The organism is Thermogymnomonas acidicola JCM 13583 (assembly GCF_001316105.1).
Classification (GTDB): Archaea; Thermoplasmatota; Thermoplasmata; order Thermoplasmatales; family Thermoplasmataceae; genus Thermogymnomonas; species Thermogymnomonas acidicola.
Genome location: NZ_BBCP01000008.1, coordinates 1 through 56227, shown reverse-complemented (window position 1 = coordinate 56227; position 56227 = coordinate 1). Strand labels below are relative to the sequence as shown.

Genomic DNA, 56227 nt, shown 5'->3' with positions numbered 1-56227 from the left:
GACGAGAGGCTGAGGATGTCGGCATCGCAGAAACAGGTGGGCGTGCCGGGATCAATAGTTGCACAGATGGTGGCCTCGGGCACAATAAAGGGGGGGAAGGGCGTGAAGCCTCCGGAGCAGATAGTCCCTCCGAAGCTCTTCTTCCTGAACTGGCCAAGAGGGACATAAAGGTCAGGTCCGTGGAGGCCAGCGACCTGAACTAGGGGGGGGTGATAGCAGGCCTTATGTATGTTGAAGGCTACAGGATGGGTGAGTTGAACGACAGCATAGTGGCCGTGGAAAACCTCAACGTGAGTTTCTTATCCGACGGCCAGAGGTTGCCTGTTCTCAGGGACATAAACATGGAAGTGAGGAAGGGCGAGAGGGTCGGCATTGTTGGCGAGAGCGGTTCTGGCAAGTCGACCCTTGCGAACGCCATCATGGGCCTCCTGGATTCTCCACCCGCCGTGCACGAATCCGGGGGGGCGATAAGGTTCAAGAACGAAAAGGTCGGGCCGACCCTCAAGGAGGGTGGCAACAGGTTCAGGGGGCAGGGGCGTGTCTATGGTGTTCCAGGAGCCACTGGTGTCCCTCAACCCCGTGTACACGGTAGGCTTTCAGCTCATGGAATCCCTTTCGGTAAAGGATCCGGGAGTGACGCAGAAGGGGGGGAGGAGGAAGGAGGCCCTGAAGAGGATAGTGCGCACACTGGCAGATATGAACATAGAGAACCCAGAGGGCATACTGGAAAAGTACCCCCCACCAGCTCTCCGGGGGGGCATGAGGCAGAGGGTAGCGATAGCCTCGGCGCTCCTGCAGGAACCTGAACTGCTCATAATGGATGAGCCAACGACCGGCCTGGATGCCTGGTCCAGCTGAAGATAATATCCCTCATTGAGAAGATCAGGCGGGAGACTGGGGGGGTTAGCCTTCTAATAATTACGCACGACATATCTGTGGCAGCCCAGCTGTGTGACAGGATATACGTTATGTACGCAGGGAGGGTTCTGGAATCTGGGCCCGCGGAGGAGATAATCGAGAGGCCCATGCACCCGTACACGAAGACGCTGATGTCCTCTATACCGCATGGCTTTTACGATTCACCTGACCTCCCGGTATCGCAGGGGGAACCTCCGGACCTCAGGCACCTGCCCCCCCTGGCTGCCCGTTCCAGCCGCGCTGCCCGCTCTCCTTCGAGAAGTGCGTCAGCATGCCTCCAGATGTAACTGTCAATGACAGGATGGTGAAGTGCTGGTTGTATGCCAGGTGAATACATACTCGATGTTAGGGACCTGGTTGTCAGGTTCAGGGTTAAGGGTAGGGGGGGCTTCACCGAGGCCCTCAAGGGCGTCTCGTTGGGCGTGAGGCGCGGAGATTCCTACGGCATAGTGGGGGGGGAAACAGGCTCAGGCAAGTCCACACTTGCTAAGACCATATTGGGCATAAACAGGCCGACCTCAGGAAGCATTTACCTTGAAGGGAGGGAGATCGATTACTCTTCGAGCAAGGACGTCAGCCTAGCAAGGAGGAACATAGGCATAGTGTTCCAGGACCCTGTGGGTTCACTTAACCCCCGGGAGCCGGTGTACAGGATAATAAGGGCAGGGCTCATAAATTCAGATGTGCCGAAGGACCGCTACGAGGAGAGGATAGTTGAGATATCCAGGCAGGTGGGGGGGATCCCTCAGGGCAAACTGTGGTCCTATCCAGGACAGCTGAGCGGAGGTGAGAAGCAGAGGGTCTCCATAGCCCGTGCACTCGTTGCACCGAAGAAGATCCTGATCCTGGACGAACCCACAAGCTCGCTAGATGTGAGTATCCAGGCGGAGATACTCAACCTACTCAGGGACCTCAGGAGGTCAATGTCCATCACATTCATCTACATATCACATGACATAAACGTCATACGCTTCATGTGCAACAGGGTGTCCGTGCTGTACTACGGGAAGGTGGTGGAGTGCGGGGGGAGACGAAGACCGTGCTCTCGTCACCGGCCCACCCGTACACCAGGGTGCTCACCGGGAGCGTGCTGGGCATACAGAGGTCTGAGATACAGGCATCAGACAGCGTTGCAGGCGGGCATGTGAGCACGGAGGGAGGCTGCATTTTCAGGAAGGTGTGCCCATCGGCATTTGAGAAGTGCAGTGTGGAGCCAGCACCCACGGCCCTGGATGGTGACCACAGCGTGTGGTGCCACATATACGAGAAGAGCGAGGAGGTCTATCAGTAGTACCTGGAAAAGTCTATTATCTTCCTGGTGTCGATGGAATTCCCGCTCTTCCCGTTCTTCCTCTTGAGCACCTCGTTGAGCTTTGTGGCAACCCTGATCACGCCGAGGTGGGTTATGGCCTGCGGGAAGTTGCCTATGAGCTCTCCCGTGTTCAGGTCCACCTCCTCGGAGAAGAGCCCCCCCAGGACATTGGCCTTGTCAAGCAGCGATTCGAACACTTCCTTTGCCTCCTCCACCCTGTTCAGTATGATTAGGTCCTCCACATACCAGAAGGAGAGGAGGAGGAACGGGTTGTCTGGGCATGCGAAGCCATCGTCTTCGGTGTACCTCTTGAAGAGGAAGTTCCTGACCATCAGTTCCTTCTCTATCCTCTCAACAGTGCCCGTTATCCTCGGGTCATCCGGAGGCAGGAAGCCCACCATGGGTATCCTGAGGAGAGCCGCGTCCACGCTCTTCGACCCGTAGTACTGCGTGAAGCTGTTCAGCTCAGGGTCATAACCGTTCCTGAGTATGTCCTCCTTGATCTCGTCTGCCGTGGCCTTCCACTTCCTGTAGGGCCCGGAGAACCCCCCTCCTCCCTGCCCATCTCTATTGCCCTCGTGAACGCAACCCAGCACATCAGCTTGGAATAGACATAGTGTTTGGGCTCTGTCCTGAACTCCCATATGCTCGAATCCGGGTTCCTCCATATCTTCGAGATCTTGTCAAGGGTCTCCCCCCCAACGAAGTCCCACAGGTAGGAGTTTATGAGGCCCCCCCTATCTTGTGCAGGTGGTACACTGCATTTATTATGGACCCGTACTCGTCCAGCTGGAGCTGCTCAGAGGCCTTGTTACCTATCCTGACTGGCCTCGAGAACCTGTACCCCCCTCGAGGTCGAGTTCCTCCTCGTTCAGGTTCGAATCCTCGTTTATGCTGTATATTGTCCTTATCCTGCCCTCCCTCTCTATTATGTGCATCAGGTCATAGAGGAACTTGGTGGCCTCCCTCTTGTAGCCTATCATTGCCAGGGCCTCTATGACGTATGCGGTGTCCCTTATCCAAGTGTACCTGTAATCCCAGTTCCTCTCTCCACCCACACACTCCGGGAGGCTCGTCGTGGGTGCGGCAACCATCAGGCCGGTTGGCTCGTAGAACAGGCCCTTCAGGGTAAGTGCGGATCTGATGACATCCCCGTGGTAGAGGCCGTTATAGGTGCTCTGGTTGCACCACTTCTGCCAGTAGTTCACAGTTTCCTCGAGCCTCTCGTAGGACTTGTAGTCAGATATCTTTCCTATGTGGTCCACACCGTGGAGTGCCACGAACCAGTTCGCACTCCTCCTGGGCAGGTGCAGTGTGCCGCTGAGCCTGTCATTGAACCTCTCCAGCTTGAAGGGTAGGGCGAGGCCAACGCTCTCCCTGGTGTCCTTGAACACGTAGCCGTGCTTCCTCTCCTCTATCCTTGCACTCTTCCTGCCGTAGTCGAAGGCCACCTTGAATGATACCTCAACATCCACCTCCTCCGAGAGCGTCTCCACAAGCCTGTGTATCTCTGGAAAACTGATGGTGGAGTACTCCGATGTGGGCATGAAGTCCGTTATCCTCAGTATGACCTTGTTGTTCCTCACGAACTCCGTGATCAGTACGTTAGTGAAGTCCTTGTATGACTGGTGGACATAGAGGTTGGAGGTGTCCAGGGGGGGCGTGATGCGGAAATAGCCCCCCCCTTCTTCCTGTCCAGTATCGAGAAGAATACGGGGGGGGTGAGTTGAAGTTGGGCAGGCACGCCCAGTCGATTGTGCCGTTCATGCTCACCAGGGCAGCAGAACGGTTGTTGGCAATCATCCCGTGGTTGCCGATCTTTGTGAATCCATCAACGTCTATTTCGTCGTAGGGAGTTAAACCCCCCCTGAAACCCAATGGGATCTACCGGCCTTGACTAGGGAATCTCATTATATCAACGTTTCCTCCACCGGAACTGCGAAATCCAGCACTGTATACAGAATTTCGGTAGGCAGATCTCAGGGTGGGTTTCACCTGCGCAACTAAATTTAAGTTAAGGTGTCACATAATATCACGCAATGGCTTCCATTGAGGGCCAGAAGGTCATAATTGAGAACGAGGGTGGCAAGACGGAGGCGATCATAGGCAGGGGAGTCATAGAGCACACGGTCGAGATCGCCTCATCCTACACCTCGCTCGTCCTGATGGTGAGCTCCAGGGTGGCCTCGCTCTACAGCAGCATAATGCCCAGGCTCGAGACACTCGACAAGAACACGGTGGTGCTCAACGTACAGGACGGGGGGGAGTCGCTGAAATCGATCAAGAACTATCAGAAGATAATGAGGGTGCTTGTGGAGAGGGAGGTGGACAGGCACTCCCTCCTCATATACATAGGCGGCGGGACTGTGGGGGGGACCTGGCAGGTTTTGTTGCCGCGACATACAAGAGGGGGGGCATAGACCTCCTCGCCGTTCCAACGACCCTTCTGGCACAGGTGGACAGCTCTGTGGGCGGAAAGAACGGCATAAACTTCGCAGGCGTGAAGAATGTCATCGGGACATTCTACCAGCCAGGGTAATACTGGACGAGATCTCGTTCCTGCTATCTGCCCCCCCCGACGAGGTGCTGAGGAACGGCCTACCGGAGGTCATAAAGTACGCATTCATAGGTGAGCAGAGAATCGGGGCACTCCTCTCGGAAGCAGGCGGCCTCTCGAAGCTGAGGTCAGAGCAGGCCCTCATGGACATAGTCTCCTGGTCCGTGAAGTACAAGGCCTCGGTCACAGCTGGTGATTACCGTGACCGGTCTGGCCTCAGGGCGGCCCTGAACTTCGGGCACACCGTGGGTCATGCCCTGGAGGCCGCATCGGGGGGGAACAGCATAGGCCACGGTGAGGCCGTGGCCCTGGGCATGCTCGTGGAATCATTTGCGGGCCAGAGGTACGGAATCACTCCGCGGGGGCACGCATGACAAGATAGCCGATCTCATCTCCATGTACGGGATAAGGCTGCCTGACCTCTCGGAGTACAGGGTAGATGGCCTTGTCAGGTACATGATGAACGACAAGAAGACAACCTCTGGAACGATCAGGTTCTACGTGCCTGCCCAATCGAACACGGTATCTGAGATGCCTCTCTCCCAGGATCAGGCCAGGAGGGTGCTCAGGGAATACATTCAAAACCAGGGAGGCATCTCCCATTAGCATGCTATCAGGTATCATAGGTCACCCGGTCTCGCACACCTGGAGCCCCTATATATACAGCAGTTTGGAGCGCATCTACGGCGTAGAGATCGATTACCTTCCTGTGGACATAAGGCCAGAGTTCGTCCCGACCTTCTTCAGGAGGGCATCCAGGAATTTTTCATGGTTCAACGTCACGGTGCCGCACAAGGTCTCAAGCATGCGCTTCCTTCACGAGATCGACAGCTCCGCACGAATGTCAGGTGCCGTTAACCTGGTCACCGTGAACGACGGGAGGCTGATCGGCTACAACACGGACCTGCAGGGCTTCACGGACATGTGCAGGAAGCATGCTCTCGACCTCAGGGGGGGAAAGAGGGTGGCTGTGGCCGGTACAGGGGGGGGTGCTGCCAGGGCGGTTACCGCTGCACTGGTGGGGGGGTCTGACGTGACACTGATCTCGAGGTCTCCGGGAGACAGTGAATGGGGGGGTGCCAGGGCGGTTGATTACGGGACAGCAAGGTCGATGGAGTTCGATGTCCTGATAAACTGCACACCCGTGGGGGGGATGTGGCCCAACAGCGCTTCGGACCCGTTCGAGGGCTTTCGCCTCCACGCTGGCATTGTGGGCATTGACCTGGTCTACAACCCTGTCGACACGCAGTTTCTCAGGAGAGTCAGGAATGCAGGCGGTACGGCGGTCTCGGGCCTCTGGATGCTCATATATCAGGCACTGGAGGCATTCCGGATAGTAACGGGGATCAGGGCTGCCGAAGGGCTGGCAGACACCCTCTTCAGGAGGCTGAGTGCCCTTGGTTGAGTCTGTGCGCGTGCACGCTGATGCTGCGGTGACAGTGTCGTGCGCGTTTTCCGGTGCCCTGGGCTCTGCGGCAAAGATCGACCTGCCTTTCACCATGGATGTGAGCAGGGGGGGACCCGGGGGAACTGAGGGGGGGCCTCTCCAGGGAGTGCAGCAGGGCATTCTCCGTGGGCGGTGAATTTCACTTCGAGGTGGTGGACAGGATACCGGAGGCACAGGGCCTCAAGAGCAGCAGCGCGCTGGTGCTCTCCGCCATGATAGGGGGGGTTTCTAGGCTGCTGGGAGCTGAGCTGGAAGGAGAGGAACTCCTGAGGCTCTGTGCGGAAGCGTCTGTGAGGCTCGGGCTCTCTGTGACAGGTGCGCTTGACGACCTCTCCGCAATATACTACGGCGGGGGGGTATCTGTGACGGACAACGCCTCCAACAGGATCATCTTCACCGACAGGATGCCAGACCTGCCAGTGCTTGTTGTAGAGTCCAGCGACCGGAGGATCTCGTACAGCGCCAGGGTCGATGAGTACAGGAAGATGAGGAGGGCCTGGAGGGCGGTGGAGAACCTGCTGATGAGGAGGGAGTTCCTGGAGGCTATGGTCATTGACGGGTACCTGTGCAGTCTCATCGAGGGATCGGACGGGGGGGATGCCATATCTACCATGCTCCTCAACTCTGCCACGCATGCCTGCCAGAGCGGTAAGGGGGGGCCCGCAGTGTCGGCGTCTTCAGGAACGAAGGGACATGGAGAGGTGTGCATCCATCCTCGAATCCAAGGGCCGCAGGGTGAAGCGGTCAAGGTTCAAGAACAGCGGCATCTGGGTTGAGCACATATGATCCTCTCGTTCTCTTCGCCCAGGCTCTCCGGATCACTGGTGGCCCCATCTTCGAAGAGCTACTCCCAGAGGGCCATTCTGCTTTCAAGCGCTATCGGTGGTGAAACCCTTGTCACACCGGTTTCCGGGTGTGACGATGAGATTGTATCTGAGGGTGTTGCAAGGGCTGCGGGGGGGTCTTCCATACGCGAGGAGGGCAGTGGGGGGGTCCGCATAACCCCCCCAGACTTCAGGTGCCCTGGCAGTGTCTATGTGGGCGAATCTGGGACCACATACAGGCTGGCCATGGGCCTTCTGGCAGCAATGGGCTGCACCGTTGACTTTAACGGGGGGGAGCCATCACTCTCCAGGAGGCCCATCGGATGGCTCTTGGAAGCGCTCTCCAGGTGCGGTGTATCTTTCAGCCCCCCCAAGGGAGACGGCTTCCTCCGTATGGATGCTTCCCGTGTTCTGCCATCGCCCGTGGATGCAGCGGCCATGGAGAGCTCACAGTTCGTGAGCTCGATGATGCTCTTCTACGCACTTTCAGGCCAGAGGGGGGGAACCGTGATCCGCTTCCTTGAGAGGCCACCGTCCATGGAGTATGTGGAGGTCACCGCAGAGGTGCTCAGGTCCTTCGGCATGAGGGTGGGCGTGACAGGGAAGGGTGTGGAGATGCACGGTGACGTCAGGTCTCCGGGCACATTCCATGTTGAGGGTGACTACTCCTCCGTATCCTTTATCGTGTCAGCCACTTCACTCCTCGACGGCTCGGAGGTCAGGGTCTCTGGCCTGAACAGGCAGAGCGTTCAGCCAGACAGTGCCCTGGTCAGGTGGCTTGAAAGGAACGGACTTGCGGTCTGGGACAGAGACGTCCTTGTGGTGAGCGGTGGCAGCACGGGCGGGATAGAGGTCGACGCTGACAGGACACCGGACCTGGCGCCCGTTGCTGCGGCCATCGGAATATCAACTGTGGAGGGGGGGCAAGGATCCTGAACTACGGGAGGCTCAGGTACAAGGAGAGTGACAGGGTAGCCTCTATACTGGATATGGCTAGGAGGTTCGGTGCCAGGGTGGATGTTAGCGATGGCTGTATCAGCATCCGAAGGGGGGGAGAGAAGCCGGGTAGGGTGGCATGCGATTCCAGGGACCACAGGATCATAATGGCTTACACGGTCGCTGCCATGGCCCTTTCATGCGATCTCGAGATAAGGGAACCGGGCCACGTGGCGAAGAGCTACCCATCTTTCTTCGGAGACTTGCGTGCACTCCTGGGGAACGGCCTGAGAACAATTTTATAGCAATCCACTATGGGCAGGCATGCTCCTCTTCGACGACTTCCTTGACAGGGTTGTCAAGATCGTGACCGACCGATTCCCGTCCTTCGACCCCCCCAGGGACGTCTCGTTCGATAACACCGGTAGGGCAGACCTTGCCATAAGGACTTTCAGGCTCAGCTCGAAGCTGGGTATTGACCCGCGGAGCGTATTCGCCTCACTGGAGCCCGCACTCAAATCACAGAAGTTCGTCGAGAAAGTCGTGCTTGAGGGTGCTTACATAAACATAACGCTTGACCCGTGGTCCATGCTTTCGACAATAACGGAGAGCATAGAGAGGTCGGGCAGGTTCCCGGACGTTTTTCAGGAATCGGAGAAGGTATCGGTGGAACACACAAGCACCAACCCAACCGGCCCCCTTCACATAGGCAGGGCCAGGAACTCCATAATAGGTGACACCCTCCAGAGGGTGCTCAAGAGGTACGGATACAGGGTAACAACACAGTACTTTGTGAACGATTCTGGCAAGCAGGTGATGGCCCTATACCTCGGCTACACGAAATACGGAAGTGGGGAGAAGACACTGCAGGAGATACTCAGGTGCTATCAGGCCATATACCGTGACATGGAGAAGGACCCACAGGTGGAGAGGGAGGTTGAAGCCCTCATAAGGAGGTACGAGGAGGGTGACAGGGAACTCATAGAGGGCATAAAATCCACAGCGAAGGTGGCTCTGGACGATATAAGCAGCTCCATGAGGGCAATAGGCATAGAGATCGATGATTACACCTGGGAGAGCGACTTCATAACCGGCGGGGACGTGAAGAGGATCATAGAGAACAACAGGGAGAAGCTGCAGAGCGACGATGACGGGGGGCGCTGTTCGTCCAGGTCCCTGGGGGGGGAAGAGGATGTACCTCACGAGGAAGGACGGGACATCACTGTACCCACTCAGGGATGTGGCATACCACATGTACAAGGCAGGCCTGTTCGACTGGTTCGTGGTGGTCGTGGGGGGGGAGGACCACAGGGACCACGCCAAGGGACTGGAGTACATACTGCGCGAGATAATAGGCCTGAAGCAGAGGATATCGTTTGTTTTCAACGCCTACGTATCGCTAGAGACAGGGAAGATGTCAACAAGGCGTGGCAACATTGTTACACTGCAGCAGCTCACGGAGAGGATGGTCGAGGAGGCTTACAGTATCGTGAAGGAAAAGAGGCCTGACCTGGGGGGGGAAGAGAAACTAAGGGAGATCGCAAGGGCCGTGGGGGGGGTCTCATCGCTAAGGTTCAACATGGTGCGTATCGGTGCAACCAAGCCCATGGTCTTCAGGTGGAGCGAGGCTCTCAATTTCGAAGGGGATTCGGCGCCATTCATCATGTATGCAGGGGGGGCACGGGCATCAAGCCTCCTGCGCAAGGCCAGCAGGGACTTGGTGGACTTCCCACGCACGTTCAACGAGGATGAGAGGCGCCTTATCCGGGAGATGTACAGGTTCCCGTACGTGCTCTCCGAGGCCAAAGAAACGCTGAGGGGGGGACCTGATAGCCTCTTACTCCCTTGACCTTGTGAAGGTATTCAACGAGTTCTATAACAGCTGCCAGATACTTAACGCTTCAGACGCTGAATACTCAAAGAGGATAACTCTTGTGAGGGCATTCAGGTCGATCCTCATGGACCTCTACGACCTCCTCGGCGTAATCCCGGTGGAGGAGATGTGATGTTCGAACCCTCACCGGTTCTCTTTCAAGCTGGGTTTTGAATCCACCACATCCCCGGGGGGGTTTCTGAACTTATCCTTTCCGCGGGAGGAGGTTCCAGCACCAAACTGAGAGAAAAATTATGAAGGGCCTCGACTGAGGGCATCATTCCCGTATAGGGTGTCTCCGTTGAACGCAATAAATGGATCGCACGGGGTGCCAAAATGCCACCCCCCCGTCCAAGGTCTCACTTCTTCTTCTGCTCAGGCTTCTTCTGCTCCTGCTGCTTGTTCGCAGGCCTCTGCGGCTCCCTGGGCCTCGAGGATATCCTGTAGTAGACGTAGCCAACGACTATAACGACCACGATAACGCCTGCTATTATGGCAGGTGTCCTGTAAGCGGGCGGGGGGGCTATGCTCACGGTCTTGGTGTAGGCACCAACGTTCGCGAAGAACGCGGGCTCGGAGCTAGTCGAACCCTTGAACTCCAGAGGTAGGTTGCCGGATGCGGATGGGGGGGTCCATGTAAAGCTGATGTTGGCGGAATGGCCGGGCAGAAGGTCGTGGTATTCCTCAGTGGCCACCGGGACGCCGTTGACGTAGAGCGTTATTGTGTAGTTATAGGCCTCAAGCGTCCCGTTGTTGGACACGTTTACGTATATGGTTGCGCGCTCTCCCTGCACCAGCGGCTTGGGAACTGTGAACCCGTTAATCACTATCCTCGCTGTGTCTATGACCATGGTGAGGGTCTTGTTGTCATATCCGGAAACTCCTGATGGGTTTGTGACCTTGAGGGACACTATCATGTTGTCCACGGTCAGGAACCTGACCTTGATCCAGGAGCTTGTGTTCGAGCCGGCAACTATCTGGTAGCTGTCATTTCCGGGTTTGGCCACAGTGCCGTTGCTGTACTCGAATGTCCAGTTGAATGTCAGCTGGCTGAACGGGTAATAGGGATCTGTGGTTGAGTTCGCTGAGAGAGTTGTGTTCTGGCCAGCCACAGGTTCAGTCTCCACAACTCCGGTTGCATTGTAGAGGGTGATGGCTGCACTTGGAGGTGTTGTGTCATTGACGTGGAATGTCAGTTTCATATGGGCCATAACGCCTGCAATGTTCGTGACATTTATGTAGCCGTACTGGAGGCCCACCTTTATGTAGGGGGCTGCTGAAGGAGTATGTAATGTTCTCGCTTGTGCTGGTGAATGATGGCAGGCTCCAGCTGTAAACTAGGGGGCACCATGTAACTCGTACCCGGCACTGCCTCACTGGAGTTGTACGCACTCATGCTTATCAGGGTGTTCTGAGGCACATAGTAAACGCCGCTGGTAGGTGTAACTGTCTTGCCATCGACCACCACGCTGACCCTTACTGTTGGTGTGCCGTTGTAAGCGTAGACGGTGAAGTTAGTCTCGTTGTAGACACCAGAGGCACTCTCCACCTTCACGGTGATCATATTTTTGCCTCTAAGTGTAAGGGATGCATTGTACATGCCATAGTCCTGCGGCACAACGGTGCCGTTGACCATCCATGTTATGTTCTTTGATGAGGAGATATCGTAAGATGCCGTTGTCGGGTTGTAGAATGCTTTGCTGAGGTTGTAGTGGACGCTTATGCCGCTCGGGACTATGAAGACTGTGTTATTGTAAGTTGAGTTCAGGATGTAGTCTGTGCTCACCTGGTTTGGCCAGTACAGGCTTATCTTCGGGTCAATGAATATTGGCTTCTTTGCAGGGCCAAGTGTGAGTGAAACCCAGTGGCTCGTGCTCTGTGGGGCCACCTCTATTGGGCTCACGAATGTGTAGGTCGACACGTTAGACTTGACCAATGCTACGCCCTGCAGCGAATAGGCAACGGAGTACATATATGTCAGGGATCCCGGCGTGAACCGGGTACCGCGTGTGAAGAGTGAGATGCTGACATTCTGTGATGGCGAGATCATGGTGTTCGAGTAGGAGTAGTTGACAGTGGCGCTGAAGGAAGATGTGCCTATGGAAATTGATACCACTCTCTCCGATGTGAGGTTGTAGTTGTTGCTGTTGACGAACATTGTGTAGTTTGTGTACCTGCCAAGTTCACTGAGCAGGTACTGCTCAATTTGGGGGGGTGCGCTTGAGCTTGTTATGCCGTCCAGCCTGAATTGCCAGTACAGCGAGCCCACGCTGGAGTTCGCTAGGAACGGCAGGGTGGTGTAGTTGCCCAGGCTGTAGTGTATGCTGATGTTGAGGCCCTGGAGGGTCGAGTTCAGTGAGAAGTTATAATATATGTAGGACTGGGCAGGTGAAAGCGGTACAGTGTACACAGTACCTGGCACGATCTGGGATATGGTTGACGTGTTGTACCCTGGCGAGTAAATAAAGAGCCTGTAAGCAGAGTAGTCATTCAGTGATATCTCGAAAGACGATGTTGTAAATTTTTCAATCGAATATGTGGAGCTGGTGCTGTTGTATGCCACAACATATACTGGCTTAACCGGCGCACCGCTCACGCTCTCAACTATTCCGCTTATCGTGCTGGATGGCTGCACTGTTATCCTGGCAACGCCACTCGTAAGCTCAGTGGCGACCAGATAGGTATTGCCAGCCTGCTTGACCGACACAAGGAAGGGTGTGGATGGCATGTAGTATGTCAGGCTGGCCACACCCGTGGAGTTTGCAGTCACTGTGCTAGTGTAGTATTCAAGGCCGTTCTCTGTCTCGAGCGCAATTGTTGCGTTGCTGCCTGCCACCAGCCCACTGACATACAGCGTGCCGGGGACGAGGCTCTCTATAGGCACGCTCAGCGTTATTGACTGGCTCGGCTTGTCAACTGTGACAAGTTCACTCAGGCCAAGTGATACCGCAGGCTGCCCGTTCACGTACACCAGGCCCGAGGGAACAGTCACGGTGTAATTTCCATAGTCGAGCTCCGTCTTGTTAACTGGGCCCTGGAGTGAGGCAACGGTCTGGCCAGCCAGGGTAGTGAAGTTAACAGATGCGTTAGATGAGAGCGGTGCGACCTCCTTCCCGCTGGACGTATAATAGGCTGTGTAGCTGACCGCCCCCATCTGAGGCGTTATGGCGTGGCCAATACCGGCACCAAGCAGTATGCTTCCGATCATCAACAGTGAGATGATTGTTGCGTATGCTCTATTCAAGGACATCTCCTCTATCCTTTTCAGGCGAAAGAAACCTTCCAATATAAATATTGTCTTGAAAGCATTAAATATCCCCCCCTGCCCCGGACCATTGGTCATAATTATGGAATGCTGAAAGTTTCAAACGATCTCATCCTACCCTGGTGACTATATCGTAGGCACTTTCATCGCCCATGAATACTATGAATGCCCTTGGCTCCGAACCGAGAAGAGTGTATGCGTTCCAGGTTGCCATTGAAATTATCTTCTCTGGCCCTATCCTGTGCAGGCCCCCTCTGGTACCTGTAGAGGAAGTCCATCTCAGAGAACATGTCTGGCTCACTTACCATTGCGTTGTCGGTGCCCAGCATGAGAGTCACGCCAGAGTCCAGAAATGCGGAGTAGTCCGGCCTCTTTCCATAGAATATGTTTGACCTGGGAGTGATGGCCACTGGTATCCCTGCATCCGCAAGCCTCTTCATCTCGTCTTTCGTGCACTGGATCCCGTGCACTATGAAATCCGGCTCCAGTGAAAGGAGTAGTTCAAGGTCCTCCCTCCTGTCCTCGTTGAAGTGTATCGCGAACAACTTCCCCCCCATCCTCCTGCATGCGTCCCTCGAAGCATCTAGGAGCGCAGGGTCCACGTCCGAGATCGCACTGAGTGCGAGGCCATCGCACATTGAGATAACATGCTCGAGGCTCTCATCCCCCCCAGAGGATGGCCTGCCCAGTATGATAGCCTGCATATTTCTGCGCAGAGCCTTCCTTATCAGTGAGATCCCCCCCTGACCCCCCCAGACTCCCTGAAATCTGCGAATCCGAATGTTCCAGTTCTGAGCATGTGGGAAAATGCTGTTGCCATGGATCTTAAGAGAGTGGCTTCCTCGGCACTCTCAAGCATCCTCTGCTTGAACCCTCCCGGCCCAACCACCTCCGGCAGGGTGCCCACAGGTTCTTCCATCACAAAGGAGTCGCCGAGATGGGTATGTGCATTGAAAAACGCTGGTATAACGGTCCTCTCCACCTTCATCTCCGGCTCTTCACTGAAAGACAGGGAGTTCCCCTTCCTGTACAGGGTACCGAGGAGGAACTCCCCCCCCTCCAGAAGACCTTACCTGATATGGAATCTGCATGTATCAACCCTTCACCACCCCCCCCACGGTATGTGCCTTGAGACTATCCTGCTGATCCCAGCACCTGCGACAGATGCCACAACCTCATCCACATCCTTGTAGCTGTATGGCGCCTCCTCGGACACGACCTTCTTCGACGCAGCCCTAAGGTATATGCTTTTGCTCTAACTCTGAGATGACACGTGATGCGGGGGGGTATGTGGATGTGGCCTTTGACCTGCTCAGCATCCTGCCGGCACCGTGGCATGAGCTGCCGAAGCTCTCAGACAGGCTTCCAGGGAGGCCCACAAGCACGTACGATGCCCTGCCCATATCCCCCCCCGGTATGAGCACTGGATGGCCGGTCTCCCTGTACTTCCTGTTGTTCTCCTTCCTCCCGGCTGGAAAGGCCCTGGTGGCCCCCCCTTTCCGGTGCACGAGCACCTTAACTTTTTTCCCATCCACATCATGCTCTTCCACCTTGGCTATGTTGTGAGCCAGGCTGTAGACCAGATCGAGGCCGAGGTCTTCCGCCGGGAGGTGCATGACCCTCCTGAATGCTTCTCTCACGCTGTTCACTATCAGCTGCCTGTTGACGAAGCCGAAGTTGGCTGCAGCCTCATGGCCCCCCCATATATTCTTGCGCTATCCTGCTCTTCAGGAATGCAGAGGTAAGCTGCCTGTCTGGGACATCCCTCACGCTGTCGCTGCTCTCGTTCAGCCTCTTGATGTAATCAGTTGCAACCTGGTGGCCCAATCCCCTGGAACCTGTGTGGATCATCACAGTCACCTTGCCCTCCTCTATCCCGAATGCCCTGGCTGTGCCAGGGTCCATGACCCTCTCGACCACCTGGATCTCAAGGAAGTGGTTCCCGGCACCGAGCGTACCTATCTGCGGTATTCCCCCCCTGTTCCTGGCCTCTGAGGACACATGCGCGGGGTCTGCACCCTCCATTCTGCCGTACTCTTCAGTCTTCTCCCTATCGTCTTCGGTGGCGTATCCCCCCCTGTTCACGGCCCAGTCAATGCCCTCTGCAAGGATGTTGTTCAGGTCCTGGTGGCCTATGCTGTACCTGCCCTTGGAGCCGACTCCCGAGGGCACCAGGCGGAATATCTCGTCCACAACCTCCTTGAGCTTCGGCCTGAGGTCATTCAGGGTGAGAGAGGAACGTATCAGGGTAACGCCGCAGTTGATATCATAACCCACTCCCCCCCCGGGCGATACTATGCCCTCGTCGTAATCGAAGGCTGCAACACCGCCTATCGGGAACCCGTACCCCCCCCAGTGGATGTCGGGCATCCCTATGGAGGGTCCAACGATCCCCCCCGGCAGAGTTGCAACGTTCATCACCTGGAGTAGGGAGTTATCGTTCTTTATTGAGGACATCAGACTATCGTTCGCATAGACAATGCCGTCAGTCCTCATCCTTGGCCACTGCGAGGAGGGCAACCTGAACTTGAACCCCCCCCGACCTTCTCTACCCTGATCTCCATACTTCCACATGGCTTCGGCGATGATAACGCTAACTGACCTCCAGCGCTGACGTAGGCGTGAACACTCCTCGGCACCCATTGCTACAGGGCACGACGGCGTGGACTGCCCCCCCCTCACGGAATGGGGGTCTTCCCCCCCTCAACTCCATTAAGTTAAAGTCACTGTGTTGCCATTGTGTGCCGATGGAGTTCAGGGTAGAGGATTTTCCGGAGGAACAGGGGGGGTTCCAACTGAGGTTGCAGATCGCCCTGCTCATAAACGCGAAGAACATAATGGCGGTCTCGGAGAGGCCTGAGAGGTTCCAGAAATATATAGAGGAGAGGAGGAGGAAGATAAGGGAGATAGTGCAATCTGATGGAAATTTTGTAGTATACTATGGAGGCAGAGAAATATACCGCTCCTGTGATTAGTCTAAGACACTACCTGCTTGGGACAATAGCGGGATAATGCCTGAAAACACGGCTCCTGGAGAACATGGAACAGTGAAACGAGGAATTTTATTCAGGTTTGACATGTGGTAATCATGGTCATTGACGACAACTCGCAGGAGGATGTTGACCTGGAGAACTCAATATTCAAGGAGATCCAGAATGACATAGAGACTGTCAAGAGGCACATAACCATAATAACGACTCTTTTAAGGGAACAGCCAGCGGGCATAATCAGGATTTCACAGGTCACAAAGATGCCGGAGCATAAGATCAGGTATTCCCTAAGGATCCTTGAGAGGGAGGGGGGGCTCATTGAGCCATCGAGAGAGGGGGGGCAATACTGACCCCCCCAAAGTTCGTGGATAACAAGCAGAAGATCGCCGAACAGGCGAAGAAGCTGGCCAAGGAGATGGAGGAGATCTACGAAAACCTCAGGGTCTCTCTAGGCGAAGCCAGCTCCCAGAAGAAGTGAGGCAAGTAAACGGATAAATACCGTGAAGGCAATACATAAAACATGGATTCGGCTGAATTCGCGGGCATTCTCAGTGACATGGTCAAGAGGGGGGGCGACAGGTTCGTGGTCGCCACGGTGGTGGCCACATCAGGCTCCTCCATAGCGAAGCCCGGGTTCAAGGAGATAATATCTGAGAGCGGTGAAATAGTGTGGGGGGGCACGCTTGGTGGTGCATGCCCCGAATCCGTAATAATAGATGAGTCTCTCTCTGTCCTGAGGAAGGGGGGGAGCCTAAAACAATCAGGATACACCTGGAGAAGACTGAGGCCGCTGTCCAGGCCCTGCTGAGGAAGGAGGAGAACGAGATCTACGTGGAGACATTCTGTGGGGGGGGACAGATAGAGGTGTTTCTTGAACCATACCTGCCTAGGGAGAGGATGATAATAGTGGCCCAGGGGGGGGCAGGGATGACATAGAGGACAGCCTTGTGGCCCTCGGCAAGAAGATCGGTATGGAGGTCGTGGTATTCGACCACGCCCCCGCAGCTCAGGGAACAGCCAGACAGGCTCATCTCCGGCCTATCGGGCGAGCTTGAGCAGTTCCAGACATCCGACAGGGACTATATAGTCGTCCTAACCAAGGGCGAGAGGGACATACAGACGCTCAAGGACCTCAGCGGCAAGAAGTTCAGGTACATCGGCCTCCTGGCAAGCAGGAAGAGGGTGCAGTACGACTTCGAGAGGCTCCGCTCCCTTGGAGTGGGAGAAGATTTCCTGAAGAGGATCCACGCCCCATAGGGGGGAGAACATAGGCGCGGTAACGCCAGAAGAGATTGCGGTGAGCATCATAGCGCAGATCATAAGGGTCAGGAGGGCACCTGTGAAAGAGGAGAGAATGGAAGAAAGTCCAAAAACAAGTGGGGGGGCCTGCTGACGTTTTAGCCCTAATACACATTTAAGTATCTGGAAAGCATGTGAAAGATTGCCATGAGAACGCAGTACTTCGAGTACCTGGCACCGAGTAGCATCGAAGAAGCCGTAAAGATGCTGAAGGAATATGAGGAGGCAAAGATACTCGCTGGAGGCCAGAGCCTCATACCGCTCCTGAAGACCAGGATAACGGTGTTCCCGTACCTGGTATCACTATCGTCCATTCCGGGCCTGAGCTACATATCGCTGGATAAGGACAAGCTGAGGCTGGGCCCAATGACTGTGGTCAGCGACATAGAGTACTCCGGCGACCTCATGAAGAGGCTACCTGTGCTTACTGAGGCGGCCTCACAGATAGCTGATCCGCTCGTTCGCAACATGGGGACAGTGGGTGGAAACGTCTCACACGCAGATCCCAGCAACGATATGCCACCGGTGATGCTGGCACTGCGTGCAAGGTTCACGGTCCAGGGGGGGCCATCGGGCACAAGAGAGATAAGGGCCTCCGACTTCTTTGTGGACACGTTCCAGACAGCGATGAACCACGACGAGATCCTGAGGGAAATATCGGTGGATCTCCCAGAGGGCGCTCCGCAGGCACCTACGTGAAGTTCAAGAAGCGTGCTGGTGACTTCTCCCTGGGAACGGTTGCCCTCAACGTCGTTTTCGAATCGGGGGGGAACACGGTGAAGGAGGCGGGCATCGCTGTGGCATCTCTGGGGGGGCCAAAGCCCCTCGAGATCACCGACGCGGAGGAGTACCTGCGCGGGAAAGAGCTCAACAGCAACGCCGCCGAGCACGTGGCCAGGATCGTATCGGAGAGGGTGGAGCCAGTGGCGGATTACTACGGAGATGTGGACTTCAAGAGGAGGATTGCAAGGGCAATAACCCTTGAGGCCTTCAGGAGGATAAACGTTAAGGTGGGGGGGTGATGGTATGGCAAAGGTGAATGTCAGGATAAAGGTGAATGGCGAGGTGAAGGAGGCCGAAATAGAGCCTAGGACACTTCTCGTGCACTTCCTGCGTGAGGTCGTGGGCCTCACTGGCACAAGGACGGGTTGCGACACATCAAACTGCGGGGCCTGCACGGTCCTCCTGGACGGCAAAGCGGTGAAGTCTTGCACAGTGCTAGCCTTACAGGCGAATGGCCATGAGGTGACCACAGTGGAGGGCCTGGGCAAGCCAGAGCGCCTGCACCCCATACAGAGGGCCTTCATAGAGAAGCACGCGTTCCAGTGCGGGTACTGCACCTCGGGCATGATAATGACTGCCTTCTGGATACTGAGGAAGAACAAGGACCCGGATGAAAAGGAGATCAGGCGCCTGCTCCAGGGCAACCTCTGCAGGTGCACGGGTTATGACAACATAGTTGACGCGATAAAGTACGCTGGCAAGCTGATGAGGGAAGAGGAACAGACCGAGGAGGAAGAGGTAACAGTCAGGAGCTGATGTTGCAATGCTGAAGAGCGACATAAATTTCGTGACCGGTAACACAAGGTACATCGATGACATATTCCTGCCAGGCATGCTCTACATGTCGGTGGTAAGGAGCCAGTACGCCAGGGCCAGGCTCCTATCGGTGAAGGGCGGCATAACCGCAAAGGACATAGGCTTCCTGAGGATGGCATCGGTGGGCGAGGGCGCTTCCGAGGACGCGAACAGCCTGATGCACCCCCGTTCTGGCCTGGGACTACGTGAACTATGTGGGGGGGCAGCCCATTGCGGCAGTGTTCTCCGACGATCCATACAGGTCCCTTGACCTCCTGGAATCTGTTGACGTTGAGTACGAGCCCATGAAGCCGGTTGTGGAACCGGAGGAAGCACTGAAAAGGGAGCCCATACACCCTTCGATGAAGAGCAACATACTTGCAGAGCACGAGCTGGGTGAGAAGTTCGACATAAAGGACGCGCCAATAGTGCTTGAGGACAAGTTCTACAACAGGAGGATCGTCCCGAACCCAATAGAGACAAGGGGGGGCGTGGTGGCCAGCTACGATGGGGGGGACAGGCTCACCGTCTGGACACCCACGCAGTCAGTGGTGGCCATCAGGGAGGGGGGGCTCTGCGGCGTCCTCAACCTGCCAAGGGAGAAGGTCCGTGTCATACAGACGGACACAGGTGGCGCCTTCGGGGGGGTCAAGAGTGCCCTGTACCCGGAGTATGTACTAGCTTCCCTGATCGCCATGAAGGAGAAGAGGCCCGTGAAGTGGGTCGAGACCAGGAGGGAGCACCTCTCCGGGAGCAGGCCAGGAAGAGGTGTGATAGGAAGGATGAAGATATTTGCCAACAGGCAGGGGGGGGAGGGTCCTCGGCCTGGACGGGGGGGAGGTCATCGTGGACGCGGGTGCATATGGCGGAGGAGCCGGCGAGTTCTCATCCAGGTTCATAGCCTACCAGATCACAGGGCCATACGACATAAAGAAAGTGCACATGCATGCACTGGCAGTCCTAACAAACAAGATCATACAGGGCCCGTACCGGGGTGCAGGTAGGCCGGAGGCGGCCTTCTTTATGGAGAGGATGATGGACCTCCTCGCGGACGAGATCAAGATGGATCCTGCAGACGTAAGGCTCGCGAATATGTCTGAGGAGCCACTCACGAGCCCCCCCCTCGGCCTAAAGATAGAGGCGGCAAAGCCATTCTTCACCAGGCGCTCAGGGAGATGGGCTATAAGAAGGGAGAGAAGGCTGGCCTTGCGTTCTTCGTCCTGGTGCCGGCGGCCATGCCGGGGGAGAGTGCCAAGATTTCGGTTAGGGACTCAAAGGTGCACGTGTGGCTCGGCGGGAACCAGCACGGGCAGAGGCACGACGACATAATAGTGAACATACTCAGGGAGGAACTGGGCCTGAGCAGCGAGGAGATCGTGGTGCACAAGGGCGACACAGATGAACTGGGAGAGGGTGTCGGCACATGGGGGGCAGCAGGTCCGCCATGATGGGCGGGACCGCGCTCATACTCACGGCCAGGAAGATCAGGGAAATGGTGGTGAAGGAGCACGGTAAGTACAACCCAGACCTACTGCTGTCCGGCAACTACGAGGCCATGGAGTTCTACCACCACGACACACCGCTGAACTCTTTCGGTGCGAACCTGATCCGGGCACGCGTGGACAACCTGGGGGGGCATGTGGAGATAGAGGACTGCATATCCTACTACGATGTGGGGGGGAAGGCGCTCAGCAGGGAGAACGTGATCGGGCAGGTACAGGGCGGGTGCGCACAGGGCATCGGCCAGACGCTGTACGAAGAGGTCGCTTTCGATGAGGAGGGGGGGCAGCTCATAACCGCATCCATATCCGATGCAGGCGTGCCATATGCGTCGCTGCTGCCGAGGTTCAAGGTGCTCCTGGCGGAGAACCCATCGGAACTCCCATCGCACGCCAAGGGAGTGGGTGAATCGCGACCATAGGTGTGCCGCCTGCGCTGGCCAGGGCAATAGAGCTCGATATAGGCAAGAGGATAAGGGAAACGCCCATAAGGCAGGAAATACTGCTGAGATGATCCATAAGGTGTGCCCAGTCTGCCACTCCGATAGGGTGAGTGGCGACTTCTTTTTTATAATGGGGGACGTACAGGTGCCAGGATTGCGGCTACGAGGGGGCCGTTCATAATAGAAATGGACGATGAAAGTTACAGGTCTCTGCTGGAGGATGACAGGAGGGGTCAGAAGACCTGAGTGAAAGCATCCCCCCCTCTGAGGTCAAATCCAGCCCTTGTCTCGTGCGATACCGTTATTCCCTGGGCGTGGCCCATGAGGCTGTTGAGCGGCTCCACACCCTTTGCTCCTTCTATCCTGAGGCCAGGCTCCACGTAGATGTCCGATGTACCGTAAATGGTCGCTGGGTATGCGAACCTGGGCCTGTCTATGCTCTCCTGTATGTCCAGGCCAAGGTCTATGAGCCTTATCAGGATCTGCACGTTGACCTGCGGCTGGACATCGCCACCCATGCTCCCCAGGAATATCTTCCTGTCCCCCCCGCGGGCCAGCGTAGCCATGAGTGTGTGGAAGCTCAGTTTCCTGGGTGCCACGCAGTTATGGTGCCTCTCATCAAGCGTGAAGTAAGAGCCGCGGTTGCTCATGTTTATGCCTGTGCCGTGTATCGTGTGGCCTGAGCCGAAGCCCATGTAGTTGCTCTGGATAGCGGATATCCCGAAATCTCCGTCAAAGACAGAGAATGCAGTTGTGTCAGAAGCCCCCCCGAATGTCATCTTCCCTGCCCTCTGTGCAACTGACTCCACAGGGCCACTGAGCAGCCACTCTGGAAACCTAACGTACCTCGGGTCGCCTATGTACCTGGCCCTGTAGAAGTAGGCGGTCTCCATTGTTTCTATGGCACTCCTGAAGGTCGAGTCATCGTTCTCCCTGCCTTCGAGGAGCCTCAGCCACACTAATTCTGTCAGACCCTGGCTGTTCGGTGGGTTCGTAAACACATCGTACCCCCCCTGTACCTGACGTGCGGCGCCTCATACACACCAGGCCTATACTCCTCCAGGTCTCCCCCCCTCCTGAGGAGGCCTCCTTTCCTCACCATGTCCTCCTCTATCTTCTTCGCTATCTCGCCTGTGTAGAAGGCATCGAGATCTTCCGAGAGCACCTCCAGCGTCTTTGACAGGTCTCTCTGCACCAGGAGATCCCCCCCTGTCTCCCTTGCGGTGTACGTTGCTTGCCAGTCAGGGTCCTCCGTCATTCCTGACATGAGCCTTATGGCAGCGGCTATCTTCTCGCTCACCCTGAACCCGTTCCTCGCTATCTCTATGGCGTCCCCCCCCATCAGCTCCCTGGGCTTCATGCTGGCCCTTTCGGCCAGGAACTTCCAGGCCGCCGGTATGCCGGGCACCATGAAGGATGCATGCGGGCCTCTCTTCGGGATCTCACTGTAGCCCTTGGACCTGAAGAACTCCGGAGTGGCCGCCTCCGCGGAGAAGCCACTGGAATTGAGTGCGACCGGCTTGGTCTCATCTGTAACCAGGAACATATCGCCGCCCAGCCCGTTCAGGTTAGGCTGCACCACAACAAGGCAAGCGCTGGCTGCGAGGGCAGCATCGTATGCGTTGCCTCCCCCCCTTTCCAGAACCTTCATGGCAGCCTGGTGCTTAGCGGGTGGCTGGTCGCGGCAGCGTAATCTCTCCTGCCTGCCATATCATAACATATCAGTGATGGATAATATGGTTTCTGTGGGCCATTCATTAATTAGGACTCTTGACATGCACAAGGGTTGAACGGCTCTGTTTACGAAAGGGAGCTTGCATCGATACTTTCAGGGGGGGATCCGGGCAGTGTAGAGAGATACTCCAGGCGGGTGGCCCAGGATACGCAGCAGGCAGTCACGGGGGGGCTGATCCAGAGGCCGTTCTATGTGGTGAGGGCTGCCGGGTCGCTGGGCGCCGACCTTGTGGCCGTGAGGGACGATTACACCCTGATAATAGAGGTGAAGAGTTCGGCTAGCAGGAGGCTCTCATTCTCTGAGGCGTCCTACAAGAGGCAGGAACAGGCAGAGAGGCTGGTTGAGCGCTGTTCTAGGGCAGGCCTATTCCTGACATACGCATTCAGGCTGAAAAACGCAAGGGAGGACCCGTGGAGGCTGTTCAGCCTTGGCTCTGTGAGGCCTGGCAGGATGGCACTACTGAAGGCCCTCATACCCGAGGTGGAGCAGACCAGGAGTGGCAATTACCACCTAGTCTGGGAGCACGGTGTCCCACTATCGGTTGTTATAGACTACGTAAACCACGGTACAGTTTAACTGCCCATATCCATTATGTGTAAGGGCCGCCTGGGGGGGCCTAGTCCCTGATGACCGTTCCTGGAAACGAAGTGCGCTCGAAGGACCTCACCAGCACCTCCATGCCAGAGCCCATGGCTATCTCAAGGGAGAGGGGGGGTGTAGCACCTTTGCCCCTGCGGAGCACAGTTCATGCACTTCCCTGAACGTCATAGAGGCAACGGGGGGGCGGCCGTCCAGCAGTATGCCCTCCACGTCCTTGTAGAAGACAACCTTCCTTGCCCCCTATCAGCTTGCCACCGCTGCGGCTGAATAGTCGCTCCCGTTCCTGCCCAGCAGAACGGGCATTCCAGAGGCATCGCAGGCTATGAAGCCGGTCACCACAGGTATCCTGCCACTGGATACGATCTCCGTGACGGCATCCCCGGAGGCCCCCCCGGGAGAGGGTAAAGTCAACCCTGCTGTTCATGGGGGTCGCCGCTGGCCACGAGCAGGCCGCTGTCTGTGTCCACAACCTCTGAGGCTATGCCATAAGATTCCAAGTACATGGATACAAGGCGTGCAGATAGCCTCTCGCCGAGTCCGTAAAAGTACGCCCTTGTGTGCTCCCCCCCGTAGTCCCATGTGGAGACCATGCGCTGCAGCCTCTCGATGAGGAGCCGGGATGACCTCATGAACTGCTTCCTTGCACCGGGAATGCACCTCTCCGCGATCTCCACATGCTGTGAGAGCACTTCCAGGGCAGAGCACGGAATGCCGTTGTTCACGTGCCTCTCCCAGATTGCTACCAGGTTATCGGTAACGCCCTTGAGGCTGAAACCACCAGTACCGGTTTCCAACCGCCAGAGGCCTCCTCCTCGACCCTCTCTCGCAGTTTTGGCAGAGAGTCAGGCCCGGAGAGGCATGAACCCCCCCCGAACTTGAGGACCTCAAGTGCCATCAGAAACCACCCGAGAAATAGGTCTCGGCAAGTAGCACAGCCGCGCCTGCAGCCCCCCCCTTATGGTGTTGTGGACAAGGAGCGAGTACCTGAGCCTCCTGCCTCCGTAAGAGAGGCGGCCAACAGTGACAGCCATTCCACGGGCCCTGTCCGGTGACCCTGCGTCAACATCCAGGACTGGCTGCGGCCTGTCAGGCTCGTTTCTCACTATGATTGGCCTTTCAGGTGCAGTCGGCAGGCGCTTCTCCTGTGGCAAGCCCCCTGAAGCCTTCCATTGACGATACGATCTCCGGGAGATCCTGTTCCTCCTGAAAGTGACCTCCACCACTTCGAAGTGCCCCCTCCTTACGGGCACCCTGGTGCAGAATGGGCTCACCTCAACATCCCATGGCTCTATGGCCCCGGACTTCAGGCGACCGAGCATCTTCCTGGGCTCTGCCCTCAGCTTTTCCTCCTCATTCTTTATGTACGGCACGATGTTTGAGAGGGCATCAAGGATGGCACACCAGGGTAGCCGGCGCCTGAGAGGGCCTGCATTGTCACCACGCTCACCCTCTCTATCCCGAAGCGGACGAGAGGGGGCAAGCGTCAGCACAAGGCCTATGGTGCTGCAGTTTCCGTTGGCTATTATCGAGCCCCCCCTGTTACTGGCAAGCCGCAGGTGCTCCGGGTTGACCTCAGGCACCACGAGAGGTACATCGGGATCCATGCGGTGTGGCGAAGCATTGGTGAAGACTGTAACTCCGCCATTCCTGAGCCTGCTCTCGACCTGGCCCGCAACCTCTGTAGGCAGTGCGCTGAAGACAGCATCGTAGTGCTCTCTTATCACCACATCGGTGTCAAGGCGCTTTATCTCCTTCTCAAGCAGGTCCCCCCCTGACACCGGCCTGTCAGCCAGCTTCAGCCTGTCCCGGAGCCTCTCATTCTCGGAGCGCTCTGACCCGTACAGGTCAGGCTCCTCAAACATGGGGTGGCCTGAGAGGAGCTGGCAGAACCTCTGGCCCACCAGGCCAGTGGCACCCAGCACCGCACACCTCAGCCTGTCACTCATTACCTCCACGCCCTGGGTTGCCTGATCCCCCCCTTAACTCCACATGGGCCGCTGTGCATGTTGAAAAGGTCCTCTCGCTTCCGCAAATAATGGTGATTTCACACATAGCCACGGGTTGGATTTACTGGTTAAAATCGTGACTGATACCCTTATTACCTGCGATAATCATATATCGAAAAGTTCACGTCAAGGAATACATGCTGTACACATTGGTGGGTATCCATAGGAAAAGGATAAAAATAAAAATGATATATGAGAGGGAAAACCAAATAGAGGAGGACTCCCGGGATCCTGTATGAGAACAGCAGCGGGGCTTGCGGTATTCTTCATCGTGCTGGCCCTTTCACTGGCAGCGCTCATCATAGCCATAATCAGCCCACAGCAGGCCATAGCTGTGCTGACAATTGCCATGCTGAGCCTCATTTTTGTCATCCACCCCGCCCTGAGGAACTTCAGGGCCTCTCCCATTGAGCACTCTGCACTCCCCGTAAGGGTGAAGAGGGGGGGTGGGGGGGGAGAACAGGCTGACGATATAGACATATTCTCAGGTTATGCCTCCAGGGTACCCTGGTTCCTGTACATCGTATGTGCCATCATCATAGCCGCGGCAATAGTCATCATAGTGAGGTAGGGGTGTACGGAAGAGGATCTTATAGAGGAATTACAGTGCGGCATAGATGAGGCGGGCCGTGGCCCTGTCATAGGGCCTCTCGTGGTTGCCATGGTATGCGGAGGGCAGGGGAAATAAGGTCCACAGGGGCCAGGGACTCGAAGAAATTGAGCCCAGACCTCAGGAACAGGGTATCTGAGAGGATCATGAAAGGTTTCAATTGGTGGGTGAAGGTCATAGACGCAGAGGCCCTGAACAGGCTCATGGAAAAGGCAACGATAAACGAGATAGAAATGGAGGTCGTCACAGAGCTCGCCTCCGCTGCACCCTACACCGTTTACATGGACTCATTCGATACCGTTGAATCTAGGCCCGGGGGGGAGCTGATTTCAAGGGCAACAGGTAAGAGGGTTATATCGCTACACAAAGCAGATGAAAGAATCCCTGCGGTTTCAGCCGCATCCATAGTGGCGAAGGTCACAAGGGACCGCATCATTAGGGAAATCGCGGAGAAGTACGGGGGGGATTTCGGGTCAGGCTACCCATCAGATCCGAGGACAATCAGGTTCCTGAAGGAATCGATGAGGGAGGGCAGGGACATATCGAAGATCGTGCGAATGAAGTGGAAGACCCTTGAGAGGGTCTCCGGTAAGGACCTCTACGACTTCTGATGCAGGGACTTCCACTGGCACCTCTCACTGTAGAGTGATGCGGATACCGAATACACAGGGTCATCCACGAGTTCGGAGAATATCTTGCCTGCCTCTTCGTATTTCCTCATTTCGTAAAGCAGGAGGCCGACCCTGTACTTCACATCGCTCTCGGCCCCAAGCCTGACCGCTTCCATGCACTCCTCGGTCGCCTCACCAGTTCTGCCAATGGCCTTCAGTATCTCTGCCCTTACTGCGTGGACCTCTGGATCCTCGGCGTAGTCTTCCATTGCGGATTCCACATGTTTAAGAGCGTCCTGCAGGAGCCCCCTCTCCCTCTCGATCCTGGCCAGTGCCAGCAACGCGTCCGGGGGGGCCTCCCTTGAGAGCATGGAAGCCTGGAGCGCATCTTCCATGGCCATGTCAGGGTCATCCAGTGCCATGTAGAGGTCAGAGCGGTCCAGCAGCAGGGTGTAGTCCTCGGGATCTATTTCTATGCACCTGTCAATTATCTCAAGCGCCTCCCTCAGTTTTCCCTGCTCCTCTTTGATTTCGAAGATAGCCCTCAGGGCCTCAACATCGTTTGGGTTATCCTCTGCGATCTTCCTGTAGACCTCCTCTGCCTCGTCATCCATTCCCGCCTCCCTGAGGACAGAGCCAAGGTTGCGGTTACTCTCCTCCGAAGGCTCCAGCGACACTGCCTTCCTGGCCTCCTTGACCGCATCCTCCTCCCTTCCTAGGGCCAGGAGTATCTGGCTCTTAATTATGCTCCTCTCAGCACTCTCCCCCCCTCTCCTTATTGCCGAATTTATGGCCTGTAGGGCCTTTTCAGGCTTTCCATTGTAGAAGAGGGCCAGGGCGTACAGGACGCTGTAATCCGGGTTGTCCTTCTCCAGGGACTGCGCAATGCCTGCAAACTTCTCCGCCTGCTGGTAGTTTCCTATCTGTATCATGCAGTCTGCTGCAAAGGCGTTGTAATACGGGTCCGAGGGATCCTTCTCAAGGAGTGCCTTGATCTCCCTTAGCGCCTCCTCAAACTTGCCCACCGAGTAAAGGGATACAGCGTACTTCACCCTCGATTCGTCTCTCTCCTGCAAAACAAACACTTCCTTGGGCCTTATGCTCTGCATGGATAAATATTTGCGACCTGGAGCCCGGTCACTGGAAAAGTTAATATCGAATTTAGATATCGTGATCCGATAAGCATGTACGGAATGAGGAGGGGAATGAGGCACCACGGGATGTTCGGGGGGGCCTGCGCACCATGATCCTGAGCATGGTATCGAGCGGGCCGAAGAACGGGGGGGCTGAAATAATAAACTCCATAGATACAGCCACAATGGGCTGGTGGAGGCCGAGCCCTGGGTCTATTTACCCGATGCTCTCCTCTATGGTGGAGGACGGGCTGCTGCAGAAGAACAGTGACGGGAGGTATTCCCTGACAGAGAAGGGGGGGCAGGCGGAGCTCGCCGCAAGGAGGTCCATAATGGGCTCCTTCGGGCCCTTCAAGAAGCTGAACTCGCCAGAGGAGGTCATCTCTGAGATAAGGAGCGACCTTGAGTTTCTCATGGACCTGGGGGGGGACAGCCTGAAGGACAGGAAGAAGGATATTGAGGACCTCACGGAGATGATGAAGAAGATCCTCTCCAGGTTAGAATGAAGGGCCGCAACATCGGCTCAGAAGGATCTCTCAACTTTTTCCAGTATTTTCCTGAACTCATCTATTTCTTCTTCGGTGAGCCCGTCGAGGGCCTCACGCAGGAAACGGATGTATATCTTCTCACACTCAGCGAGCTTCGATTGGCCCTCCTCTGTGAGGGTGACGTTCACGAACCTCCTGTCGTTCCTGTTCCTGACCTTCGTGATCAGCCCTTTCTCCTCAAGCGTGTCTATGGTGTCTGTTATCCATGCCGGGCTCATGTTGGAGAGCTCCGCTATCCTGTTCAGTGAGCACTCCTTTTCCTCCCTTAGGATGTAGAGTATCCGGACCTCCACGGGCTTTATGGAGGCCCTTGCGAAGGCCTCCTCCATCTTCCTCTTACCCTCTGTGAACACACGTATGAAGGTGTGCCAGAGGTCAATGAGCTGCTCGTCCTCGCCCCCCCTGATCATCTCTTTCCCACCTGCTGTGTCTTCTCCTTCTCGGCCAGCACACTGCTCACAGCACCCGGCTTACCCTGGGACACCGGCTTCCCCTCTGCGCCAGGCCTCTCCTCCTCTCCGTAGACATAGCGCCTTCCGCGGAGGGCAGAGAGCACTGCCGCAACTGCCAGTATCCCTGCTCCGGCGTAGAACGAGGTGTGCAGGGCCTTCATGAATGCGGGTGCCAGGGTGAGTGGGAACCATGTCTTGCCTGTGAGTATCGCATAGGTTGCCGGGCTTATGTACGATGAGAAGCTGGAAGGCAGTAGCGAGAGGATGGTGCCAACGGGGGGGTTGTAACCCAGGAACGCAGAGAAGAGGGCAGAGGTTGGGGGGGGTATCTTGTCGAACACAGGTATCAGGATTGCCGCACCAGCGGACTGCAGGCCAGCGTTGAAGTATGTGGGCAGGAGCGCGCTCAGTGTCACGAGGACTATGGTGAAGAAGATGCCCATGCTTGAGGTCTGGCCAGTGTTCTGCATCGTCGTCCTCATGCCAGAGCCTGTGCCCCCCCTGTAGTGCGGCGGGAGCGAGTTCATCACTGCGGTTATGTTCGGCGCTGCGAACATGCCCATTCCGGCGCCCATCATGAAGAGGGTGAGCGCGAACGGGATGTAATTGAAGTTGTACGGGAATATTGTGAGTATCAGGAAAGCAGCTGCCGCGACAGACATGCCGAGTGTTGTGAGGAGCCTTGCGCCCATCCTGTCTGAGAGGGCACCGCTGACGGGGCCAAGGGCAACGAAGCCCACCATCATAGGTAGGGTGTAAATGCCTGCCCAGAAGGGCACAGAGGAGTAGGAGTAGCCGTGGAGCGGGAGCCATATGCCCTGCATCAGTATGATTATCATGAACATGGCACCGCCCATACCCATGGACTGCAGCAGGCCTGCAAAGGCACCGAAGGAGAATGGCCTGAAGCGGAAGAGCTTCATGTTGAACATTGGCTGCTCAACGCGTGTCTCCACGAACGGGAAGGCAACCAGGAGTGCAGCGCCAACGGCAATTGTCGCTATGACCATCGGGTCGCCCCCCCAGCCCATGCTCGATCCCTTGTACGGCATGAGGCCGTAGGTTATGCCTATAAGGATGAGCGTGAGGCCCCCCCCGGCGAAGACAGCGTTGCCTGCATAGTCGATCTTCTGGTTCCTGTCCCTCACGGAGGTGTCCTTCAGCTTGAGGTATGACCATACGGTGCCCAGGATGCCCACGGGCACGCTCACCAGGAAAACATACCTCCAGTTGATGGTCGAGAGGATGCCGCCGAGTATCAGTCCCACAAGGGAACCGGCAAGGCCAGCGATCTGGTTTATTCCCATGGCCTTCCCGCGCTCTGTGGCTGGGAAAGCGTCGGTGATTATAGCAGCTGAGTTGGCGAACAGAAACGAGCCGCCAATGGCCTGTATCATCCTGAAGACTATCAGCTCGAGGGCACCCTTATCGCCCTTCGAGGGCGTCAGGAAGAGCAGTATCGAGCCTATCGTGAATATAAGGAAACCGAAGTTGAATAGCCTCACCCTTCCGTATATGTCGGAGAGCCTCCCAACGGTGACAAGGAGAACCGCGGTGACCACCATGTATCCCATGAGTATCCAGAGGAGGTACTGGAACGAAGATGGCAGGAACGGATTAAGATTTATACCTCTGAATATTGCAGGTAAGGAGATCAGCATTATGGTTCCATTGATGGAGGCCATCAGCACCCCTATCGTGGTGTTTGACAGCGCCACCCACTTGTACTGAACCATAGGGGGGGCTAATCGTTTACCGATATAAAAAGTTAATTACAAAATCGTTTACTAATTAATTGTAAGAAAATTCTTTATAACATAAGGAAATTGCCCCCCTATGATTTCACCGAAGGTATCTGTGGTCATAGCTGTGGTGGCAATCCTGATCTTCGGTGGCCTCACATACACCGTTGCCAAGGAAGCGTCATCTTCCACGAGCATATCGATATCCTCATCCGGGGGGGTCCTTTCAATAACCCCTGAACTCACGCCTGATTCGGTGTACAAGGTAAACAGCACCACTGAGCTTCCGGTTTACTACGTGCTACCAGGAATGCAGTACATATGGCTCAACTTCACCATGAACAGCACGGCACCAACGGTCTATGTTTATGATATATCCCCCACTGAACAACACCAGCACCAGCTGGGTAAACCTCACATACTTCAATAAGACCGAGTACCCGTACAACTACATAACGATCAGCAACGCCAACGGCACAGGCATAAAGGTATCACACAGGCTCTACATAAATGAGAGCGCATACGGGATGATGAAGCCTGACACGCCATATGTTGTGCGGATAATACTGATAAGCTCCCAGGACAAGGCCACCGGTCTGGGCCTCATACTAATAAAGCCAGGCCAGGCCTGAAATAATCAGTCTACTGAAATAACCAATTTATTTTACCTTTAGATAATCGAGGGCAATGGCAGACACACTCTACATTGTAAACCTCAAGCATTACAGGAACGCTGTGGGCCGCAGTTTCCGAAGTTTCATGGAATCCATGGGCAGGTTCAGGCATGTGGAAAACGTTGTCTTCGCGATACCCCATGTGAACTTCCCAGACGCACATGCCATGGACGGTTTCAGGTTCTTCGCGCAGGACATAGACCCCCCCAGCGGATTTGGCGCATACACAGGCAGCGTCTCCATGGACGTCGCAATGGAATACGGCATAAGCGGCACGCTGCTGAACCATTCGGAGAGGAGGGTGTCAGACGAGAGGATCGCGTCCGTTGTCCAGAGGGCCGCATCACTATCTTTCGACGTGGTCCTTTGCGCCAGGGATGCGGAAGAGGTTCGCAGGTTCAGTTCCCTGAACTGCAGGTATATTGCCTACGAGCCCCCCCCTGAACTCATCGGCGGGAACATTTCAGTGTCCACCGCGAGGCCTGAGGTAATAAGGCAGGCAGTGGAGATAGCCAGGGCCTCAGGGAAGAGCCTCCTGGTTGGGGCCGGCATAAAGAGCAGGGGAGATGTCGAGAAATCGATTGACCTGGGCGCTTCCGGAATACTCGTTGCTTCGGGCGTCGTTCTAGCAAATTCTCCACCGGATGCGTTAAGTTCATTAATCGTCTGACAATCAGTCCCCCACCATGCAAGGCCGAAGGACAGTACGCCCATCTTTGAGGAACCGAAGTTTGACGAGCTGCAGTTCCTCAGGGATGAGAGGGAACGCGCCAAATCCATCATAGTCGTGTTCATACTGGGCGTACCCCTTGGTTTCCTTTCAGGCTTCCTGATGCTGCAGGGCTACTGGTACCTGTCAATCATCATAATGTTCCTGATCCTACTCTTCCTGAAGCAGCTCATCACCTCACTCGGAATAAGGTTCCCGAAGCGTGCTTCACACAGGTTCTTCATGGGCGCCGAGCTCGTGTTGACATGGCTAGTGTTCTGGATAATCTTCCTGAACCCGCCCCCCCTGCACCTGGTATCGGGCCCTCAGGTGAGCACCCTGCAGGAGATGGAGAGTGGCAAGTTCGTGAACCTCACTGCAACGTCATCCAACCACTATTCCGTGGACACACAGAGCGTAGACTTAAGGATGTACGTGTACTATGTAAAGCCCATAAGCTCCGTCTCGGTCTCATACTATATAGAGGGGGGGAACCCTTCTCAGGTGAATACTGTTAGCAGCACATATACGCAGCCCTGGGTGTACTTTAACCTCTCTGGAACTGTGGGCCAGGTAGACGTGGTGACGGTGCGCGCAGTGGGCAGCAACGGCATTGTAGGGAGCGATACGTTCTACCTCTCCTTCTGAAAAGTAAAAATACACTCTCAACATTTCCCAGTTACCTGCAGGTGTAGTGTAGACTGGTCTAGCACGAGAGCCTTCCAAGCTTTCGACCCGGGTTCAAATCCCGGCACCTGCATAGTGGGTTCTCTTGATGATGTTCTCTCCTCCTGTTCCTTCTCGCAAACGGCTCACGGTGAGGGGTGCTTTTACCATATCCTCCTGCGCCTGCACCCAGTATGGATGAACTCAGGGCACCGATCTGCATTGGAGGGGGCATTGCAACCAGGCGATTCCCTTTGGTATTGGCGACAGTGACCGGACGGCAACAAGTTTTATAACCTAACTGTGCCTACGTCAGATGCACTTAAGGATGTGCCTGAGGTGGACTCAGCCTCTGCCAGAATAAAGTGCGATGAGGGGGACATCTGGAGTTGACGACCTACACCGTGAAGGGTAATCAGGTTCTCAGGGGGGGCCCGGACCTGTTGGTTCCTACGAGAGGGAGAACGATGGCATCAGGACCAGATCGGTAAAGGTGACAGCTGGCAGCACCACCATAGAGATGCAGAGGCGCAGCAGCGGGAGGTTCGAGATACTCAGGTCAGGCGTGCCTGTGGGGGGGTACGAGGAGCGCGGTCTCCGAATCGTGTATGAGGGCCAAGTGTACGAGCCGGAGAGCAGAAGGGCACTCGTGCACTTTGTCAACGGCTCTGAAAACAGACTCGTTATTATGAGCATGGGTATGGAGGCTGTGGTGGTCGAAAGGTCTCAGGATTCCATAAGCGCAACATCAGATCTGAATCCAGATGTGGCACTGGTCTGCCTTGGCATGCTCGCCCCGTATTCCAGGCCTGCGGTTGCACAGGCTGTGACAACATATTCGCCCTACTCCAGGAGGAGGGCCTATTACAGGCTCAGCCTGGTCTCAGGGCAGCTTCGATACTGGTATCCATTTTCGGGCTCATGCTGCTCGGAGGGTTGCTCAACCTCTACTTGCCCATACCTTACTATGTGAGTGTCATCGGGGGGGGTTCTTGCTGGCCTTCGTGGTTCCCGCCATCATAGGCGTGCTCGGAAGAAAAAGGGCCATGAGGAGGGCAGAGGAGGTCGCCATGGAAGGGGGGGATGGAGGGGGGGCAACAAGGCCCGCTGATGGGAGTACCTGCCTAAATTTTTGTTTTCCCGAAGCTTATCCCCCAGCATGGATGTGGAGATCGACGGCAGGACGCTGAACATATTCAAGGTAAGGGTGGTGGCTGAGAACAGGGCTAAGGTGCGCATACCGGGGGGGCATACGAGGGATTCATTGGGTGCCAGCAGGCATAGGTTCATGAACCTCATCTCCTTGGGTCTCAGGGTCTACGGTGTGAATACAGGTTTCGGTAGCCTCCTGAACGACACGGTGAGCGCATCGGATGCATCGGAGCTGCAGGCTAACCTCCTGAGGAGCCACTCATCAGGTGTGGGCAATCCACTTAGCCCTGAGCATGTGAGGTCGATCATGCTTGTGAGGGCAAACTCCCTGGCCGTGGGTTATTCCGCGGTTGATCCAGCCTGCTTGACCTCACATGCGAAATGATCAACAGGGGGGGCCTGACGCCTTACGTGCCGTCTCTTGGGTCTGTGGGAGCCAGCGGTGACCTTGCGCCACTGGCCCACATTGGCCTCGCCATGATGGGCGAGGGCGAGTTCATTTTGGACGGAAAGAGGGTGAGATCATCAGAAGTCCTGAGATCCGTAGGCCTTGAGCCGTACCGGTTCGGCGCAAAGGAAGCTGTGGCTTTCATCAACGGCACATCCTGCATAACAGGTATACTTGCCTACGAGCTTTCAAGGGCCTACGAACTGATGCAGGCAGCGGTCGTATCCTCCATCATGTCGCTGGACGCCCTCGGGGCAACGAGGAAGGCGTTCACTCCATGGGCAGTTGCTCCAGGCCCCCCCACCCGGGCCAGGTGATGATAGGGGGAGGCCATCTACAGTGCGACTGAGGACAGCGAGATAATGAACTCATCACAGAGGGTGCAGGACGCTTACACGCTGAGGTGCATACCCCCCCAGGTATACGGTGCCACACTCGACGCCATGGACTATGTCAGGTCGGTGGTGGAGAGGGAGATGAACTCTGCAACTGACAACCCACTCTTCAACGGTTCGGAGGTGATATCCTCAGGGAACTTCCACGGCCAGCCTGTGGCCCTGGCCTGCGACTTCCTATCCATAGCGCTCACCTCCATGGGCTCAATGGTGGAGAGGAGGGTCTCCAGAATGGTGGACTCGAACCTGAGTGGCCTCCCTCCATTCCTCGTGGAGAAACACGGCCTCAACTCCGGCTACATGATACCGCAGTATGTTGCCGCCGCGCTGACTAACATGAACATGGTGCTGAGCCACCCATCGAGCACCGGGAGCATACCGACATCTGCAAACCAGGAAGATCATGTGAGCATGGGCATGAACGGTGCCATCAAGCTCTCGCAGATCGTGGACAACCTCGGCAACATCCTGGCCATAGAGCTGCTCCTGGCGGCACAGGCACTGGAGTTCTCCAGGGGGGGTAAGCCGTCAAGCCTGACGGATAAGCCTACAGGCTGATAAGGAATGAGATACCGCCCCCCCTGGATTCGGACAGGCCACCATACCTGGACATAGAGAAGCTCCGTTCCCTGCTGCCCTCCATAGCGGAGATCTCGCCGGTAAAATTCGGGCAAACGTAGCCTGTTATATACCTGAAGGATTTCACTGCGCATATGACGAATTCCCTTGTCTTCACAGCCAGGCCAGGAAAGAACTACATGGAACAGATACCACGGGATGTGAAAGGCAGAGCAGTGGCAGTTATGGCTGAGGGAAAGATCTACGACCTCAGGCTATCACCGGAAAGGGAAGTTGAGGCACAGGTTGTCACCCAGGACAGTGAGGAGGGCATCAGGATCCTGAGGCATTCTGCTGCCCACCTGCTGGCCCAGGCGGTCACTGAACTGTACCCTGGAGCGCTTCCAAACGCAGGCCCTGTTACTGAAGATGGCTTTTACTATGACATATTCATGGATCCGATAAGCTCGCAGGACCTTGAGAGGATAGAGGAGAGGATGCGCGAGATAGCATCCAGGGACATTCCTATAGTGAGGGAGGTGCACAGCCGCCAGGAGCTTCTCAGCATCTTTTCCTGTAATAGGTTTAAGCTGGACAAGATCAGGGCCAATGTGCCGGAGGGCGGCCAGTCTACGGTTTACAGGCAGGGCGAGTTCGTGGACTTCTGCCAGGGACCGCATGTGCCCAGCACCGGCTACCTGAAGCATGTGAAGCTGCTCTCGGTTGCCAGCACCAACTACCTGGGTGACCCTTCGAGGGAGAGGCTCATAAGGATCTACGGCACCGCGTTCCCGGATGAGAAGTCCCTCAAGCAGTACCTGAAGAACAGGGAGGAGGCCCTCAGGAGGGACCACAGGAGGATAGGGGGGGAGGAGATGGACCTTTTCGTATTCAATTCCGAGAGGGCCCCCCCAGGCTTCCCACTCTACACCCCATACGGCGCGGCGATAAGGAACGAGCTCATCCAGTACATGAGGGATCTCAACAGGGAGAACGGCTGGCTGGAGGTCTCGACGCCGCACATATTCAGGGACACCATATGGAAGCAGTCCGGGCACTACGCCAAGTACAGGCCAAACATGTACGTGTTCCAGCTTGAGGACGGCGACGGCTACGGCGTTAAGCCAATGAACTGTCCCGGCCACATAACAATCTTCGAGAGGAGGATGTACAGTTTCAGGGAGATGCCTGTGAAGCTGTGTGAGGCGGGCACTGTTTACAGGTACGAGAAGTCAGGCGAGGTCGGTGGCCTCACCAGGCCCAGGATGTTCACCATAGATGACGGCCACGCGTTCCTGAGGAAGGACCAGATACAGGAAGAGGTAATTTCCATACTCAGGATGATAACCAGGACGTTCAGGGAAATACTCGGCATAACTGACATGAAGTTTGACCTGAGCGTCATAGACAGGGAGCACCCTGAGAACTACCTCCTCTCCTACAGGTGCCACTCCTGCTCTTCTGTCTCTGAAATACGCGCGGCCTCACTACAGGGTGAACTTGCCTGCCCGGTATGCGGTTCCAGGGAAATAGAGCCTGACTTCTCGGCATGGGATGAGGCCACGGAACAGCTCAGGAAGGCTCTGGAGTCCCTGAACATCCAGTACAAGGAGTATCCGGGAGAGGCTGCATTCTATGGCCCGAAGATCGATGTGCATGTGAAGGATGCCCTGGGGAGGTACTGGCAGTTCTCAACGGTGCAGCTCGACTTCTTCATGCCCATCAACTTCGACCTCACGTATGTGGGGAGCGGTGGCAGCAAGGAGCGCGTGGTGATGATACACAGGGCCATATACGGCAGCTACGAGCGCTTCATGGCGCTCCTGCTTGAGAACTTTGCAGGCAAGCTGCCCACATGGCTGTCCCCCCCGATCCAGGTCTACATTACTCCGGTTAGCAACTCCTACGATGACTATGCCGCTGAGGTCTCCAGGGCACTCTCGAGAGAGGGCATCAGGGTTGAGCTGGACACCTCTCCAGAGACTGTTGCCAAGAAGATCAGGATGATCCGGCAGAAGCGCCCGGCATACATTGTAGTGGTCGGTGAGAGGGAGAGGTCATCCGGGAGCGTGACGGTCAGGAACAGGAAGGACCAGCAGAACAGCTACGGTCTTTCCGAATTCATCTCGAGGCTCAAGGAGGAAATAAGGGAGAGGAATCTGGAGCAGACCCTGTGACCCCCTCATTTCAGTGTAAACTGCACTGGTTAGGTGCGCTTACATTCCGGTCCCGTCCACCTAATGCCAGGTGCCACATTAAGCTGACCGTAGAGCCGGCGTGACCATCAGGTGCCCCCCAGGCCTTATGCAGATTCAGTCCAGATCCAACCTGTGTGTGAGAAAAGTCAGGCCTGAATAGCCAGTACTGGGGTAGAGGAAAATGTATGGTATCCGTTTAGCCCAGGGGTTCAGCCATACTTGTACTTCACTCCCCCCCTTCCTCCCCCCCTGGTGTTTGTCCATGTCACGCTCCCGTGGCTGCACGCCACCGAGCATGTGCCGCATTCCACGCAGTCCTCGTACTTGAAGTTGATCTTCCCGTCTATGAGAGTGTAACACCTGGCCGGGCAGGCAAAGGTGCAGAAGTGGTCCGGACATGTCTCGCATATGTCTGGCTTTATCGTAATGTGTGCGTAGCTCTTGTCTGTCTTGTAGTTCAGAAGCGCAAGCCTGTCTTCAATTTTCATGCTCACATCCTCCTCATCATGCGGTATCCCTCGATAATCGCGTCAGAGGTCTTCATCCCGCTCCTGCTCAGGGCATCCATGACGATCCTGGATATGTGCTTCTTCGGCTGGCTGTCCTCTGTGAAGAGCTGCTCGAACACTCCTTCCATGACCCTGGGAATGACCCTGTGCACAGTGTCGCTCCAGGTGACGCCCTGTATCCCCCCTAAAGTCCAAGAGGTCACGTAGCACGAAGGAGTTCATCAGCCTCTCCCTGTAGGCTGCCAGTGCCTCCTCTGAGAAGTTGTTCTTCGACTTTGCCTCAATGGCGGTCTCGGCCGCGGCAATGCCGGACGCTATGGCATAGTTCATGCCCTGGAGGACTAGGCCGTTGCTGAAGGAGAAGCCAGCTGCATCGCCAGCTATCATGTACCCGTTGCCGTAGAGCTTGGGCACACCCTGTATGCCTCCCTCCTGGACGAGGTGTGCACTGTACTCCTCAACCTTGCCACCCTCTATCATGGGCGCTATGTAGGGGTGCTCCGCGAACTCCTCAATTATGTCAAAGGAATATGTGGAGCCGTTCTTCCTCAGGTCCTTCATGGATACAACCACGCCGAGCGAAACCGTGTCCTTGTTGGTGTAGAGGAAGCCGCCGGCCTTCACACCCTCAGGCAGGAAGCCAAGCACATACTCTCCGGCAAATCCAGACTTGCCCCCCCTGAGGTTGAACCTCTCGTTTATCTTCTCCTCTCCCAGCTTGATAATCTCCTTCACTCCTATGGCCACGTCCTCATCCTGAGCGGGGGGGCCTCAGTCCAGAGTCTATCGCTACCCTGGGGGGGTTGCACCCTCAGCGAGTATGACGACATCGGAGGTTATAAGGTCACCGCCCTGTTCGACTCCCTTCACCACACCGTCCTGGACGGCAACCCTCTCCACAGTGACCCCAGAAATGACCATCGCGCCGGCTTCCCTGGCCTTCCTAGCCAGCCACTGGTCCAGCCTGGCCCTGAGCACTATGTGGCCGGTGGCTTTCTCGGCCAGTCTCCTTGACCTGAAGTCTATGTTTATAAGGGAATCCCTGGTCAGGAAACCCACGGCCTTGGATTCGACCACCCTTTCGTAGGGGGCCTGTTTCTCCCAGCCCGGTATTATTTTCTCAAGGTCGTTGCCCCCCCAGAGCACTCCGCCGGAGACGTTCTTGGTGCCTGGAGGGTCTGCCCTCTCCACCAGGAGCACGTTCATGCCCGAAGAAGCCATCTTGATCGCGGCAGATGTCCCGGCTGGCCCTGCACCGACGACAATGGCGTCGAACTCGCTCATTGCTTCCATATGTTTACTAGACTTATAACATTTTCAGGATGCGTCTCGCATCTTTTAATTGCTAAAACTGTATGACGATATTCGTCATGCGGCTTGCGCCCGGTTCCTTTGCAGAGGTATACAGAAGGCTCCTGCATGCCTACGGTGACCTGCACTGGTGGCCAGCCGAAACGCCGGACCAGGTGGCCATAGGGGCCATACTGACGCAGAACACCTCCTGGAAGAACGTGGAGAGGGCCATGCAAAACCTCATTTCCGCTGGCCTGGACAGGCTGGACGCATAGCAGTAACGGGAGCCGAGGAGCTCTCCGCTCTCATAAGGCCGAGTGGCTTCTACAGGCAGAAGAGTGCACGCCTCATTTCATTTTCGAAAGCCGTTTGCAGTGCAGGTGGCCTTATGGCCCTTTCGGGCGATGAGGAGAGGGCGGAGAGAGTGCTCTCCTCCATCAGTGGGGGGGTTGGCAGGGAGACGCTCACCTCCATAATGCTCTACGCCCTGAACTTCAGGAGGTTCGTAGTGGATAAGTACACGCTCAGGGTCTTTTCAAGGCTCGGCCTGGGCGACTTCTCCAGGAACACCAGGGCCTTGGAGGACATGGTCTTGGGGGGGGAAAGGGAGTGGACAGTGGATGAGCTCAAGAACTACCACGCGTGCATAGTGGAGCTTGCAAAGGAACACTGCAGGAAGGAGCCTGTATGCACAGGGTGCCCCCTCTCGGACGCTTGCAGCTACGCTATGGAGAGGATGTTCCCGTAGCCTATCAGGCGCCACCTGTTGGATATCCTCCTGCCTATGGCTACCCTCTCGCCAACGGTGGCGGCCACAGGGTACTTGAGCGATATCTCCGCTGTTGTGTCCCTGGCTGAAGTTACAGTGCCCACGGTGTTTGAGGTCCCGACGGTGAGCATGAGGTTCTCCTTGCTCTTTATGGGCTCGACCTTCAGTTCCTCCTGGAAGCCGACCACTCTCTTGAGGAGGTGCGTCTCTATGGTCATGTTGAAAACTATAGGTGGCACCTTTCCCACAGCACCTATGATCCTGCCAGTGAATGAATCGCCCTTGGTGAGGAACGGGTCAAGGTAGGTGCCGACGGCCGCGAGCCCTCCTGGCCTTATCCTGTCATAAGAGTTCCTGCCAGCCATCAGGCTGGCTATCTCCGTCACAACGTTTTCCCACGTCTGCCGGTTGCCCTTGCCTGTCAGTATTCCCGGTACTATCTCTATCTCCTGGCCAACTTGGAGTTCTCCCTCGACCAGCGAGCCGCCCAGCACGCCGCCCCTAAGCCTGTCAGGTGGTGTGCCAGGCTTGTTTATATCGAAGGAACGTGCAACAAACATCTTGGGTGGGCTCTCCTGATTGAACTTGGGCGTCGGTATCTTTGTTTCAATGGCCTTAAGAAGGATGTCTATGTTCGTGGTGTGGTAAGCGCTCACGGGTATTATTGGAGCCCCCCCCTCTGCAATGCTCCCCCCCTTCAGGAACTTCTGTATCTCCCTGTAGCTCTCGAGCGCCCTCTCCCTTGTGACCAGGTCTATCTTATTCTGCACCACTATTATGTTCTTGATGCCCATTATCTCAAGGGCCGTGAGGTGTTCCCTGGTCTGTGGCTGCGGGCACTTCTCGTTCGCGGCTATCACTAGCAGGGCACCGTTCATTATGGCGGAGCCGGATAGCATCGTAGCCATGAGTGTTTCATGGCCGGGCGCGTCCACAAAGGATACAACCCTTGAGAGCTCACAGCTTGCATCCTTGGGCTCCCTGGTGTAGTATTCGTTGCCCTGTGCGTCGTAGCACCTGTATATGGGGGGGTGTCAGCGTAACCCAGCTTGATGGATATGCCCCTCTTTATCTCCTCTGAGTGCACATCGGTCTTAATTCCCGTGAGGGCCTTGGTAAGGGTGCTCTTCCCGTGGTCAACATGGCCTACCATGCCTATGTTGACCGATGGCTGGGGGGGTATAACCTCGTTCTTCAACATGCCTCTATTCCTTCTTCTCCTCTGTACCCTGACCTATGGGCGACGGGCCGTACTGTGTTATCTTCATGTTCAGCTGGGTTATGTCCGGGCCCACTATGGATCCCCCCCTGAAGGTAACCCTCTTCCTGAGGCCCCCTCTTGCCCCCTCTTCCCACTGGAGTACTTCACCAGTATTCTCTTCTTGCCCTGTATGGGCAGGTCCTTCTTCATCGGGAAACCATCAACGGAACTGCCCCCAGTTATTGTTAACTTGTATCCGGGCAGATTGAGGAATATGCCATCCACCTCGTCTCCTATCTTCCTACCCGTTAGCGCATTGAGGCTCTCCTGTGGCACCTCTATCTTGTAGGTCTTACCTGTCTTCGTATCCGCAACAACAGCTACAGTATTCGCCATACCTGATCACTCTTGGGATGAAGCACCTTGCCAGTGACTCCCCCCCACATAATGGCACATGTAGATAAAAAGTTTAACAAACCTGGTTTAAGAGGGGGCAGGCTCCCCCCCTCATGTGATTGCGTGCCTGGGAGGCCACAATGCGGGCGAGTTGTCACATCCACTGAAGATAGGGGATAGCCACATGGTACGTAATGGATATGGGCCCCCCCACCCAAGCTCTGCCTTCAGTGCCTGTGCGCAGTAAACAGTTGCCGGACACTCCCACTTCCGGTAGGTGGTAGGGCCGGATAGGCCGGGAGGAGCAGCCGTCCGCATGATGTTGAGGCGCCAGGTCCTCTGGGCCGGTCAGTTCATGGATGGTATCGACCGGCACGGTTGATAACCGTCCAGGCATACCAGCATGCATTGATAGCAGTGATACCTGTGAAGTGGTCCTCACGCCTGCCTGGCAAGCACATGCTGCCGCTCAGGGGACGGCCCATTGTGGAGATAGTGTACAGGAAGGTTTCAGACTTGATGGACTGTGTTGTGCTCTCGAAATACGAGGTCAGCGTCCCGTACGAGAAGGACAGGAGCGAAAACATCCTGGATCTGGTGTCCCGCCTGATGGAGGAATACAGCGATGGCTTCATGCTCATAGGGGGGGGAGACATGCCCTTCTTCCTGAGAGAAGATATTGCAACTATCCTGAGGGCGGGCCAAGCACAGGGGGCGTCACCGACAACACCCGTGGGCCCGGAGCCGATGTTCACGCTCTACAGGCCATGTGCATTGAAAGTGAGGAGGCTCTCAGATTACATTGTCGGGTGCAGGTACAGGCAGGTCAGTGCCTCATCACTCTCACCGCTGGCACTCTTCAACGTGAACACACCAGAGGACTACCTCAGGGCAAGGGCCATATCTTCAGAAAGGCCAGACCTAATACTCTGAAGACGCAAATATTGGCGCCGGGAAAGGTTAATTACCAGTAAGCAATGATTCGAGCAGGATGATATTTGATCGCTACGGCCGCCCCGTGCTGAGCATGCGCATCCAGGTCAATACGGTGTGCAACTTCCACTGTTTCTTCTGCCACATGGAAGGGACAGGGGGGTGCACGCCGCGCAGCTGGATGCGGAGGGTATAGAGAGGATAGTGGAGGTTGCCAGCAGCTTCGGGGGGGTCAACAAGGTGAAGTTCACCGGCGGTGAGCCTACCTGAGAAGGGATATAGTGGACATTGTGAGGAGGACTAGGAAGCACATTAGCGGTAACATATCGATGACTACAAACGGCGTCATGCTCCCAAGGCTGGCCAGACAGCTCAGGGAGGCTGGCCTGGACAGGGTCAACATATCCATGCATCTACCGAGGAGGAGGGCTTCAGGATCATCACCGGAACAAACTTCCTGGGCCGGGTTAAGGAAGGGATAAGGGCTGCGAAGGAGGCGGGCCTGGGCCCGATAAAGGTCAACTTCGTCGTGCTGAATGGAATAAATGTGCACCAGATCCCTGCCATGATGGAGTTCTGTGCGGAGGAGGGCGTCACTCTCCAACTCATAGAGTATGAGACGACCAGGGAGAGGATGCACTCGGAGGAGTTCCAGAAGTACCATGTGCACTGGAGCCGATAGAGAGGGAGATAGCCTCAAGGGCCAGGGCAGTTGAACACAACTCGCTTCACAGGAGACCTGAATACTTGGTAGAGGTCAACGGAAAGGACCTGTGGGTGGAGTTTGTGAAGCCAATGCGCAACTCGGAGTTCTGCAACCACTGCACCCGCATAAGGGTCACATCCACCGGTGAGCTGAAGCCCTGCCTCATGAGGGACGATAACCACATTGACATAAAGGAGGCCCTTGAGAAGGGGGGGACACGGACGCGCTCAGAAGGCTATTCATAAGGGCCGCCCTCTCCAGGGAGCCTTACTGGAAGCCCTACGAGGACCCCAGGGTGGTTCAGGCACCGGAATCCTTCTGAGCCTGATCAGCACACGGAGTGTGTGGAACTCGCACCTCCTCGCTGTCCCGGTGAACATCAGGGCAGTCAGGTTCACGAGGGCGAAGACTGCAATCGACACCGCAGTGGGCAGTCCAGGGCCCGCAAAGTTCTCAAATATTATGTAAAGGAGGACAGATGTAGATGCCAGGGCTACAGCTGCATCAAGCGCCCTCCTCCTGCTGAGCTTCACTAGAGCGGCGTTTGAAAATATATGGACCTCCGCAAAGCACACAGCAACCACGGTTGCCAGGACCTCAAAGGTGCCGTAAAACCCGAAGCGGAGGTGAGTGCATATTCTGCCAGCACGGAGACTGCAAGGGGCACCACGGGGGGGAAGGCGAGCCTCCACTCACCCTGCTTCAGGACCCCGTCCGTCCTCATGGAATCCACCGCCCTCCTCATGCGTTGCCGTACGCGACGGTGAGCATGGTCGCGCTCGTGAAGGAGAAGATGATGAAGGGAAAGGCGAGGAGGTGCAGCGGGGTACCGTTGAGGTAGGAGAACAGGTAGAAAGGGTCCTGTGTGTATGCAGGGAGGCTCCGGCCCAGGAACCTGAAGTCTGCCAGGAAGGAGTAGGCCATCATGGCCCCCTCCCAGGAGGACTGTGGACACAATGGAGTAGGGCACGTACTTGCCTGGCTTTTCAGAGTCCTCGGAGACGAATATGGATGAGCCGGATCCTGAGAAGGCGAGGAGTGCAAATATGGTGCCTGCGAAGCTACTCGCCATCAGAGCGTGCCCAGCAGGCGGGCTGGAGAACATGGAGGTGTCAAGGACGAATATGAACACGGCCTCCGCCATGCCCAGGAATGTTATGAGGAGGACCGCGGTCCTGTTGCTTCCGTATACCAGAAGGATCACGAATATGCTGAAGGCCAGGGGGGGCGCAATGTACGCAATGAGCCTGTTGGCTGTGAGGCCCTCCACCATAACCGCAATGAAGCAGGCTATGTCAGGTATCACGAGGAGCCCGTAGGCGTAGTAGAGCATCGCAACGAACTTTCCAGACCTGCCCCCCGAACGCTATCCCTGAGTAACTGTAGTAGCCACCGTTCGTCACATATCTCTTCGAAAGGACGTACGGGGGGGCATATACCGTGAGGAGGGAAGCGACAGTGGCAAGCAGGGCCACGAAGGGTGCGTAGTAGCCGGATGCACCTATTATGAGGGGGGGGTAGAGGCCGGCGAAGTTCAGCATGGGGGGGCCCATGGAGCTGAACGACTGCATGAACGTGCCTGCGAACCTGTAGCGGCGGGACACAGGGCGTAATCTGTGCGCACCATTAAAAACTTGGTCGGGAACCGTTTATCTATGCCATACCCATACGCATGCGTGATCCTGATAACTACTGACAGGATTGAGGACATCCAGCTGGGTCGAGAGGTGCCAGACTCTGATGGGGGCCGTCGTGGAGTTCAGGGGTGTCGTCAGGGGGGGTTGAAGGCGATGCGAGGATAGACCACCTTGAGTACGAAGCGTACAGGGAAATGGCGGAGAGGATGCTCAGTGAACTGGAGGAGAGGGTCAGGGAGACTTTCCATGTGTCCACAGTGACAATCATACACAGGGTAGGAAGCGTGCGTGTATCCGAGGCCTCGGTTTTGATCCGTGTGAGTGCACCCCCCCACAGGAGGATGGCCTTCATGGCTGCAGAATACTGCATAGAAGAGATCAAGAGAAACATACCCATATGGAAGAAGGAGGTGGGCAGTGTGAACAGGTGGGTGCACGGTGACAGCTACACTGAATAGCCACTGTATTGCCTGCGGGCACACATGCCCAGCCACGTGCCTCTAGGCTGTGTGCAATGATCCAAATGGTGAGCGCAGCTGGAACAGCAGAAAGGGAGACCTGGCTGGGGGGGGTGAATCTTTAGAAAGTTCATTGGCATAACATAAGCATGGACAGGATAGCTGCCAGGAACGTGCCATCCATCCTCATCACCTTCATGCTCTCAGCTTTTGCTGCCTTCTCAATATCAATGGTAGTCAACCAGCTCTCGCAGGCCCTGCACACATCGGTCTCTGGTGTCCTAGTATCTGTGCCTCTGGACTTCATAGGAGGGGGGGCAATAGGGGGGGGAGTGGTACTGGGAAGGCAGTCAGACAGGCTTGGGAGAAGGCCCATGCTGATGCTTGCCGTGCTGATATTCAGCGTGTCCCTGGTCGCGGCAGCCTTCATCTCGAACATTGCGGAGCTCTACGCGCTCTGGTTCATAATTGGAATAGGCGTCAACTCACAGAACGGCATATCGTACCCTCTCCTGGTTGAGACGCTGAGGAGATCCACTGGGCTGCTAGGCAGCGTGATGCAGGGCCTCTATTTCATTGGGTTCCTCCTGGACACTGGCTTCTACTTCGTATTCCACTACTGGAGGACGTACTTCCTCGCATCTGGCATCTTCGCCCTGGTTTTCTCTCTCCCACTCGCTATCATCCTTGTGGAGCCATCCAGAGTCCGCAGGTTCCAGGGGGGGAGGGGGGGGCAGGGCATCACCGGCAAGCTGAGGCTCTACACCGTGGCCCTCTCCCTCATCACTGTAGGTGCCTTCATGCTCAGCGTTCCACTCATGAGTGTGGTGCCCACACTCTTCCAGCAGGACGGCATACCTCCATACTACACCTTTGTCTTCGCGGTCCTGGGGTTCCTTGGATTCGCCTTTGCAGGTTTCCTTGCGGACAGGGCTCAGAAGTGGGCAGTTACCCTGGGCTTCTCTATCCTGGGCATAGCTTCGGCGTCATTGCTCCTGCAAGTGCTGAGGGCACACGCCATACTGGCGGTACTCGTGCCTTCGTATATCTCTGCAGGCTTCTTCGGCTTCATAGGCGTATGGGCTAGCCAGACATACCCGCAGGAGATCCGGGCCGCCGCCACGAACATCGTCTTCTTGGTTGGCCGTGTGCTGGGAGGTCTCGCCCCCCCATTCCTTGCGTCTGTGCTCTCGGTCTCGCTCAAGGATGGAATGGGCACGGTGATGCTGCTGGCTGCAGCAGTGAGCGTGCTCGGCTCTCTCCTCTACCTCTCCGTCATGAGAATGGGCGATGCCACTCCAGGGACTGCACCGGCCAGGTGAGGGCCGGGAGCAAAGCTGGGCCACTCAGAAAAAGTTTGTTATTCAAAAAAATCGGAAAAGATCATGTTTCAGAGTGGGAAGTGCAGGCCAAGGGCGAAGTTCGAGGCTGCCGCGAACATCAGGTACATGAGCCAGACACCGCCAATGACCTGGAACGTGGCCTTCCCCCCCATGCCCCCCATGTCCTCTTCTGGGTGAATGAAGCGGGGATGTCGAAGATGTAGATCAGGGTCAGGATTATGAAGAGCACCATGACTGGTATGTCCCCCCCGGCCTTGTAGAATATGAACGCGCCCGTTATGCTGATCCACAGGAAGGCTATTGCCATGAACCCATCGACCCTGGTGTCCGAGCTCCTGTACTTCGATATGCCCATCGCAAACCAGTGGACACCGTAGGCGGTGAACGCAAGGCCTGCCATGTAGAGGACGGGGGGGGAGCTCTGGAACGCGCTGAATATGGTGAGCCCCAGCATTATGTATGTGCCTGTTATGAACTGCATGAAGCCAGGCATCCAGATCATCCACTGCCCCCCCAGCGTCCTGTTGACACTCTCGTCCTTATCCTTCGGGAAGTTGGCCAGGTAGGAACCCCCCCCAACCACAAAGTAGCCAACTCCGAGACCGAAGAAACCTATCGCAAGGGGTGGTAACGGACTGACCATCCCCCCCAGATTTAAGGAGAATATGTATATAAATGTATGTCAGCCATAAAAAACAGTATCAAATTCTATTCTCTCTTCACCGGAGTATACATTAAATCTATCTTGCCTTACAAACCCACAAAGTGTAAGATTGAAGCTAAGTGCAGTGTCAACAGCTAGGCTGGAGGGCGCAGAAACGGAGCTAACGAGGCTAATCCTGGCCCGGACAGCCTTCTGGACTATCTCGAAGCCAGCCCTGCCGCTGACCTGGAGCGCCTTTCCCCCCCTGCCGTCTATGCCGTTCATCAGCATGAAGCCTATGACCTTGTCGACTGCGTTGTGCCTGCCAACGTCTTCCGCACTGAATATCGCTTCACCATTGCTGTCGAATAGCCCGGCGGAGTGTATCCCACCGGTCTCCTCGAATATCCTCTGCTCACCCCCCCTGAGCTTTTCCGGCAGCGAGAGAACAGTGGAGGCCCTGAACCTGGCACGGTCGTTCAGGACACCGAAGCCCTCCACTACCAGGCTCTCTATGCTCGCTTCCCGCATATCCCGCACGATGACTCGACGAGCCTCGGTGCCCTCCCCCCCACCGGCACGCTCCTGACCCCCCCGACCTCCAGGGCGTTCTTGGGGCTGGATTCCTTATCCGCCTCACTGCCCGCATACCTCATCCACCTCACGTCGCCCGGCACCTTCACAACGCCCTCAGAGAAAAGGAAGCCGAGGGCAAGGAGGTCATCGTGGACCGGTGTCCTCATTATGGTCGCGTAGTCCCGGCACCCCCCCATATCGTCGCAGAGCCTTATGAGGAGGGGGCTCCTCCGCCGTTACCTTCTCATCCCTCTGCTCAATGGAACCGGAGGAATAGCACTGTGCCCTGAAGGTGAAATACGGAAAGTTGTTGCCCTCGATCATATGGAACCGATGAGCCTGAGCACCTTTGTGAGCCCTGCCGAGACCTCAGGGTCGGAAAGGAGGTTTATCAGGGAGGAGAGGTTGTGTGCCAGGTCCCCCCCGCTCCTGGCCGGTGCGCTGCCATCCCCCCCTGCCATCTTCGATACAGCCTTCATTAGCCTGTCCGTGTCAACGCTGGAGACAATGGCAAAGACGCTCAGAGCGTTCCTTATGAACCTGGCCATCCTCTCGTCCGTGAGCTCCTCCGTTATTACCTTCATCACCCTGTCCCAGTTCTCGAGCAGGGCTGTTAGGAAGGTGAGTATCTCGCTCCTCTGCACCGCATCGAGAAGCCTGGCGAACTTCTCCATCACCTCCCCCCCGTTGCCCAGAACTTCGATGATCTTGGCCATCGAGGCCTCAAGGTTCTCCGGCACCTGCCTCCTCTCTATGACCTCTATCTCCTTCGCCAAGCTATCAGTCCTCCGTTATGGGCACATAATCCTTCCTGGCCCATTTCTTCTCCACCTCAACACCCGGCCTCGGGTTCCTCTGGTAGAAGCGCGGGTTGTTGAGTGGCAGTGGGCTCTTCCCCCCCTTCTTCCCTATCTTCTCGACCCTGACAGGCAGCTCCTTGTATGCTGGTGTGTGGGAGTCTGGGTCCATTATGCGCCCTGTTAGTATATTGATCGCCTCCTCTCCCCCCTCCCGTTCATGCATGTAGAGTTCCTTTCCAGAGACCCTGTCCGTGACCAGCGCCACCGTCCTGACCTGGCCCCACCTGGATATGACGCGCACCATGTCGCCTGTCTCTATGCCCCCCCTCTCCCTTGCCAGTTCCGGTGAGATCTCGAGGAAGCTGTTCGGCACCTTCTCTGATATGCCTGGAGACCTGTAGGTCTCATTGCCCTCGTGGAAGTGCTCAAGCACGCGGCCGTTGTTCAGCATGAGGTCAAACTCGTCGTCAGGGAATAGCGGGTGCCTGTACTCCAGCGGGTAGAACCTTGCCCTGCCGTCCGGGAAGTTGAACCTCTCGGTGTACAGGAGGGGCGTATCCTTTCCGTCTGGCCCCACCGGCCACTGCAGGCTGTTGAAGCCCTCTAGCCTGTCATAGGAAACGCCTGCAAATATTGGTGCGAGCTTGGCGACCTCATCCATGACCTCGCTGGGGGGGTGTGAATAGTTCCAGTTGGCACCACAGGCACGGGCCACCATCTGTATTATCTCGAAGTCCGGCTTCGATTCGCCCATGGGCTCCATCACCTTGTAGATCCTCTGTATCCTCCTCTCTGTGTTCACAAATGTCCCCTCCTTCTCCAGGCTCGTGCATGCGGGAAGGACAACGTCTGCGAACCTTGCCGTCTCTGAGAAGAAGACGTCCTGGACGACCAGGAACTCCAGGGAGCTAAGCATCTTCTTGATGTAGTTCGTGTCTGAGCCGGTGGTGGTGAGCTCCTCTCCCACCACATACATGGCCTTTATCTTTCCCTCTTCGATGGCTTCAAGGCAGGAGTTGTTGTCAAAACCGCCCTTCTCTGGTATCTTGCAGTTCCATGCCTTCTCGAACTTCGCCCTGGCCTCTGGATCGCTGACCTTCTGGTAGCCGGGAAGGTATGCTGACATGGCCCCGAAGTCGCTGGTGCCCTGGACGTTGTTGTGGCCCCCTCAGCGGGTATGCGCCTGTCCCTGGCCTGCCGTAATTTCCAGTGACGAGAAGGAGGTTCGATATGGCGGTGGAAGTGTCGCTCCCCATCTGGTGCTGGGTAACTCCCATGGCCCAGAGTGCGCAGACCGATTTAGCCTCGTGTATCATCTCCGCAACCCTGATCAGCTGCTCCCTGGGTATGCCTGTCTCCCTCTCCGCAAAGTCGAGAGTGAATGGCTCCAGGCTCTTCCTGTACTCCTCGAACCCCGTTGTCCTCTCCTCTATGAACTTCCTGTCCTCCCAGCCCTGGTCAATTATGTACTTCGTTACAGCGGACAGCCACACGAGGTCCGTGCCCGGCCTCGGGTGTATGAACAGGTCAGCCCTCTCTGCCATCTCATGCTTCCTTATGTCAGCAACGATGAGTTTCTGTCCCCCCCTCAGCTTGTGGGCCCTCTTTATCCTGGTGGCGATGACCGGGTGTGATTCCGCTGTGTTCGTTCCGACCGCAAGTATCAGGTCAGCGCTGTATATGTCTGAAATCGATCCGGAATCCCCCCCACCGTAGCCCACAGTCCTCCAGAGGCCCGTTGTGGCAGGTGCCTGGCAGAACCTGGAGCTGTTGTCCACATTGTTAGTCCCGAAGACCTGCCTGGCCAGCTTCTGGAGCAGGTAAGATTCCTCGTTTGTGCCCTTCGACGAGGCGATGAACTCTATTGCGTCCCCCCCTCCGTACTTCTCCTTTATCCTCATGAGACCCCTGGCCACCCTGTCGATGGCCTCTTCCCATGTGGCCTCCCTGAACCTATTGCCATCCCTGATGAGTGGCCTGGTGAGCCTGTCACTGCTGTTTACGAAGTCCCAGCCAAACTTGCCCTTTATGCAAGTGGATATGCCGTTCGCCGGGCCCTCCGGCACGGGCTGGACCTTCAGTATCTTCCTCCCCTTTGTCCACATCTCGAAGGAACAGCCGACACCGCAGTAGGTGCACACTGTCTTTGTCTTCTTTATCTGCGTCGATCTCAGCGCGGATTCAGCGTTGCTCAGCGCCATTATTGGCCTCATTCCTATGGCAGGCTCGAGGCTCTTCACGAAGTCGATGAGTTTCTCCTTTGTGTCCTGCGGTATCGAGGTCAGGTAGCCGGCCTCACCCAGCATGCTCTTCTCCATCAGCGCGTTTACGGGGGGGCACACCGTGACACAGTGCCCGCAGGAAACGCACGAGGACTCGTTGATGGGCACCCCGTGGTCCCAGACGACCCTGGGCCTCTCGAGGGACCAGTCTATTGAAAGTGTCTCGTTAACCTCGACGTTCTGGCACGCCTCGACGCAGCGGCCACAGAGTATGCACTGGTTGGGATCGTAGCGGTAGAATGGGTTCGAATCGTCCACCTCATACGGCTTCTTCTCGAAAGGGTACTTCTGGCTGTCCATGTTGAGCATGTGAACTGCCTCGTGGAGCGCGCAGTCTCCGTTGTTGTTCTCGCACACCGTGCAGTAGAGGTCATGGTTGTGTAGGATCCTGTTAACCGCCTCCAGGCGCGCCTCCATGACCCTGGGCTCTTAGTTTCCACCTTCATGCCCTCTGACAGGGGCGTTGCACATGCCCTCTTGAGCTTACCGTCCACCTCCACAATGCATGTATCGCACGTCTGTATGGGGGGGCCCAGGCTGGGGGGGTGGTAACACACATGCGGTATATCTACGCCAGCGCTCATCAGTGCCTGCAGGACGGTTTCTCCCTCCCTGGCCCTGAACTCCAGGCCGTTCAGCTGTATCGCGAGTTCGCCGCTCAACCAACCACCTTCTTCTCCCTGTGCTGTAAATGTAAGGCTCAATTTATTTAACCTTGATCGGAGGCGGAAAAGTCGAGGATTCCGGGGCGCCACACGATGGGGGGTGTAAACCCATTTTACAGTGATAGGCATCATGGCTGGATGGTCGATCTGATAAGTTTCCTGCACTCAGAGCCCCCTGAGCCTGGCACTTAGGGAGAAGTGCAGTGTGGAGCGTTATGAGCCAGGCAGGATACTGGAACGCCTCCTTGATGGCCAGGCGAGGACGGGCATGGTATCGCTTCTCGCATACATGGAGAACAGAGATGCCCTCAGGCTGTCCAGGAGCGCAAGCATACACACGGCCCACACCACCATGAGCACGCTGCTCCTGGGGAGGGGCCAGGGGGGGCTGAGGAAGAGCATTGAGGTTGCGGTCACAAGGTACACAAGGACAACGGAGTTCTACCTTTCCCTCATACTCAGGAGGCTCAACGTAGACTTCAGGCTCTACAGGAGCGATGGAACTGAGGCCGCAGATCTCCTCGGAGAGAGGGAGTACGCCCTTGTGATAGGTGATGAGGCCCTCAGGGCCTACAGCCAGGGATACAGCATAGTGATGGACATAGGCTCTGAGTTCAGCAGGCTCTACAACCTTGCACCGCTGTATGCCGTCACGGTCAGTTCGGATGAGGCAGAGGAGGAGATACTGAGGCAGGGTGTTAGGGATTCGGACATGCACAGGCTGGAATGCGTGCCCCCTGGGGGGGGTGGAGAGGGGGGGCATAAGGGCCGACATAGCAAGGCGCTACCTCTCACTCATCAGGTACGACTGGTCCCCGCTGACCGAGAGGACGCTCTCATTCATCGGAGAGGTATTCAGGAAACAGGACAGGTGAACAGTCGACGAGTGCATGGAGCGGAGGGGGGGATCGAGGGCAGTGCCAAAGCAGGACTTGGGGGGGCAATTTTAAGCAGGTCGCCCCCCCCGATTGGTTAGGTTTATCTATCCATTTACCCTTAACTCCCAATGTTCACGGAAAAGCTCACACAGGCAAAGGATGGAGTTACTTTTGATGACGTGCTCCTCATACCTTCAAGGACATCGGTTGAGCCCAAGGAAGTAGACATCTCGTCTAGGGTGACCAGGCATATTTCGGTCAGAGTGCCCATAGTCAGCTCCCCAATGGATACTGTGACCGAGGCTGAGATGGCCATCGCAATGGCCAGGTACGGGGGGCCATCGGCGTGATACACAGGAACTTGCCCACAAACCAGCAGGTGGCCATGGTGAGGAAGGTCAAGAGGGAGGAGACCATAATAATAAGGAACGTCCATACAGTTTCTCCGGAGACGCCGATATCAGAAGTGAGGAACATAATGAGGACGAAGAACATAGGCGGCCTACCGGTGGTCGTGGGCGAGAAGCTGGTCGGCATAGTGACGAGGAGGGACCTGGAGTTTGCAGGCAAGGAAATGAAGACTGTGGAGGACGTAATGGTCAGGAACGTCATCAGCGCGCGCGATAGCATATCCCTGGACGAGGCCATAGAGATCCTCTACAAGAACAGGATAGAGAAGCTGCCCCCCCTGGTGGACGAGAGGGGGAAGGGTTGTGGGCCTGATAACAGCGAAGGACATCATGACAAGGCAGAAGTTCCCACACGCCACAAGGGACGAGGACGGCCAGCTGATGGTCGGTGCGGCCGTTGGGCCATTCGACCTCGAGAGGGCAGAAGCGCTGGAGCATGAGGGTGCAGACTTCATAGTTGTTGACACGGCACATGCGCACAATGAGAATGTCATAGAGTCGCTCAAGAAGATGAGGCGCAGGGTGGGTGTGGACATAGTGGCGGGGGGGAACATAGCCACCTCCGAGGCGGCGGAGGACCTTATATCCCTTGACATTGATGGCCTCAGGGTCGGGATAGGCCCTGGCTCCATATGCACCACGAGGATCGTGGCCGGCGTGGGCGTGCCGCAGCTCACTGCCATATCAGAGGTAGCGGATGTGGCCAACAAGTACGGGGGGGTGCCCGTCATTGCTGACGGAGGCATTAGGTACTCGGGCGATATAGTGAAGGCCTTCGCTGCGGGCGCATCCTCTGTCATGCTCGGCTCTCTCCTTGCTGGGACTGAGGAGAGCCCTGGCTCGGAGATGATAATAAACGGCAGGAAGTACAAGGCCTACAGGGGGGGAATGGGTTCAATAGGCGCCATCCAGAGTGGCATATCCGACAGGTACGGCAAGCTCGGTGCGAACAAGTTCGTGGCGGAGGGCGTAGAGGGTGCGGTCCCCCTACAGGGGGGGAAAGGTGGAGGAGGTCCTTTTCCAGTTGACCGGTGGCCTGAAGTCAGGTATGGGCTACGTGGGGGGGGCGAGGACCATCGAGGACCTCCGCATGAAGGCACGCTTCATCAGGATCACGGGCAACGGCCTCAGGGAGAGCCACCCACATGACATAAAGATAATATCGGAGCCTCCCAATTACCAGATATACTCGATGTGATGCCGGATGTACAGGAGAAGGCTGGTATTGGCCACGGCAGCAGTGGTGGCACTGGTCATCCTCGGTGCCATGCCCTTCACATCGAGTGCGGCCAGCGTCCAGGTGAGCCTGAACCCGAAATCAGGCACTGCCACGGTTGACGCTTTCTCAAACACCACCATATCGGTGCAGGTCTCCAACACCAGCATAATGAGGGAGATCCTGAACATAACCCAGGGCATATTCCCAGACTTAAGTGTGGCCGCAAACCTGTCAGGGAACGCCCACCTCATGGCAATGTTCAACAGTACCCTGGAATCCCTAGACTCGAACGTATCGCTCAAGTACCTGAGCGTATCTTTCAACCAGGTTTCACGCAGGGTCAACAACACATACCTGGTGATCAACAGGACCTCGGAGCTCAGCATGCTACTCACCGGTGTCTACACAAACGGGACAGCGAACATGACCTGGAGGGCCTTCAACTTCAGGGATAACCTCTCACTCCACGGCGTTTCGGTGACCAACATTAGCCTGGGCAGCGGCAATTATGTCAACGGAACCCTGAACTTCTCAGCATTCTCCGTAGCCCTTGCCAGGTGGAACAGGACATACAATCCATCAACGAACACCACAACGTTCTTCTACAGTGCAGGGAGGACACTGGACGTGAACATAACCCTGGACGGCGGGGGGGGCATGAGGATAAGCGTGGTTTCAGACCCGCAGTACAGCATAGTGACGCCTGGCTATGCGGTTGCAAACTCCAACACCATAGTACTGGAAAGGCCACCTACAACAGGCCCGTACTACATCGTGGCAGTCATCGTGGTCCTCATAGTCGTGGGTGCCGCACTCTACTTCTCCAGAAGGAGATACCTGAGGTGAAGGGATAACTTTTTCAAACCATTTTTCTTTTACCACTATGCAAAGGCCCTGTTTCTGATAATGAGCGGTAAGGAGAACCCTGCAAGGGCGGATCTGGGCATAATAATGGCCGCGAGGTCCGTGAAGGCAAAGAGGTACGATGACCTCAAGGTGATGTTTTACGGCCCGAGCGAGGAGTACCTGGCACAGCTGTCAGGGACTGCGCTGGAGCACTTCAACATCCTGATGGAGAACAAGGCTGTGGATTCTGCATGCGTGGCAATTGCAAAGAACAGCGGGGGGGGTGGACAAGAAGCTGGAGGAGATGGGCGTTAGCCTGATGCCGGCAGGTGAGAGGCTAGCCTATTACGTCAACAACGGGTACAGTGTGGTCACCTTCTGATTCACGCATACAACCTTGTCCTCAAATGAAATTTCTTAATATTTGTTAGGACTTTTATGCACCATGAGGAAGGTGTGTTCGCTCTGTCTGGAGGAGTTTGAGTGCGGTGGGCCATCGTGCTGGTGTTCTAGCGTGAGTGTGGATGAAAAGGTCAGGAGCATACTTCCGCTCCTCTCCGGTGACTGTGTCTGTCCCCCCCGGTGCCTGTCGAGGAGGCTGTAGTGCCGGGGGGCAAATGCCTCATCCGCGTTAACTGTCTGTACCACTCATGGCATCACGCTTCACGGGACGCATGTTCTGATGCGGGCCATTGGGCCGCACCCAGTACTGGGAAGCACATCAGAGCAAGGACAAACAGCAGGATAACCTAGACTGTGGATAAACGAAAAGATAAATTAAAAACGCTCTCAGACCCGCATACACCACCAACGGAACCATTAGCATGGACTGTGCTTTCGGGCGATTAGTGGCCGTGGACTTAATGCCTCGCAGCAGCTCGGCACTTACATCCCGGCTCTATCAACCTCCTCTTTTAGGAGAGCCCTGATGACGGTGTCTATTTTCAGGGGCGGCTTCGAGCTTAGATGCCTTCAGCTCTTATCCGCGTATGGCGTGGCTACCCGGCAGTGCCTTGCCAGACAACCGGTAAACCAGAAGCCACGAACCCCCCCCGTTCCTCTCGTACTAAAGGCTCCTTCCCTTCAGACACCGAGCACTCCCACGGAGAAGCAACCCTACTGTCTCGCGACGTAGTGAACCCATCTCAGGATCCCTTTTAATGGGCGAACAGCCCCCCCACCCTTGGCACCTTGTTCAGCACCAGGATAGGAACAGACGACATCGAAGTAGCAAACCCTCGGGTCGATGTGAACTCTTGCCGAGGACGACTCAGTTATCCCTGGGGGGGTAACTTCTCTCTTATCACCCGCCCCCACTAAGGAGGAACAGGGTGGTTCGCTAGACCCTGCTTTCGCATCTGCGTTCCTTATTGCCCGGAACACAGTCAAGCCGGCTTTTGCTCTTACACTCTACGGAGGATTTCTGACCCTCCTGAGCCGACCTTTGGGGGGGGCCCCTGTTTGATTCTCAGGGGGGGCGTGGCG

The 56227-nt window shown here is 56.2% G+C and carries 60 protein-coding genes, 1 tRNA gene, 15 pseudogenes and 1 other annotated feature (1 of these 77 cut by a window edge); of the genes and pseudogenes, 51 read left to right on the top strand and 25 right to left on the bottom strand.

Features of this window, described 5'->3' with window-relative positions; translation table 11 throughout:
• The 6 genes and pseudogenes from JCM13583_RS07940 to JCM13583_RS12740 all read left to right on the top strand — a co-directional run.
• Positions 1-203 (top strand): annotated as a pseudogene (locus JCM13583_RS07940) (saccharopine dehydrogenase NADP-binding domain-containing protein); it begins 960 nt to the left of the window's first position.
• A gap of 21 nt (positions 204-224) precedes the next feature.
• Positions 225-419, top strand: a pseudogene (locus JCM13583_RS14365) (ATP-binding cassette domain-containing protein); the annotation flags it as partial.
• A gap of 145 nt (positions 420-564) precedes the next feature.
• Positions 565-858, top strand: coding sequence for an ATP-binding cassette domain-containing protein (locus JCM13583_RS14055; protein ID WP_171823526.1), 294 nt, complete (start codon positions 565-567; stop codon positions 856-858).
• A 77-nt stretch (positions 859-935) separates the two neighbouring features.
• Positions 936-1205: a hypothetical protein gene (locus JCM13583_RS12745; protein WP_162509620.1), complete on the top strand. Its 270-nt coding sequence runs from the start codon at positions 936-938 to the stop codon at positions 1203-1205.
• Between the two features lie 33 nt (positions 1206-1238).
• On the top strand, positions 1239-2066 hold the full coding sequence (locus JCM13583_RS07930; protein ID WP_162509619.1) for a dipeptide/oligopeptide/nickel ABC transporter ATP-binding protein: 828 nt from the start codon (positions 1239-1241) through the stop codon (positions 2064-2066).
• Positions 1958-2209 carry a hypothetical protein gene (locus JCM13583_RS12740; protein WP_171823525.1) on the top strand — a complete coding sequence of 84 codons (252 nt, stop codon included), beginning with the start codon at positions 1958-1960 and terminating at the stop codon, positions 2207-2209. The genes JCM13583_RS07930 and JCM13583_RS12740 overlap by 109 nt, the downstream gene beginning before the upstream one ends.
• Here JCM13583_RS12740 and JCM13583_RS14050 read toward each other — a convergent pair.
• A pseudogene (locus tag JCM13583_RS14050) lies at positions 2203-4033 on the bottom strand (glycoside hydrolase family 15 protein). The gene JCM13583_RS12740 and the pseudogene JCM13583_RS14050 overlap by 7 nt on opposite strands.
• 472 nt (positions 4034-4505) lie before the next feature.
• Between JCM13583_RS14050 and JCM13583_RS12730 the strand changes: the two are divergent.
• From JCM13583_RS12730 to JCM13583_RS12720, 11 genes are read left to right on the top strand one after another with little or no spacing between them, the layout of a single operon-like run.
• Entirely contained in the window at positions 4506-4769 is a 264-nt protein-coding gene (locus tag JCM13583_RS12730; protein WP_162509641.1) for a 3-dehydroquinate synthase, read from the top strand.
• Positions 4751-5161 (top strand): 3-dehydroquinate synthase, encoded by a 411-nt coding sequence (locus JCM13583_RS07900; protein WP_162509617.1) that lies wholly within the window; start codon positions 4751-4753, stop codon positions 5159-5161. Before JCM13583_RS12730 ends, JCM13583_RS07900 begins: the two co-directional genes overlap by 19 nt.
• Complete coding sequence (locus JCM13583_RS07895) at positions 5118-5393, top strand: 3-dehydroquinate synthase (protein ID WP_162509616.1); 276 nt, start codon at positions 5118-5120, stop codon at positions 5391-5393. Before JCM13583_RS07900 ends, JCM13583_RS07895 begins: the two co-directional genes overlap by 44 nt.
• Position 5394: 1 nt before the next feature.
• Entirely contained in the window at positions 5395-6192 is a 798-nt protein-coding gene (locus JCM13583_RS07890) for a hypothetical protein (protein WP_075057292.1), read from the top strand.
• Positions 6185-6370 (top strand): hypothetical protein, encoded by a 186-nt coding sequence (locus JCM13583_RS07885; RefSeq protein WP_171823524.1) that lies wholly within the window; start codon positions 6185-6187, stop codon positions 6368-6370. The genes JCM13583_RS07890 and JCM13583_RS07885 overlap by 8 nt, the downstream gene beginning before the upstream one ends.
• Positions 6360-7010 carry a hypothetical protein gene (locus JCM13583_RS07880; protein ID WP_075057290.1) on the top strand — a complete coding sequence of 217 codons (651 nt, stop codon included), beginning with the start codon at positions 6360-6362 and terminating at the stop codon, positions 7008-7010. The genes JCM13583_RS07885 and JCM13583_RS07880 overlap by 11 nt, the downstream gene beginning before the upstream one ends.
• Positions 7011-7016: 6 nt before the next feature.
• Positions 7017-7994, top strand: a complete 978-nt coding sequence (locus JCM13583_RS07875) for a hypothetical protein (RefSeq protein ID WP_075057289.1) — start codon at positions 7017-7019, stop codon at positions 7992-7994.
• Entirely contained in the window at positions 7964-8299 is a 336-nt protein-coding gene (locus tag JCM13583_RS07870) for a hypothetical protein (protein WP_162509614.1), read from the top strand. Before JCM13583_RS07875 ends, JCM13583_RS07870 begins: the two co-directional genes overlap by 31 nt.
• Before the next feature lie 19 nt (positions 8300-8318).
• On the top strand, positions 8319-9503 hold the full coding sequence (gene argS, locus JCM13583_RS07865) for an arginine--tRNA ligase (protein ID WP_162509613.1): 1185 nt from the start codon (positions 8319-8321) through the stop codon (positions 9501-9503).
• A complete protein-coding gene (locus JCM13583_RS14045; RefSeq protein ID WP_171823516.1) occupies positions 9460-9843 on the top strand; it encodes a hypothetical protein in 384 nt (127 codons plus the stop codon). The genes argS and JCM13583_RS14045 overlap by 44 nt, the downstream gene beginning before the upstream one ends.
• A gap of 4 nt (positions 9844-9847) precedes the next feature.
• Entirely contained in the window at positions 9848-10000 is a 153-nt protein-coding gene (locus JCM13583_RS12720; protein ID WP_171823523.1) for a hypothetical protein, read from the top strand.
• A 226-nt stretch (positions 10001-10226) separates the two neighbouring features.
• Here the strand turns inward: JCM13583_RS12720 and JCM13583_RS07860 are convergent, their stop codons facing one another.
• The 5 genes and pseudogenes from JCM13583_RS07860 to JCM13583_RS07840 form a co-directional block, all read right to left on the bottom strand.
• Entirely contained in the window at positions 10227-11126 is a 900-nt protein-coding gene (locus JCM13583_RS07860) for a hypothetical protein (RefSeq protein ID WP_075057287.1), read from the bottom strand.
• A gap of 2 nt (positions 11127-11128) precedes the next feature.
• Positions 11129-13153: a hypothetical protein gene (locus JCM13583_RS07855; RefSeq protein WP_075057286.1), complete on the bottom strand. Its 2025-nt coding sequence runs from the start codon at positions 13151-13153 to the stop codon at positions 11129-11131.
• A gap of 122 nt (positions 13154-13275) precedes the next feature.
• Complete coding sequence (locus JCM13583_RS07850) at positions 13276-13836, bottom strand: amidohydrolase family protein (RefSeq protein ID WP_075057285.1); 561 nt, start codon at positions 13834-13836, stop codon at positions 13276-13278.
• 23 nt (positions 13837-13859) lie between these two features.
• Positions 13860-14114, bottom strand: coding sequence for an amidohydrolase family protein (locus JCM13583_RS07845; protein ID WP_171823522.1), 255 nt, complete (start codon positions 14112-14114; stop codon positions 13860-13862).
• A 120-nt stretch (positions 14115-14234) separates the two neighbouring features.
• Positions 14235-15706 (bottom strand): annotated as a pseudogene (locus JCM13583_RS07840) (RtcB family protein).
• Positions 15707-15879: 173 nt separating this feature from the next.
• Here JCM13583_RS07840 and JCM13583_RS07835 point away from each other — a divergent pair.
• From JCM13583_RS07835 to JCM13583_RS07785, 11 genes and pseudogenes are all read left to right on the top strand, one after another.
• A complete protein-coding gene (locus tag JCM13583_RS07835) occupies positions 15880-16107 on the top strand; it encodes a hypothetical protein (protein ID WP_075057283.1) in 228 nt (75 codons plus the stop codon).
• 113 nt (positions 16108-16220) lie between these two features.
• A pseudogene (locus JCM13583_RS07830) lies at positions 16221-16600 on the top strand (transcriptional regulator).
• 42 nt (positions 16601-16642) lie between these two features.
• Complete coding sequence (locus JCM13583_RS07825; RefSeq protein WP_075057282.1) at positions 16643-16930, top strand: XdhC family protein; 288 nt, start codon at positions 16643-16645, stop codon at positions 16928-16930.
• Positions 16931-17067: 137 nt separating this feature from the next.
• A complete protein-coding gene (locus JCM13583_RS07820; RefSeq protein ID WP_075057281.1) occupies positions 17068-17379 on the top strand; it encodes an XdhC family protein in 312 nt (103 codons plus the stop codon).
• A gap of 189 nt (positions 17380-17568) precedes the next feature.
• Complete coding sequence (locus JCM13583_RS12715; RefSeq protein WP_162509608.1) at positions 17569-18120, top strand: FAD binding domain-containing protein; 552 nt, start codon at positions 17569-17571, stop codon at positions 18118-18120.
• Positions 18117-18443: a hypothetical protein gene (locus JCM13583_RS12710; RefSeq protein WP_171823521.1), complete on the top strand. Its 327-nt coding sequence runs from the start codon at positions 18117-18119 to the stop codon at positions 18441-18443. The genes JCM13583_RS12715 and JCM13583_RS12710 overlap by 4 nt, the downstream gene beginning before the upstream one ends.
• A 4-nt stretch (positions 18444-18447) precedes the next feature.
• Positions 18448-18960 carry a (2Fe-2S)-binding protein gene (locus JCM13583_RS07810; RefSeq protein ID WP_075057280.1) on the top strand — a complete coding sequence of 171 codons (513 nt, stop codon included), beginning with the start codon at positions 18448-18450 and terminating at the stop codon, positions 18958-18960.
• 7 nt (positions 18961-18967) lie between these two features.
• Positions 18968-19270, top strand: coding sequence for a hypothetical protein (locus JCM13583_RS07805; protein ID WP_075057279.1), 303 nt, complete (start codon positions 18968-18970; stop codon positions 19268-19270).
• Positions 19239-20003, top strand: a complete 765-nt coding sequence (locus JCM13583_RS07800; RefSeq protein WP_075057278.1) for a molybdopterin-dependent oxidoreductase — start codon at positions 19239-19241, stop codon at positions 20001-20003. The genes JCM13583_RS07805 and JCM13583_RS07800 overlap by 32 nt, the downstream gene beginning before the upstream one ends.
• Before the next feature lie 231 nt (positions 20004-20234).
• Positions 20235-20447, top strand: a complete 213-nt coding sequence (locus tag JCM13583_RS07790) for a molybdopterin-dependent oxidoreductase (protein ID WP_171823520.1) — start codon at positions 20235-20237, stop codon at positions 20445-20447.
• Positions 20423-20920, top strand: coding sequence for a molybdopterin-dependent oxidoreductase (locus JCM13583_RS07785; protein ID WP_075057276.1), 498 nt, complete (start codon positions 20423-20425; stop codon positions 20918-20920). The genes JCM13583_RS07790 and JCM13583_RS07785 overlap by 25 nt, the downstream gene beginning before the upstream one ends.
• 254 nt (positions 20921-21174) lie before the next feature.
• Here the strand turns inward: JCM13583_RS07785 and JCM13583_RS12700 are convergent.
• Positions 21175-22651: pseudogene (locus JCM13583_RS12700) on the bottom strand (gamma-glutamyltransferase).
• A gap of 76 nt (positions 22652-22727) precedes the next feature.
• Here JCM13583_RS12700 and JCM13583_RS07770 point away from each other — a divergent pair.
• Entirely contained in the window at positions 22728-23252 is a 525-nt protein-coding gene (locus tag JCM13583_RS07770) for a hypothetical protein (protein WP_075057273.1), read from the top strand.
• A gap of 267 nt (positions 23253-23519) precedes the next feature.
• Here JCM13583_RS07770 and JCM13583_RS07765 read toward each other — a convergent pair whose 3' ends face one another.
• The 3 genes from JCM13583_RS07765 to JCM13583_RS07755 all read right to left on the bottom strand — a co-directional run bounded on the left by JCM13583_RS07765 (position 23520) and on the right by JCM13583_RS07755 (position 25231).
• Positions 23520-23687: a hypothetical protein gene (locus JCM13583_RS07765; RefSeq protein ID WP_162509605.1), complete on the bottom strand. Its 168-nt coding sequence runs from the start codon at positions 23685-23687 to the stop codon at positions 23520-23522.
• On the bottom strand, positions 23684-24070 hold the full coding sequence (locus JCM13583_RS07760; protein ID WP_075057272.1) for a hypothetical protein: 387 nt from the start codon (positions 24068-24070) through the stop codon (positions 23684-23686). The genes JCM13583_RS07765 and JCM13583_RS07760 overlap by 4 nt, the downstream gene beginning before the upstream one ends.
• A gap of 90 nt (positions 24071-24160) precedes the next feature.
• Positions 24161-25231: an aspartate-semialdehyde dehydrogenase gene (locus JCM13583_RS07755; RefSeq protein ID WP_162509604.1), complete on the bottom strand. Its 1071-nt coding sequence runs from the start codon at positions 25229-25231 to the stop codon at positions 24161-24163.
• 286 nt (positions 25232-25517) lie between these two features.
• Between JCM13583_RS07755 and JCM13583_RS07750 the strand changes: the two genes are divergently transcribed.
• From JCM13583_RS07750 to rnhB, 3 genes are read left to right on the top strand one after another with little or no spacing between them, the layout of a single operon-like run.
• Complete coding sequence (locus JCM13583_RS07750) at positions 25518-25853, top strand: hypothetical protein (protein WP_075057271.1); 336 nt, start codon at positions 25518-25520, stop codon at positions 25851-25853.
• Between the two features lie 21 nt (positions 25854-25874).
• Entirely contained in the window at positions 25875-25970 is a 96-nt protein-coding gene (locus JCM13583_RS12695) for a hypothetical protein (RefSeq protein WP_162509640.1), read from the top strand.
• Positions 25949-26503, top strand: coding sequence for a ribonuclease HII (gene rnhB / locus JCM13583_RS07745; protein ID WP_162509603.1), 555 nt, complete (start codon positions 25949-25951; stop codon positions 26501-26503). Before JCM13583_RS12695 ends, rnhB begins: the two co-directional genes overlap by 22 nt.
• Here the strand turns inward: rnhB and JCM13583_RS07740 are convergent.
• Positions 26491-27579, bottom strand: coding sequence for a tetratricopeptide repeat protein (locus JCM13583_RS07740; RefSeq protein WP_171823519.1), 1089 nt, complete (start codon positions 27577-27579; stop codon positions 26491-26493). The two genes, rnhB and JCM13583_RS07740, sit on opposite strands and share 13 nt — an antisense overlap.
• 167 nt (positions 27580-27746) lie before the next feature.
• Between JCM13583_RS07740 and JCM13583_RS07735 the strand changes: the two genes are divergently transcribed.
• On the top strand, positions 27747-28142 hold the full coding sequence (locus tag JCM13583_RS07735) for a PadR family transcriptional regulator (protein ID WP_075057269.1): 396 nt from the start codon (positions 27747-27749) through the stop codon (positions 28140-28142).
• Positions 28143-28159: 17 nt separating this feature from the next.
• On the opposite strand, the gene JCM13583_RS07730 is transcribed toward JCM13583_RS07735, so the two are convergent.
• Entirely contained in the window at positions 28160-28594 is a 435-nt protein-coding gene (locus JCM13583_RS07730) for a MarR family transcriptional regulator (RefSeq protein WP_075057268.1), read from the bottom strand.
• Positions 28591-30372, bottom strand: coding sequence for an MFS transporter (locus JCM13583_RS07725; RefSeq protein ID WP_075057267.1), 1782 nt, complete (start codon positions 30370-30372; stop codon positions 28591-28593). The genes JCM13583_RS07730 and JCM13583_RS07725 overlap by 4 nt, the downstream gene beginning before the upstream one ends.
• Before the next feature lie 100 nt (positions 30373-30472).
• Between JCM13583_RS07725 and JCM13583_RS07720 the strand changes: the two genes are divergently transcribed.
• From JCM13583_RS07720 to JCM13583_RS07685, 8 genes and pseudogenes are all read left to right on the top strand, one after another.
• Entirely contained in the window at positions 30473-30808 is a 336-nt protein-coding gene (locus tag JCM13583_RS07720; protein WP_075057266.1) for a hypothetical protein, read from the top strand.
• Positions 30741-31010 carry a hypothetical protein gene (locus JCM13583_RS07715; protein ID WP_162509602.1) on the top strand — a complete coding sequence of 90 codons (270 nt, stop codon included), beginning with the start codon at positions 30741-30743 and terminating at the stop codon, positions 31008-31010. Before JCM13583_RS07720 ends, JCM13583_RS07715 begins: the two co-directional genes overlap by 68 nt.
• Positions 31011-31065: 55 nt before the next feature.
• Positions 31066-31722: a triose-phosphate isomerase gene (locus tag JCM13583_RS07710; RefSeq protein ID WP_075057264.1), complete on the top strand. Its 657-nt coding sequence runs from the start codon at positions 31066-31068 to the stop codon at positions 31720-31722.
• 117 nt (positions 31723-31839) lie between these two features.
• Positions 31840-32409: a hypothetical protein gene (locus JCM13583_RS07705; protein WP_162509601.1), complete on the top strand. Its 570-nt coding sequence runs from the start codon at positions 31840-31842 to the stop codon at positions 32407-32409.
• Between the two features lie 37 nt (positions 32410-32446).
• Positions 32447-32521: transfer RNA gene (locus tag JCM13583_RS07700), tRNA-Gly, on the top strand.
• Between the two features lie 399 nt (positions 32522-32920).
• Positions 32921-33400: a hypothetical protein gene (locus JCM13583_RS07695; RefSeq protein WP_075057262.1), complete on the top strand. Its 480-nt coding sequence runs from the start codon at positions 32921-32923 to the stop codon at positions 33398-33400.
• A gap of 186 nt (positions 33401-33586) precedes the next feature.
• Positions 33587-35102: pseudogene (gene hutH, locus JCM13583_RS07690) on the top strand (histidine ammonia-lyase).
• A 33-nt stretch (positions 35103-35135) separates the two neighbouring features.
• Positions 35136-37157 carry a threonine--tRNA ligase gene (locus JCM13583_RS07685; protein WP_075057261.1) on the top strand — a complete coding sequence of 674 codons (2022 nt, stop codon included), beginning with the start codon at positions 35136-35138 and terminating at the stop codon, positions 37155-37157.
• Between the two features lie 230 nt (positions 37158-37387).
• On the opposite strand, the gene JCM13583_RS07680 is transcribed toward JCM13583_RS07685, so the two are convergent.
• Both JCM13583_RS07680 and JCM13583_RS12690 read right to left on the bottom strand, forming a co-directional pair.
• Positions 37388-37666, bottom strand: a complete 279-nt coding sequence (locus JCM13583_RS07680; RefSeq protein ID WP_075057343.1) for a 4Fe-4S ferredoxin — start codon at positions 37664-37666, stop codon at positions 37388-37390.
• Positions 37667-37668: 2 nt separating this feature from the next.
• A pseudogene (locus JCM13583_RS12690) lies at positions 37669-38971 on the bottom strand (FAD-dependent oxidoreductase).
• 157 nt (positions 38972-39128) lie between these two features.
• On the opposite strand from JCM13583_RS12690, the gene JCM13583_RS07665 reads away from it, so the two are divergent.
• Entirely contained in the window at positions 39129-39728 is a 600-nt protein-coding gene (locus tag JCM13583_RS07665; RefSeq protein ID WP_171823518.1) for a hypothetical protein, read from the top strand.
• Here JCM13583_RS07665 and eif2g read toward each other — a convergent pair.
• Together eif2g and JCM13583_RS07655 are read right to left on the bottom strand one after the other, a co-directional pair.
• Positions 39701-40950 (bottom strand): annotated as a pseudogene (gene eif2g / locus JCM13583_RS07660) (translation initiation factor IF-2 subunit gamma). The gene JCM13583_RS07665 and the pseudogene eif2g overlap by 28 nt on opposite strands.
• Positions 40951-40954: 4 nt before the next feature.
• A pseudogene (locus JCM13583_RS07655) lies at positions 40955-41346 on the bottom strand (30S ribosomal protein S6e).
• A 408-nt stretch (positions 41347-41754) separates the two neighbouring features.
• On the opposite strand from JCM13583_RS07655, the gene JCM13583_RS07650 reads away from it, so the two are divergent.
• Positions 41755-42279: a hypothetical protein gene (locus JCM13583_RS07650; protein ID WP_162509599.1), complete on the top strand. Its 525-nt coding sequence runs from the start codon at positions 41755-41757 to the stop codon at positions 42277-42279.
• A gap of 58 nt (positions 42280-42337) precedes the next feature.
• A pseudogene (gene moaA, locus JCM13583_RS07645) lies at positions 42338-43307 on the top strand (GTP 3',8-cyclase MoaA).
• Here moaA and JCM13583_RS14040 read toward each other — a convergent pair.
• The 3 genes from JCM13583_RS14040 to JCM13583_RS07630 are packed head-to-tail and all read right to left on the bottom strand — an operon-like array spanning position 43225 to position 44589.
• The gene (locus JCM13583_RS14040; protein ID WP_171823515.1) at positions 43225-43518 is read right to left on the bottom strand and encodes a hypothetical protein; all 294 of its coding nucleotides are present in this window, start codon (positions 43516-43518) and stop codon (positions 43225-43227) included. The pseudogene moaA and the gene JCM13583_RS14040 overlap by 83 nt on opposite strands.
• Positions 43518-44318: a hypothetical protein gene (locus tag JCM13583_RS12685; RefSeq protein WP_162509598.1), complete on the bottom strand. Its 801-nt coding sequence runs from the start codon at positions 44316-44318 to the stop codon at positions 43518-43520. The genes JCM13583_RS14040 and JCM13583_RS12685 overlap by 1 nt, the downstream gene beginning before the upstream one ends.
• Complete coding sequence (locus JCM13583_RS07630; RefSeq protein WP_075057256.1) at positions 44281-44589, bottom strand: hypothetical protein; 309 nt, start codon at positions 44587-44589, stop codon at positions 44281-44283. The genes JCM13583_RS12685 and JCM13583_RS07630 overlap by 38 nt, the downstream gene beginning before the upstream one ends.
• Before the next feature lie 161 nt (positions 44590-44750).
• On the opposite strand from JCM13583_RS07630, the gene JCM13583_RS07625 reads away from it, so the two are divergent.
• Positions 44751-45080, top strand: a complete 330-nt coding sequence (locus tag JCM13583_RS07625) for a molybdenum cofactor biosynthesis protein MoaE (protein WP_075057255.1) — start codon at positions 44751-44753, stop codon at positions 45078-45080.
• A gap of 149 nt (positions 45081-45229) precedes the next feature.
• Complete coding sequence (locus JCM13583_RS07620) at positions 45230-46402, top strand: MFS transporter (RefSeq protein WP_075057254.1); 1173 nt, start codon at positions 45230-45232, stop codon at positions 46400-46402.
• A 68-nt stretch (positions 46403-46470) separates the two neighbouring features.
• Here the strand turns inward: JCM13583_RS07620 and JCM13583_RS07615 are convergent.
• The 5 genes and pseudogenes from JCM13583_RS07615 to fdhF form a co-directional block, all read right to left on the bottom strand.
• Positions 46471-47066 (bottom strand): annotated as a pseudogene (locus JCM13583_RS07615) (hypothetical protein).
• Positions 47067-47105: 39 nt separating this feature from the next.
• Positions 47106-47597 carry a formate dehydrogenase accessory sulfurtransferase FdhD gene (locus tag JCM13583_RS07610; protein WP_075057253.1) on the bottom strand — a complete coding sequence of 164 codons (492 nt, stop codon included), beginning with the start codon at positions 47595-47597 and terminating at the stop codon, positions 47106-47108.
• The gene (locus tag JCM13583_RS07605) at positions 47579-47839 is read right to left on the bottom strand and encodes a formate dehydrogenase accessory sulfurtransferase FdhD (protein ID WP_075057252.1); all 261 of its coding nucleotides are present in this window, start codon (positions 47837-47839) and stop codon (positions 47579-47581) included. The genes JCM13583_RS07610 and JCM13583_RS07605 overlap by 19 nt, the downstream gene beginning before the upstream one ends.
• A gap of 123 nt (positions 47840-47962) precedes the next feature.
• Complete coding sequence (locus JCM13583_RS07600) at positions 47963-48418, bottom strand: DUF1641 domain-containing protein (RefSeq protein ID WP_075057251.1); 456 nt, start codon at positions 48416-48418, stop codon at positions 47963-47965.
• 4 nt (positions 48419-48422) lie between these two features.
• A pseudogene (gene fdhF / locus JCM13583_RS07595) lies at positions 48423-51518 on the bottom strand (formate dehydrogenase subunit alpha).
• A gap of 76 nt (positions 51519-51594) precedes the next feature.
• Between fdhF and JCM13583_RS07590 the strand changes: the two are divergent.
• From JCM13583_RS07590 to JCM13583_RS07570, 5 genes and pseudogenes are all read left to right on the top strand, one after another.
• Positions 51595-52365 carry a hypothetical protein gene (locus JCM13583_RS07590; RefSeq protein WP_075057250.1) on the top strand — a complete coding sequence of 257 codons (771 nt, stop codon included), beginning with the start codon at positions 51595-51597 and terminating at the stop codon, positions 52363-52365.
• 30 nt (positions 52366-52395) lie between these two features.
• Positions 52396-53875 (top strand): annotated as a pseudogene (gene guaB / locus JCM13583_RS07585) (IMP dehydrogenase).
• Positions 53876-53881: 6 nt separating this feature from the next.
• The gene (locus JCM13583_RS07580; protein WP_075057249.1) at positions 53882-54742 is read left to right on the top strand and encodes a hypothetical protein; all 861 of its coding nucleotides are present in this window, start codon (positions 53882-53884) and stop codon (positions 54740-54742) included.
• Between the two features lie 60 nt (positions 54743-54802).
• Positions 54803-55124, top strand: a pseudogene (locus JCM13583_RS07575) (hypothetical protein).
• Between the two features lie 63 nt (positions 55125-55187).
• The gene (locus JCM13583_RS07570) at positions 55188-55346 is read left to right on the top strand and encodes a cysteine-rich CWC family protein (RefSeq protein ID WP_162509596.1); all 159 of its coding nucleotides are present in this window, start codon (positions 55188-55190) and stop codon (positions 55344-55346) included.
• Between the two features lie 233 nt (positions 55347-55579).
• Positions 55580-56191, bottom strand: a sequence feature (23S ribosomal RNA rRNA prediction is too short).
• Between the last annotated feature and the right edge of the window lie 36 nt (positions 56192-56227).

Coding starts and splice junctions, on each gene's coding strand:
- JCM13583_RS07750 (WP_075057271.1), top strand. CDS start 25,518: ATGAGAACAGCAGCGGGGCTTGCGGTATTCTTCATCGTGCTGGCCCTT.
- JCM13583_RS07710 (WP_075057264.1), top strand. CDS start 31,066: ATGGCAGACACACTCTACATTGTAAACCTCAAGCATTACAGGAACGCT.
- JCM13583_RS07610 (WP_075057253.1), bottom strand. CDS start 47,597: ATGCGGGAAGCGAGCATAGAGAGCCTGGTAGTGGAGGGCTTCGGTGTC.
- JCM13583_RS12685 (WP_162509598.1), bottom strand. CDS start 44,318: ATGCTCTACTACGCCTACGGGCTCCTCGTGATACCTGACATAGCCTGC.
- JCM13583_RS07605 (WP_075057252.1), bottom strand. CDS start 47,839: ATGGGGGGGTGCCGGGACTACGCGACCATAATGAGGACACCGGTCCAC.
- JCM13583_RS07680 (WP_075057343.1), bottom strand. CDS start 37,666: ATGAAAATTGAAGACAGGCTTGCGCTTCTGAACTACAAGACAGACAAG.
- JCM13583_RS07825 (WP_075057282.1), top strand. CDS start 16,643: ATGGATTCGGCTGAATTCGCGGGCATTCTCAGTGACATGGTCAAGAGG.
- JCM13583_RS07790 (WP_171823520.1), top strand. CDS start 20,235: ATGCCGGGGGAGAGTGCCAAGATTTCGGTTAGGGACTCAAAGGTGCAC.
- JCM13583_RS07850 (WP_075057285.1), bottom strand. CDS start 13,836: ATGCAGGCTATCATACTGGGCAGGCCATCCTCTGGGGGGGATGAGAGC.
- JCM13583_RS07570 (WP_162509596.1), top strand. CDS start 55,188: ATGAGGAAGGTGTGTTCGCTCTGTCTGGAGGAGTTTGAGTGCGGTGGG.
- JCM13583_RS07715 (WP_162509602.1), top strand. CDS start 30,741: ATGTTTATGATATATCCCCCACTGAACAACACCAGCACCAGCTGGGTA.
- JCM13583_RS14045 (WP_171823516.1), top strand. CDS start 9,460: ATGGTCGAGGAGGCTTACAGTATCGTGAAGGAAAAGAGGCCTGACCTG.
- JCM13583_RS07735 (WP_075057269.1), top strand. CDS start 27,747: ATGATCCTGAGCATGGTATCGAGCGGGCCGAAGAACGGGGGGGCTGAA.
- JCM13583_RS07805 (WP_075057279.1), top strand. CDS start 18,968: ATGCTGAAGAGCGACATAAATTTCGTGACCGGTAACACAAGGTACATC.
- JCM13583_RS07720 (WP_075057266.1), top strand. CDS start 30,473: ATGATTTCACCGAAGGTATCTGTGGTCATAGCTGTGGTGGCAATCCTG.
- JCM13583_RS07730 (WP_075057268.1), bottom strand. CDS start 28,594: ATGATCAGGGGGGGCGAGGACGAGCAGCTCATTGACCTCTGGCACACC.
- JCM13583_RS07835 (WP_075057283.1), top strand. CDS start 15,880: ATGGAGTTCAGGGTAGAGGATTTTCCGGAGGAACAGGGGGGGTTCCAA.
- JCM13583_RS07810 (WP_075057280.1), top strand. CDS start 18,448: ATGGCAAAGGTGAATGTCAGGATAAAGGTGAATGGCGAGGTGAAGGAG.
- rnhB (WP_162509603.1), top strand. CDS start 25,949: ATGCGGAGGGCAGGGGAAATAAGGTCCACAGGGGCCAGGGACTCGAAG.
- JCM13583_RS07785 (WP_075057276.1), top strand. CDS start 20,423: ATGGGGGGCAGCAGGTCCGCCATGATGGGCGGGACCGCGCTCATACTC.
- JCM13583_RS07685 (WP_075057261.1), top strand. CDS start 35,136: ATGACGAATTCCCTTGTCTTCACAGCCAGGCCAGGAAAGAACTACATG.
- JCM13583_RS07580 (WP_075057249.1), top strand. CDS start 53,882: ATGTACAGGAGAAGGCTGGTATTGGCCACGGCAGCAGTGGTGGCACTG.
- JCM13583_RS07875 (WP_075057289.1), top strand. CDS start 7,017: ATGATCCTCTCGTTCTCTTCGCCCAGGCTCTCCGGATCACTGGTGGCC.
- JCM13583_RS07890 (WP_075057292.1), top strand. CDS start 5,395: ATGCTATCAGGTATCATAGGTCACCCGGTCTCGCACACCTGGAGCCCC.
- JCM13583_RS07725 (WP_075057267.1), bottom strand. CDS start 30,372: ATGGTTCAGTACAAGTGGGTGGCGCTGTCAAACACCACGATAGGGGTG.
- JCM13583_RS12715 (WP_162509608.1), top strand. CDS start 17,569: ATGAGAACGCAGTACTTCGAGTACCTGGCACCGAGTAGCATCGAAGAA.
- JCM13583_RS07930 (WP_162509619.1), top strand. CDS start 1,239: ATGCCAGGTGAATACATACTCGATGTTAGGGACCTGGTTGTCAGGTTC.
- JCM13583_RS07620 (WP_075057254.1), top strand. CDS start 45,230: ATGGACAGGATAGCTGCCAGGAACGTGCCATCCATCCTCATCACCTTC.
- argS (WP_162509613.1), top strand. CDS start 8,319: ATGCTCCTCTTCGACGACTTCCTTGACAGGGTTGTCAAGATCGTGACC.